We start from the raw sequence: 57,671 nt of genomic DNA on the forward strand, positions 1-57,671 counted from the left end.
AATCTCCTTAACAATTGTAGAGAAGTCTGCTTGGGCAACATTTGCCGTAAATGATTCAACCACTGCAGTGCCTCCGGTTTCCTTGGTTTCATAGGCATTGGGGCTAAGGGAAATGACCTTGGTTGCTGCGGTCAATTCTACTGTGGCAAATGCTTTATTTGAAAATGCAGTCTTTTTAACAATTAATTTTTCGCCTTCGATAGTTGGTAAGGATAGTGCGCCATCTGCAAGAGCTGCATGGAGTTTCGCAGCAATCCGGGGAGCAAGACCTTTACCCGAGAATGAATTGGAAAGTACAAGCAGGTTAGCTCCTATGCTCTTGACAGCCTCAGCGATAATGCTTGCATAGGCCTGATTGACGAAAGAGGAGAGTTGTTCATTATTGACGGTGAGTACTTTGGAAGCACCATAGCTGCCCAGAGCAGCAAGTTCATCCTGTGCAACATTACCAATAGAAATGGCAACAAGATCAGTGTTTGTATTATCAGCGATGGCTTTCGCATAAGAAACTACTTCAAAAGCAGACTTTTTGAATTTTCCATCGGTATTTTCTACATATACTAGTATTGACATAGTTTTTTCGGAATTTAATGATTAAATAACTTTGGCCTCATCATGTAATAGAGAAACCAGTTTCTCAACTTCTGCAGCATCAACGAGTTTTACAGTACCGCGTGGAGCTGGAGTCTCATAATTAACAATGTGGGAAAGTGTATCAACTGCGGATGGTTCCAGCACATCCAATGGTTTGGTACGTGCACTCATAATACCACGCATATTGGGTATCTTAGGCTCGGCTACTCCTTCAGCTGTGCCAATAACAATGGGAAGTTTGGCGGTTACAACTTCTTTTCCGCCTTCTATTTCACGTTCAATACTGACGGTATCAGCAGCTATATCGACCTTTTTGGCAATTGACACGGATGGTATATTCAGCAATTCGGCAACAATTGCACCGACCTGAGCACCATTATAATCGATGGATTCTCGTCCAGTTAAAATCAGATCAAAAGCATTGTCCTTTGCGTAATTTGCGATTTGATTGGCCACAAACCAGGCATCTCTGGGAATAGCATTAATACGGACGGCATTGTCTGCGCCTATAGCCAATGCTTTGCGAATGGTTGCATCGGTGGATGCATCTCCAACATTGATGACAGTCACTGTTCCTTTTCCTCCTTCAGCCAATTCAACTGCCTTGGAAAGAGCAATCTCATCATAAGGGTTTATAATAAACTGCACCCCAGCTGTATTAAAGGCCGTGTTGTCATTTGTAAAAGTGATCTTCGATGTAGTGTCAGGGACATTACTTATACAAACTAATATTTTCATATACGATTGGTTTTACCCAAACTTACTATATTTTCTCTCAAATAAAAAGCCCCGAACCGCTTAAAATTTTGTCTCATGGCTCACTTGTGCCGTTGTGATATTTTTAATTTGTACTACTTGAATCTTGTTATTTTTGCTGTATTTATAATTTTTTGAGTTATTTTGTTTGTGTTTGTTAAATTTTGATTGATTAAATATTCTTTTTTTTAATGAGGATCATAAGTCAGTATAGTGTCATTTTATATGCTAGCATAGTATTTTTACTTCAACGAATTGCTCAGACTCTCCCATTTAATGTTCAATTGCTTGGAGCAAACTAGCAATATAACTTTGTTATTTGTTTGATGAGGTTAAAAAGTTAGTCGTTTTTATAATCACTTTCAGCACGGTACTATACGGTACTATTACTATCGTGTATGAAGCGACCATGATTTAGATTTCGTTGCTGAGATATAGAAGAAATTTAGAACATTAAATTGAGTACGCTTCACTTGATCAATCCAAGCGGAGTGTGTTGATTTATGGCATAGCAGCTACCTGGTAATTAAAAATAATTGTTTACAGATAAACGCAATTTTAGTTAAATTTGAAATAAAAAAGATATGTCAACACGATTGGATCAACTCAACGAATTTTTGAAAGAGAGCCCCGAAGATCCTTTTTTAAAATATGCTATTGCTGCCGAGTATCTGAAGCTGAATGACGAGCAGGAAGCTCTGTCCAGATTTGAAAAGCTGATAGAAAATCATCCGGATTATGTGGGAACATATTATCATCTGGGAAAATTATATGAAAAACTGGACAAACAGGAACCTGCAATTACAACATATAAAAATGGAATTGAAATAGCCCGCAAAAGCCGTAATTTCCATGCATTGGGAGAGTTACAGGGAGCTTTGTCATTTTTAGTAGAGGATGACGATGATGATTTTTAATCCATTCTAAATTTTTGGTATCTAATTTGTTATGAATTTTAAGGGTATAACTATTAGATGCTGATTTTTTAGAATTTGGAATGAGATGAAAAGGTTTATTTGGACAGTGGGATTGTTGGTAATGATTGTATTGGGGGGATGTGATAATCCCAAACAGAGTGTAGCTGCCTATAAAGATAATTTGCAAGAATTAAAGGGAAGGGACAGAGCAGAAGTTGTGATCGGAGAATATAAAGGGGTGATGCCCTGTGCCGACTGCGATGGCATAGAAACATTGATATCATTACACAAAGACAACTCCTATAAATATTCGTCCAAATATCTCAATAAAAGTGATGATGTTTTTGTGCGTGAAGGAAAATGGAAATTGGATGGAAACATTATTACACTGGACGGCGTTGATTACAAATTCAAATTAGGCAACCATTTCTTAAGCCAGTTGGATCTATCGGGTAATGATATTACAGGGGATATCTCCAAATACTATGTGCTGACGAAAAACTGAAATTTATTGAACGATATAATACCTATATAGAAAAAAACCGAAGAGAATTCTCTTCGGTTTTTTTTGTTTAGTAGACTTATTGCTATTTATTTTTTGTACAAAGTTCTTTTAAGGTTGACACAACAAAATCCACTTCTTCTTTTGTGTTGTTTTTGCAAAAGGAGAATCTGACCGATGGACGGTCTGAATTTGTTTTAATAGCCCCTAGTACATGTGATCCAATATCGGTTCCTGAACTACAGGCACTTCCTCCGGAACAGGATATGCCCGAAATGTCTAGATTGAATAGTAACATATCAGCAAGATCACTGCAAGGGAAGGATACGTTTAGTACCGTATATAGCGATTTACTGGGCTCGATAACACCATTGAAATCAATATCCGGAATCGCTTTTTGCAGCTCTTCAATCATATACGATTTAAGTGCTTGGATATAAGCTTGATGTTCTTCCATATGTTCATAGGCAAGTTCTAAAGCTTTGGCTAGTCCCGCTATACCATAAACATTCTCCGTTCCGCCACGCATATTCCGCTCCTGAGCTCCACCGTAAATCAACGGTTTGATTTTATTATTTGCATTGATATAGAGAAAACCTACACCTTTTGGTCCGTGAAACTTGTGCGCTGCACCTGTAATGAAATCGATTTTAAGATGACCTAGATCATGCGGGTAATGGCCCATGGTCTGTACGGTATCGGAATGAAATATCGCATTGTATTGTTGGCATAATTCCGATATACGTTGGATATCATTCAGGTTGCCAATTTCATTATTGGCGTGCATAATGGAAACAAAGGTACGGGGATTGCTACTTAAGAGCTCCTCCAGTTGATTCAGGTCCAGATTTCCCTTGTTGTCCACATGAAGCAGATCAAGATGAACTTTTCCCTGCTTCTCAAGCTCCTCCAATGTATGTAGAACAGCATGGTGCTCTATCGGTGAGGTAATTGCATGTGTGATACCGAAGTCCGTGATCGAACGTACGATCGCCATATTATCGGCTTCGGTTCCACCCGAAGTAAAGAAAATTTCTGCCGGAGATACATGGAGTAGGTTGGCGATTGTTTTCCGTGCTTTTTCTACGATTGTTTTTACTTGTCTTCCGTGACTATGGATAGAAGATGGATTTCCAAAATTGTTATCCATGACATCTACCATTACTTTTATAACTTCAGGATCTAAGGCTGTAGTCGCAGCATTGTCAAAATATACTTGCATGATGCAAAATTACAAATCTCAAAAGTAAATCAAATGCATTAAATGACTTATTTTCATCATAATTTAGTCGTTTTTTTCTATTGGAGGGCTGAATAAGGATGGAGAGCTTTTCGATTGAAATCAGAAGACCCAAAAAAAATAAAAGTGGATTCGTAGCGAATCGGATATTTGATATGGAATAGCAAGGGAATGTGGGGGGAGATAGGGACAAACTGCTTGTCCAGAGATTAAAGTGAACCCCAAAAGCTTTTATTTAACTTTTGGGGTTCACATCACCTATAACAAAACATCTATTTGAGTAGAGGAAATAGCTGTATTTTTATAGTAACCTTGGATGGCGTTTGCGTACGATTATGATAAGAAATCCAGCTAGCGCGATCGCTAGACCTAGATAGGCAGCGATATCGCCGACTTTGGTGTATGTTGTGATCTCTTCGTTCAGATTGATTTCCTGATTTAATGCTGCGGGTTCCCACCATTTTGTCTGCTGTATAATATCACCCCGTTGATTGATAAAACCGGAGATTCCAGTATTTGCAGACCGGGCGACCCAGCGCCGATTTTCTATGGCCCTTAATTTTGCATATTGCAAATGTTGGTCTTTTCCAGAAGTATTACCCCACCAGCCATCATTGGTGATGATCGCAATAAACTGCGCTCCTTTTTTTACATATTTCGCTACATAATCCCCCCATATGGATTCATAGCAGATGACAGGAGCCGCACCAATACCGCTTTGTGCATAGAAAACCGAAGGTTCCGCTTGCTTTCCATAGCCACCTGTTGTACCTCCAAATGCTTTAAAAAGCGGTTTCAAAAAATTCATCGCAGCACCAAAGGGCATCTGTTCTACACCAGGAACCAATTTAGATTTATGGTAAAATTGCAGCTTGGATGAGTAATCGATCAATGTTGCTGCGTTAAAGTTGTCCTGGTAAATATTTGGGGCAATTTCACGTGCAGTTGCTGTCTTTGCATAATTGTATAATTGATAACTTTCGATGCCCGATAAGATATTACCATTTTTGTATTGATCCAAAAATTTTAGAATCCGTTGATAAGAATACGTTTCACGCAGGTTTTCTTCATCAAAATCACCGTTTTGGGAAAGAGCCGTTTCAGGCCAGATAAAAAATTCCGTATTTGGTTTGGCTACTGAACTTGACAGTGAAAACAAGGTGTTTAATTGCTCCTCAGGGCTAAGCTGAAACTTGATGTAAGGGTTCACATTTGGTTGCACCACCACCACCTGGGCTGGGTTTTGGTGCTCCTCATAATTGAAGTAGCGAACCAGTGAATAGACCGTTGGAACGAATAAGACCAGCACTAGACAAAGGATGGGGACGATTCTATTTTTAAGTTGGTAGATACCTTTTCGATTGAGGTAGAGCATAAATGCTAAAATATTGACCAACCAGATCCATATTGATCCGCCGTATACACCGGTGATGTCGTACCATTGAATCAATTGATGAAAATTAGCAAAGCCATTGCCTAAAGTCATCCATGGAAATGCAAGATCCCAAGTAGCATGAAGAAATTCATAACTGATCCAAAATCCCATTAATCCAAAAAGGGATAACAGTAGTGAAGTTTTACGCCTTAATCGATAGTATAAGGTGAACGCTAAAGCCATTAATGCAGCGCCCAGACAGAAGGGGATCAAACTGATCAAAATCGCTGCAAAAGGAGGCATAACTGCCGAGATGGAATTGTATACCCAATAAATGGATGCGGTATTCCAGATGACTGCCGTCAGACCTGCTGTTAGAAAGATTTTTTTACCTTTCTTTTTAATTGTATCATTACGGATGATATTTTCCAGCGCAATCAATAAGGGTAAAAAACCGATAAAAAGCAATACGCTTGAATAGGGGATGGGAGGCCAACCCAACCACAATAAAAAGGCACTTAAAAGTGCCAATAAATAGTTGTTCTTCACAATACCCACTTATTTTATAAACTGGATAAAACTTCTCTTTTCTTTTGTTCGTATTCATCTTGTGTGATGAGTTGCTTGTCAAAGAGTGTCTTTAGTTTTTTTAGTTTTAAGGTAATTTCATCCTCCTCTTCTTCTACGGTTGGAGTCACAGGAGCGGAAATAGGTGCCGCAGGTGGAACCACTGGTGCCGAGAAAACAGGTTGTGCTACTGGCGCAGGAGGGGTAACGACCGGTGCTGCTGTTGAAACTGGTACTGGAGTCGGCTGATTGTCTTCAACCTTCTCAACGATAACCTCCCGAGGACTGCTGGGGGCGATTACGATCTTTTCCTTTTCAGCAGCTAGCTCTGCTTTTTTATAATTTTCAAGAGCAGCTTTAATATATTGGTAAAGTTTTCTGGCTTGAACTTTTGGAATGTAGTCAATACTTAAGTTTTCTCCAGTAAAAGGAATGACGGTGACCTTTGAGCCAAAGATCTCTTCTTTGAAGGCAATATCTTTAATATCCTGCCATCCGAAAATTTCAAAATCAGTCGCTAAGCCCAATTTGGTGAATTCACACATAAAAATGCGCTTATTACTAATGGTGATACTGTCCGGTAAAATTGTCACCGCAGGTTTTTTCTGTACCGCGATATAATCTATTTTTTCTCCTGGAGTAAGCATGTCCTGGACTTTAGTAATCAATTTTTCAATGATTTTTATATCCTGTCCATCTTGTGCAAATTGTTCCATGTTCATGTCAAATACGTTTTATTAATCAAAGATTGTCAAAATTTATTCCAATCCACCTACACAAAATACAAATTCTCCTTTAATTGGATTGTTTTCAAAGTGTAATTTTAAATCAGTTAATGTTCCGCGGACATTTTCCTCGTATAACTTGCTCAATTCTCTAGAAATCGAAGCTTGTCTCTCTGCACCGAAGACCGTAATAAACTCTTCGATTGTCTTGAGGATGCGGTGTGGTGATTCGTAGAAAATCATTGTTCTCTTTTCTTCAGCTAAAGCTTTGAGGCGAGTTTGGCGACCTTTTTTAACAGGAAGGAATCCTTCAAAACAGAAACGGTCATTTGGTAAACCTGAGTTAACAAGTGCCGGTACAAAAGCGGTGGCGCCGGGTAGACATTGCACTTCCAATCCTTCTTTAAGAGCAGCCCGCACCAATAGAAAACCGGGATCAGAGATCGCTGGTGTCCCCGCATCTGAAATGAGGGCGATTTTTTGGCCTTCTTTCAGAAACTTGATGATTTCGGAAACCGCTTTGTGCTCATTATGTTGATGATGTGCAAATACCTTTTTATCGATGCCAAAATGCTTTAAAAGGGGAGCACTTGTTCTTGTATCCTCTGCTAAGATGATGTCTACTTCTTTCAGAATATTGACTGCACGAAAGGTCATGTCCTCCAGATTGCCAATAGGTGTTGGAACTAAATATAACATGGTCAAAGTTAAGTTTTTTTTACTATATAATATGTGCTAAAACATTCTGTCTATTTTGGAGTTATTTTCTATATAAATGCAATAATAAATTATGCAAAACATTGAAAAAATACAGGCACATCTAGGTGCAGAATCAGATTATCTATTAGCGTTTGACAAACCAGCAGTTTCCAAAACGATGCTCCATCTTCCCGAAACTACTTTTATTGATCAGGTATATGGTGCCAGTGATCGCACGCCGCAGGTATTGCGTAGCCTGGGACAACTTTTCGGAACCGGGCGGCTTTCCGATACTGGGTATCTGTCCATATTGCCGGTAGATCAGGGGATCGAACACAGTGCAGGTGCTTCTTTTGCTCCCAATCCCCAATATTTTGATCCGGAGAATATCGTGAAATTAGCATTGGAAGGAAACTGTAATGCCGTAGCCTCGACTTTTGGCGTTTTAGGGGCAGTATCACGAAAATATGCGCACAAGATTCCTTTTCTGGTCAAAATCAATCACAACGAATTGTTGACCTATCCCAACCGTGCTGACCAAATTCTGTACGGAACGATACGCGAAGCCTGGAACATGGGAGCGGTAGCAGTTGGAGCGACCATTTATTTCGGTTCGGAAGAGTCCGATCGTCAGATTATCGAAGTAGCAAAGGCATTTGAAGAAGCACATTCACTTGGTATGGCTACTGTATTGTGGTGCTATTTGCGAAATTCAGCATTTAAAACAGGAGACAAAGATTATCATTTAGCTGCAGATCTAACAGGACAGGCCAACCATCTCGGCGTAACCATAAAAGCAGATATTATTAAACAAAAACTTCCGGAATTGAACGGTGGTTTTAAGGCGCTGAATATGGGTAAAAGTAGCTATGGTAAATTAGATGAACGGATGTATACGCAGTTATCATCGGATCATCCGATTGATCTTTGTCGCTATCAGGTACTCAATTGCTTCGCCGGTAGGGCGGGACTGATCAATTCGGGCGGAGCATCGGGACAAAATGATATACAGGAAGCTGTAAAAACCGCTGTGATCAATAAAAGAGCTGGCGGGACAGGCTTGATATCCGGTCGGAAAGCTTTTCAAAAACCGATGAACGAAGGGGTAGAATTGCTACATGCAATCCAGGATGTCTATTTATGTAAAGAAGTTACGATTGCTTAAATCCGCTTTAATATCAGGGCGTTGACAAAAGATCTTTATTGCCAATTCATTTAGAGGAAAAAATATCGCATGGAATGTTCTTTGGAAAACTGTTTTTCTGGAGGACGTTTTTTATATTAATCGGACCGGAATGAAAATAGGTGAAGAATACCTCTTTCATCCTTATTGAGTGTCTCACTACCTGATGATAAAAGTGTGTTAATTCTGATCGCTGATTAAATCATCCGGGGATGTCACGAGCTATCACAACAGCAGGGGTATCTTCTGAACAGGGCCGAGTTTTCCCATTGAATCGACATGTGTATCATGCATAAAGGTGGTAAGGAACCTCTCTAGCGAAAGGAGCATGAAAGCGCCACAAACAGGCATTACTGAATAAATTTGCTTGTATATGCAGGCAAATTTATCTAAGTTTGTTCACTATTTTTAAATAATACATTTATAATTATGTTGCAATTGAATTATATCCGTGAAAACAGGGATACGGTTATCGAAAGATTGGCTGTCAAGCATTTCAAGGAAATTGGATTGGTCGACGAAATCATCAGTTTAGATGAAGACCGCCGTAAGATCCAAGCGGAATCGGACGCACTTTCGGGCGAAGCTAATGCGGCAGCAAAACAGATTGGAGATCTGATGCGCCAAGGAAAAAAAGAAGAAGCTGAAGCCATTAAATCGCAATCCTCCGGATATAAAGAGCAGGTGAAGCAACTATTGGATAAATTGAGCGCTATCGAAATCGAGTTGAATGATAAGATCGTACAATTGCCTAATTTACCACATCAATCTGTTCCCGTTGGTGTAAGCGCTGATGATAATGAAGTCGTTTTAACGAATGGGGAGATTCCAGTTTTATCAGAAGACGCGTTGCCACACTGGGAATTATTAAACAAATATGATATTGTGGATCTGGAGCTCGGTGTAAAAGTTGCGGGAGCCGGATTTCCAATTTATAAAGGTAAGGGAGCAAAATTGCAACGTGCATTGATCAATTTCTTTTTGGATCAGGCAGCTGAGCAAGGATATGAAGAAGTACAGGTGCCGATCTTGGTGAATGAAGACTCTGCATTTGCTACAGGACAATTGCCGGATAAGGAGGGGCAGATGTATTATGTCAACAATGACAATCTATACTTGATCCCTACGGCAGAGGTTCCGGTAACCAATATTTACAGAGATGTAATCGTTAAGGAAGCGCAGTTCCCGATTAAGCATTGTGCCTATACACCATGTTTCCGTCGCGAAGCAGGTTCTTATGGCGCTCATGTACGCGGTTTGAACCGTCTGCACCAATTTGATAAAGTTGAGGCTGTACAGATTGTTCATCCGGAAAAATCGTATGATGTGTTGGAAGAAATGAGCCTGTATGTACAAGGTCTGCTTAAAAAATTGGAACTACCTTATCGCGTGTTGCGTTTATGTGGTGGTGATATGAGTTTTACTGCTGCATTGACTTATGATATGGAGGTGTATAGTTCAGCCCAAAAACGCTGGTTGGAGGTTTCTTCCGTATCTAATTTTGAAACATATCAAGCCAACCGCCTGAAAGTACGTTTCAAAAATTCCGAAGGAAAAATGCAATTAGCTCACACATTAAATGGGTCAGCTTTAGCCTTACCACGTATAGTTGCGGCTATTTTAGAGAATAATCAAACGGATAAAGGCATTCGGATACCAGCTGTTTTGGTACCTTATACCAAATTCGAATACATTGATTAATGTATGTAATTAAATAATAAATTCCTGTTTCAGGATTTATATTGAAAAGGGACTCTACCTGAACAGGTAAAGTCCCTTTTTTTTTGGAATAACTCGATTGGGATTGATTTTAGAATCGTTATAAATTACTTTTATTTTGAACACTAAAAATACAGAAACGTTTATGTTAATATTTTCTTACTACATTGTTAATGTTTTGTTAAATATAGTTGATTCCGTATAAAATTCTGTTTTGAATTTGTTTGTAGAGTTTTTATTCTAAAATGAATCTCTTGTTTGAATTTGTAATATACTACTGTCTTTGTTGCAGTATTTTTTGTTTTTGCGAGCGAATGTTAAAAAACTTGTAAAAGCAACTTTGGCTTTATATATTTGGAACCGCTAATAAAAATCGCACTAACTATTATATACTGTAAATGCTGAAAAGAGCAAATTTTACAGCTGGATATTTATCTAAGGACTGACTCTACATCTACCTAGAGCTTGCTTTCTCAATAATATTTTCAACTGTTATCCCATGAATGGCAATGTGCTATTTGCATATTTCTGTTTATTGTCTAAACAATGTCTGTTTAGACAGTTATGTTAACGGATATAGTTTATATCAATATATAGGATTAGAAAAATAATAAAATTAACTAACTAAAACATGAAACAAACATTACTAAGTTTTCTTGTTGGAGGAATGATCCTGACTTCGGTTGCATTCGCACAAGAAAAAAAGATTAGTGGTCGTGTTACATCTGCTGATGGTAAAGCAATACCTGGGGTGACAGTGGTTGTACAAGGAACTAATCAAGCGACACAAACAGATGCAAGTGGTAATTATTCATTGAATGTACCTGCGGGCAAAGTTGTTGTCTTCCGTTCAGTTGGTTTTGATGATAAAACCATTATTGTTAACAACAACAGTACCGTTTTCAATGTTTCCATGGAGAACCATGACAATGCATTGGAAGAGGTCGTTGTGACTGCAAATGCAATCAAAAGAGAAAAACGCTCTTTAGGATATTCAGCACCAACAATCAAGAGTGATGAATTGACGGAAGGACGTAATTCCAGTGCAATTAACTCGTTAGCAGGTAAGGTTGCGGGGGTGAACATTACATCCACATCAAATTCACCGGGTAGCTCTTCTCGCGTAGTATTGCGTGGAGGTTCATCTATTTCAGGTAACAACCAAGCTTTGATTGTTGTTGATGGTACACCTATCGATAATACAAGCAAAATGGGTGGAGCAAGCGATTTAGCGAGTGTTGATTTTGGTAACCGTGGTAATGATATTAATCCAGATGATATCGCTTCTGTAACTGTTCTTAAGGGACCTGCAGCAGCGGCCTTATATGGATCAAGAGCTTCCAATGGTGCGTTGATCATCACAACAAAAAGTGGTAAAAAGGGCTCGAAAAACGAAATCACTTTTAGCTCTACGAATACACTATCATCTATTTTGAAATTACCTGAATTTCAAAATCAATATGGACAAGGTTCATCAGGTTATAATAAAGCGGGGGATCTCATTTACTCAAATGATCCAAAAGAAAACTGGTCATGGGGTGCTCCATTTACTGGTGAAATTCAAGAATGGGGACAAGCTGTAAACGGTGTTCGTCAGAAAAAAGCGTATTCTGCTGTGAAGGACAACGTACGCGATTTCTTTGATCTTGGTATTGCTTCTGACAACAACTTAAGCTTTTCTGGTGGTTCGGATAAATCGACCTTTTATTTAGGATTAAACGCTTTGAATTCGAATGGCGTATATCCAGGTAAAAAAGATAACTACAATAAATATGGGGTTAGATTCAATGGGACAACAGAATTTTCCAATAAATTTAGCGCTGGTATCGCTGTAAATTATAGTCGAATCAATAGTAACAATGTTGGTGGTGGACAAGGTGGTGGTTCTGTTTATAATAACTTATTGCAAACACCGAGAGATATCGATGTTGTTGGCTTGAAAGATTTATCTAATCCTTATAACGGTTATGGTTATACGGATGAAAATGGTGTCGCTCATAATGATGTTTATGGGTATTATGGTGCTTATACTATGAATCCATACTGGGTGTTGGAAAACTATAATAATTTCAATGATGTGAACCGTATTATGGGGAACTTCAATGTGAATTATAAACCGACAGAATGGTTGACTTTTCAAGAGCGTATTGGTTTGGATAATTACAGTGATCGTAGACGTTCGGAATCCCCTAAATATAGCTTCTTACCAATAGACAATACTTCAGGTAATTATTCTGAAGGAAATATTCAAACAGATCCAGGACAATATCGTATTGACCAATTTAATGTAAATGAGATTGTTCATGATTTCATGGCGACGGCCAAACATACTTTCAATGAAGATTGGGAAGCGTCGTTCATGTTGGGTAATAATATTCGTCAGCGTAAAACAACTTCAAATAGCACTGCGACAAATTCAAGCGGTGGACTTGTTGTTCCGGGATGGTATAACCTTGCGAACTCCAATGGTCCATTAGATCTGATCGAAGATACTTGGACAAACCGTCGTTTAGTGGGAGTTTACGGTGATTTGAACGTTTCTTATAAAAACATAGCTTATTTACAAGCTACAGCACGTAACGATTGGTCTTCCACTTTGCCTAAGAAAAATAATTCATTCTTTTATCCAAGTGTAAGTGGGTCATTTGTTGCATCGGAATTGTTCTCGCCTGAGTTGAAGAGTAAGTTTAGTTACGCGAAAATTCGTGCTAACTGGGCACAAGTAGGTTCGGATACAGATCCATATCAATTGATTTCAACGTTCTCTAGAAGTGCAATTGCTGGCGGTTTTGGTTCAACATCTTTTCCATTCGGTAACGTATCTGCGCTAATGTCAGGTAATACCATTGGGAATTTAAACTTGAAACCTGAAATCACGACTTCGTTCGAAGTGGGTACAGAATTGGGCTTCTTTAACAACCGCTTATCTGCTGATTTTACTTATTACAAAAACAATTCGAAAAATCAAATTTTGAGTATTCCTATTCCGCTTTCAACAGGTTACGGACTTAGTTTGGTAAATGCTGGTAAAGTTCAAAATAGTGGCGTGGAATTGACTTTGAGAGGAACACCTGTGAAAACAGAAAACTTGACATGGGAATTGTTTGGAACATTCACAAAAAACAACAGTAAAGTTGTTGAATTGATGGACGGTGTACAACAGGTGTCAGTTGGTGGGTTCTCTGGAATGAGTATCGTTGCTGCAGTAGGTCGCCCATACGGTGAGTTTTATGGAGTTACAAATGCTACCGATGCACAAGGTCGTACGATTGTGGATCAGAAAACAGGATTGCCAATAGCTTCTTCTAAGCCAGAATATTTAGGTACCTATAATCCAGATTTCCAAGCTTCTTTGGGTACAAGTTTGAGTTATAAAAACTGGTCGATGAGTGCCTTGTTCGATACCAAACAAGGTGGTGTGTTCTATTCTAGAACAAAGGATATTATGGGATTTGTTGGTACCTCAGCTGAATCAGGAGGCGATCGTATCGGCCAGATTTTCCCGAATTCAGTTTATCTAGATGCGGCAGGAAATTCTGTTGTTAACACGACAGCAACATATGATAAAATAGATTACTATCCAAACATGGAAGCAGGGGTTAATGTTGTAGACGCGACTTATGTTAAATTGCGTAATCTTACATTTACTTATAAATTCTCTAAAGATATGTTGAAAAATACACCATTTGGAGCTGCTTCAATCGGTGTGTTTGGAAATAACCTATTTATTTGGACACCAAGCGAAAATAAATACGCTGATCCAGAGGTGAATTCATCAGGTGCTGGTAATGCACAAGGTTTTGACTTTACAGCTCAGCCTTCATTACGTAATTATGGTATCAATGTTAAAGTTTCATTTTAATAGCAAGTAAAGTATGAAAACTATAAATTTAAAAAATGCTAAGAAGCTTTTAGTTTTAGCTTTAGTTGGCACACTAGGGTTGACTAGTTGTAATAAATTTTTGGATGTGAATGAAAATCCGAACAATCCAGAAACAGCTACGCCTAGTTTATTATTACCTACAGTGGAAGCTGCTATCAGTCAAGTCGTAGGTAACAGTTTTCAGGTATATGGTAATATCTGGGGACAATATTGGACACAAAACCCTACTTCCTCTCAATACCGTTCTATCGACAGATATCAAGTATTGAATACAGCAATGGATAGATCATGGTTGATTTTGTATCGTAGCGCATTGAATAATGCTGAACTAATCATCAATTCAAATGAGGCTGCCAATGACAATTATAAAGGTATTGCCTACTTATTGAAGGCTTATACCTTTCAAGTAGCAACAGATGCTTTTGGAGATATTCCATTGTCAGAAGCATTGAAGGCAAATGGAAATCTTAATCCTAAATACGAAGCTCAAGCAGTTGTTTACGATTCTATTTTCAACTACATTGATAAAGGTTTGGCTTTGTTAGCAACACCACAGGCGGTACCTGTCTCAACTCAAGATATGATCTTCAACGGTGATTTGGATAAATGGAAAGCTTTTGCAAATACCTTGAAGTTGAGAGCATATTTACGTATTTCAAATGTTGATGCGAGCAAAGCTGCAGCTGGTATTAAGGCACTTTATGCAAAAAATGCAGCCTTCTTAGATCAGGATGCTTCAATAACTTACACAACAACTGGTGGTAACGAAAATCCGTTTTATAACGAGATGGTCGGATTGGGTAAAACTCAAAATGTTGTGGCAAGTGGAACGGTGATTCAGGCATTTGTGAAAAACAATGACCCGAGAAGATTCTCTTTTTATAATAAGTTAAGCGGACAGGATACGATCGCATTTATTCTTCAAGGTGATTTTAATGCAAATTCAGCAAAATTAGTTTCTTCTCCTTCACCTCTTGTTGGTGGCCGCGCAGTGGATCCTACATCAGCAACAGCGCCAGTAAAATTATTCTCGGCTGCTGAAAGTAAATTTTTGCAAGCTGAAGCTGTGGTAAAAGGTTGGGGTAAAGGTGATGCAAAAGCATTATTTGAATCTGGTATTACAACAAGCTTTACAGCTACGGCAAACGCTAGTGACGCTGCTAAATATATCGCAGAAGCTCCGGATGCGAAATTTACAGGTGATACCGAAGCAAAATTGAAAGCGATTATCACACAAAAATATTATGCAATGTGTGGTTTCCAAGGTTTTGAATCATGGACTGAGTGGAGAAGAACTGGTTATCCAACTTTCTTTACAACTTCTATCGCTTCTACTTTAGGAGAAGGCAGAATGCCATTACGGATGCCTTATGCAAACAGTGAGGCTACTTCAAATACAAATTACCCTGGTAATGTTGTAATCTATACGCCAGTATGGTGGGATGTGAAATAATCCATTATTAGGTTATATACTTTAAGAGCGGCAATTTCGAAAGAAATTGCCGCTCTTGTTTTGTATGCGTTTGTTTGAAAAAATGTATTTTTGCATCCATTAACGCTACTATATTTTATGAAAAGATCGACTTTATTATTGCTTGTGTATATTTTGACAGGATGGAATGTACAGGCTGCTTCTAGAGAGGAAAGGGGACTAGAATCTGTTACTGATACTATCATAAACTATTTCGATAACCTAGGGAATTCTGTTTCTACGAAAGCTGAATCACAATCTTATCAGTATATTGTTTCGATAGGAAATGACTCTGAAAAACTATTTAATATCGTCAGTTATTACGCGGATACAGATTCCATGAAATCTTTTGGGTACAGCCGTGACAGTACGGCGGGGGGGATAGGCTGGAAATATATAGGAGAATTCACTACCTACTATCCTAATGGACAGTTAAAAAGCTTGGAGACATTCGATATTCACGCCTTACCCATTGATTCATCTTATTATTATTACCCCACAGGAAAACTGAAGATGCTGGTTACACAGGTAGAATCAGGACAAAGTCCATTTGTTGGTATTCCAATGACCAAGCCATATTACCTGTTATATTTGGATTCTATAGGGAATTATCTTTTAAAGAGAGGAAATGGATTCCTTCGACTGGATTATGACGATGGTACCTATATCGAAGGTGAGTTAAAAGATAATGAAAGGGAAGGAAAATGGAATGGCTGGAATATGGGCAGCCAGTATGAAGAGCTATATTTGGGTGGTACCCTTCAAAGTGGTAAAAGATTTCGTGCTACTGGTGAAGTAATTTCTTACGATGCTGATACAAAGGAGTTAGCAGCTATGCCCCCTCTTAAAATGGATCAGTATATGAAGGCTATCTATAAAAATATAAAAATACCCAATGATTTAGTGAATCAATTGAAGTCGGATGCTACCTCTGTAAATTTTGTTGTCAACAAAGATGGTCATCTAAGTAAGTTTACATATGATAAGGATGTTCCTATGAAAATTAGAAGCGAGATAACAACTGCCATTCAACGTATTGGATCCTGGAAGCCAGGGCGATTGCAAGGGGAACCTGTTGCTGTAAGTTATACTATTCCGATTCGGTTATAATTATATCCTGTCTCATCCGATTACGTTATGGAATTGCAACAATAAAATGGACACCTAGTTAAGCTGCAATATTTTGTTTATTTATTTTTCTAGTAAACTCCTCTGGTGATAAGTATCCTAAGGCAGAATGTTGCCTTTTTCGGTTGTACCAAGTCTCAATATATTCAAAGACAATAAGCGCAGCTTGCTTCCTGTGAGCGAATTTATGCTGATATATACATTCCGCTTTCAGTGTCTTGAAAAAACTTTCAGCGACAGCATTATCCCAGCAATTTCCCTTTCTACTCATGCTTCTTATGATGAGTGGATTTTTTTCCACCATAGAGCTGAACTCATGACAGGCATACTGTACGCCACGATCGGAATGGAATATTAGTTTCTGGGTGATTGGCCTTGCTTTTTGTGCCATTTTAAAAGCAGAAATCACCGTATCTACCGCATTCATAGTCTCACTTAAAGCCCATCCAATTACTTTTCGATCTCCCAGATCGATTACAGTTGTCAGATACAACCATCCCTGCTGCGTTTTGATGTAAGTGATGTCTGATACCCATACTGCACCAAGTGTTCCCGGTTTAAAATCACGGTCCAATATATTCTCCGGTACCGAAAACTTATGGGTGGAGTCTGTGGTCACCTTAAATTTTTTCTTGACAATACTTCTTAACCCGGCCTTTCTCATCAGTTTGGCTACCCTCACTCTGGATATTTTAATATTCTTTTTGTGTAGTTCTCTGGTAATACGCGGACTGCCGTAAGTATTTTTACTTCTTATAAATGCATCCTGGATTTCCATAGTAATCTGTTGGTTTTCAATACTTCTATTTGAAGGGATACCCTTTAAAAAGTTGTAGTAGCCCGCTCTGCTCACCTTGAACACCTGACACATCTTCTCGACTGAAAATATTTCCCTATTGTCCCTTATGAACCTGAATATTTGGTGTCGCTCTTGGAGAAGATGCTTACAGCCTTCTTTAATATATCCCGTTCCATCTGTGTCTCCCGAAGTTCTTTTCTTAATCGTGCTAACTCCTGTTCACTCTCACTCAAGATAACTTTTCCATTCCCAGAGAAACTACTTCCTTGTTTTACAGAATGTTCCTTTCGCCACCTATACAATAATGCTGGGCTAATATCCAGTTCCCTGGCCAGCGCGCTAAGGTCGCTACGCGTGTTGCTCAGTTCAACGCTCATCAGTTTGAACTCTTTGGTATAAACTTTTCTTTCTCTTGACATAAGTCTGTTAAGTTATTAAATTCTCTTAACTTAATGTCCAGTCAAATGTAGCAACTTCATTATGATTGCAATAGAGTGTATGTCTATTTATACGAATGTAAATGGTGACAAAATTTTAGTGATTTAATTCGAAGATTGAAGTAAACGCTCTGATCATTTTATAGTTCTGTATGTTAAAGTCACATAATGACTTCCATTAATCTTGAAGACTGTAGCGACCTTATTATTTATTTTTGAAAATCCTCTTTTAACAATCTTAGATTTAGCTATTATATTGTACTCAAGCTAGGCTTTGGAGCAAAAGCGATGCGTTTGTATGTATCCAAGGAGTTTAAATCCAGCAGGTCACAATTCCTAAAAACCTTTTAAAAATGACCAATTTTTAAAAGGTTGTGAGAGAACTGCCTAATGGAAAAGATTTCTCCCTGCTTATAACAAATTAAATAAAAAAATCAGGATTCAATCAGCTGAATTATCAGTCAATTTCAGCTATATTACCCGTATATTCCAAGTAATCGTTAAGTACTGCTTAAGCACAGATATAGTACTATTTACACAATTGTTGCGTAAGCAAATTGACAAAGGAAAAACTTACTATAAAGGTACTTGTCCAGTGCTACAAAAGTGCTGGAAGAGCAGCGATCAAAAATTACTAAGGCGGAGATTTCTTCGAGGGGCCTTCGGGTTTTGTTCGGTCAGCCTTCGGATCTGCTCCGTACCTGCTTCGCCACTTCTTCGGGAGTGCTTCGGCTGTTCTTCGGGACGTTACCGAAGAGCACTCGAATGGGAGCCGAGAGACCACCTTCTTCTGACAATTTTCGAGTCAACTTCGCCCTTTTATATAGATGACTTCTTATATGGATGGCTTCGAGTTTTCATCGACGTGGCCCGATGAAATCCAGATGCGGACTCGATGAAAATCTGAGCAAGGGGCGAAGTTGGTCAGGACTTAAGTGGTCTATTCCTCGGTACGAATGGTACCGTTAACTCACTGTTAAGCTACCGGGAGTGTACTGAAAGGCTACCAAAAAGGTACTGGGAATGTACTAAAGAGCTACCAGAGATATACCAAAGAGGTGCCAGACAGTTACAAGCTGTCAGTAACTATCCGGTGGGTCTGGGGTGTAAGCTCTGTAATGTGTTAGAAAAATATACAAAAACCAATTCGACAATTGGAACAAGTGAATACTCTTTGAAATTAAAAGGTTTTAAGGCTGTGTGCACATTTAGTAGGTGCGATGTTGGGTTGTTTTTCGTTGAAAAGAAGTTAGGTGCTCAAAAGGCTTTAAAATACTTTATTTCTCTATACTGTTATATAAAACACCTGTCGCTTGTTTTTGACATGCGTGTTTTGGCTGTCGACTCCACATGGATAAGGAGCGGGATACTTTTGGTAAAATAGAACAGCTTGGGGAGTTGGCTGTTATCCGTATCAGGGAGAGACTACTGCGCATCCAGAGAGCACTGCTGAACAACAGTAATACGTCCGGTCTAAAAAGTTTGAAAATCTATACTGCTATATGGCAGCAATGTGTCGTTGAGCTAGAGCATGATACGAAAATACGTTTGAATGCATAGTCTCGATTAAGCTATCCGATCCAAAAAGGGAACTTAACAGTAGTGTACATAAAAGGAGAGGCTTATGTTGATGTCAATAACTGTTCTAGTAGTGCTCCGTTGATAATTGGTACTGAAAAAGGCAAAGTCACAGTCAATCGGGCCGACTAATTCGATCGGATACTAGCAATATGAAGGCCATATTAAATGATGGAACCTTAGCAATTTATTCTCATAGCCTGAAAAAAGCTAAGTCCGTAGTCTGCCCGGGGGACTTTGTGTATGTTGGAGCTAAATATGCAGATAAAAATCAGCATCCCCGTGATACAATGAGCTATGTGGCAAACCAGGATTTCAAAGAAGCCAAGATGTGGACTCGAAAAATCCGCATCTATAAAGGCATGCCGCTGCGTGCTTTTGTTGATGAAATGAGCCGCTGGGAGGGGTTTACGATCAAAATATGGGACTGCATCCCCAATAATAAGCACATCTCGGTATCGATCTGCTATCAGAGCGGAAGGGAAGAAGTGTACAGTGCCATCCGCCAGGCAGGTGTGTTGCTTCATGAAGAGAAAGGGATGATCAGCTTCTGTCCTGAGGATAAACGTGATAGAGTAGCCATGCGGCTATTAGATGGAAATGACGGGAGAGTAAAATAAGATAGGAAAATTGTTTTCTTGGGTAGGCTTAAAGGCGGTCTTCGGTTTTCATAGTACTTTGATGAGAATTACGTTACAAGTTACTACCAGCTTTAGTATGTCATGGATGGGCTTCACTAGGAAATTAGATTACTTTCTATACACACTATCGTTTTAGAAATATAGTTCGGCAATTAACAATGTTACTTTGTGATGAATTTATTGTGAAAAATAAGAGCTTATTATTCAGTTACTTGCGTTTGTTTGTAAAGTAATTGTTCTCACAAAATTATGCTAGCATTGCAAAAGTTGAAAAAAGTTATAAATTTGTATTTAACATTTTTTAACAAACGGAAACAATCTGGTGAAAAGCATGTTACTAACTATAAACACTTATATAAATTATTGGAAAGCATATTACTAACCATAATCTTTGCCAAAGAACAATAGACATCTTTTAATAAACATAAACATATGAAACACAAATTACTCAGTTTATTCGTGGGTAGTATGATCTTAACTTCTGTGGCATTCGCCCAAGAGAGGAAGGTGAGTGGTCACGTTACAGGGGCTGATGGAAAACCGCTAGCTGGAGTGACAATCGCAGTTCAAGGATCAAATGTTGCTACTCAAACGGATGCAAATGGAAATTATTCCATATCCGTACCTAATGGAAAAGTTTTGGTCTTTCGCTCAATCGGATACAGCGATAAAACATTAATCGTTAAAGAAGGACAATCAGCTTTTAATATTTCACTTAGTAATGATGATCATGCTCTTGATGAGGTAGTTGTAACTGCTGTAGGTATTTCAAGAAAGAGTAAATCTTTAGGTTATGCTACCACAAATATCAATAATGAAGAGATAACCAGAACTTCTCCTGTGAGTATGTTTGATGGGCTTCAAGGCAAGATTGCTGGAGCAACAATTACTTCTCAATCCGGAGCTCCTGGGGCTTCAACTAAGGTGATATTACGTGGATATTCTTCTATTGGAGGAAATAATCAACCGTTGTATGTTATTGATGGTGTTCCAGTCAATAATACTTCTTTAGGCTCTGCAGGATCTACAAGGTCAGCTGATTTCGGAAACCAAGCTAATGACATCAACCCTGATGATATTGAATCCATTAATATTCTTAAAGGAGCTGGCGCAACAAGTTTATACGGTTCTCGTGCTGCAAATGGTGTAATTGTAATAACCACAAAAAAAGGAAAAGCGGGCAAGATAAAAGTCGATTTAGGTACTTCAGCAACGTATTCAAGTATTCTAATGCTGCCGAAATTACAAAACACTTTTGGCCAAGGCTGGTCCGGTGTGTTTTCATATATAGAGAATGGTTCGTGGGGACCAAAATTTGATGGCATTGATCGGCTTTGGGGAAATGTTGTTAATAATCAACAACAAGTCAAACCTTATGTTGGTTTAAAAAATAATATTCGTGATTTCTATACAACAGGAAGTGAATATAATACTAACGTAGCCGTAAGTGGAGGAACTGAGGCTTCGACTTTCTATTTATCATATGGTAATATTTCTAGTAATGGTATTGTTCCAACTGATGCTGATTCTTATGGAAGGAATTCGGTAAGTCTGCGTGGAAGTACAGTTTATAATAAGTTTAAAGCGTCCGCTTCATTGAACTATGTAAATCGTCACCAGAAATTTGTTGCTACTGGTCAAGGGTCGAATACAGGCGCAACAATGTTTCAGGAATTGATTCAAATTCCGAGAGATATGAGTATTATAGATTTTAAAGATTATAAGTATATTTTTAATAATTTAGATAATTATTTTACTCCTTATGCTCAAAACCCTTATTTCGTATTAAATGAAAATGGGAACAACTATAACAGTGATCGTTTTTACGGAAACACTGAATTAAATTATGAGTTTACGGATTGGTTATCGGCGACAGCTCGTGTTGGAGCGGATTTGACCAATGTAAGAATTAAGGATTGGCAGGCAATTAGTAGACCGGATCCCACTAGTCCTAATTCATCTAGGCAAGCTGATGTTGGTGGTGTTACAGAGGATAGTAATTACCTAGGGGAAATAAATGGAGATTTCTTATTGAATTTCAAGAAAAATATCTTAGAAGATCTTACTTTTGATGGATTATTGGGCTATAATTTTAATCAGCGAGAGACTCGACTTCATAATTCATCGGTTGCTGGTCTAACAATACCTAATTTTTATTACCTGTCAAATTCTTCAAATGCACCTGTTACAACGGTAAATATCACCAAAAGGCGATTAATGGGGGCTTATGCACAAGCGAACTTTGGTTATAGAAATTATTTGTTTTTAACCTTGAATGCAAGGAAAGATTGGTCTTCAACACTTCCTATCGGAAAGAATACTTTTTTCTATCCTGCAGCTAATCTGAGTTTTGTTTTATCCGATTTAACGGATCTTAAGCCCTACGGTGTGAGTTTTGCAAAATTTAGAACAAGTATTGGTAGGACAGGTAACGATGCGAATGTTTATCTTTTGCAATCTGTGTTGACGCCTGGTAACGTGGCAATGGGCTTTGGAAATGTTATATTTCCTGTCGGAGGTGTAACAGCTTTTGAATTAGGAAATACAATTGGAAATAATAATCTAGAGCCTGAATTGACGACAGAGTATGAATTTGGAACGGAATTAAAATTTCTTAATAATCGTTTAGGAGTTGATTTTACGTTTTATAATAAAGAAACCGACGGTCAAATTTTGAGTATTCCAATCGCAGCGACTTCTGGATATACATTTCAGGTTGCAAACTTTGGGTTGGTCCGTAATAGAGGTTATGAGTTAACCTTATCAGGTACTCCAGTGAAAACTGATAAGTTTAGTTGGGATATGACTTATACTTTCGCTCAAAACAGGAATAAAGTGCTTGAATTACCCGATGGTTTAGAACAAGTATCTATTTTTTCTGGATATGACGTTGATTTCGTAGCCATCAAAGGCAGACCGCTTGGAGTTTTTAAAGGTCCAACTGAAAAAACTGATCCGAACGGTAACATCATCGTAAATCCTGATAATGGTCTTCCTTTGCAAGCCGACGAAAAAGTGGAATATGGAACGAGTCAACGAGATTATACAATGGGCTTGGTAAATACATTTAAGTATAAAGATTGGGCATTGGGGTTCTCTTTCGACTTTAGAAAAGGTGGACAGTTCTGGTCTTATACTTCTCAATTGAACTATTTTGTTGGAAACGCACAACGTACAACATATAATGATCGTAATACCTACATTATTCCTGGTTCTGTAAACGAGATTAAAGATGGAGATAAGGTTGTAGGATATCAAGAAAATACTACACCAATTGCGTATGGAGATATAGCTAATTATTGGAGTAATGGACAAAATACACAGTCGGTTTCAAGAAATTCGGTATTAGATAAAACTTCTCTTCGGTTGAGAGATGTTACTCTATCGTATAACTTGCCAAAATCTATTGCAGCGAAGATTAAAGCTGATCGTGTATCATTAGGTGTATATGGTAGAAACCTATTCTTATGGCTACCAAAATCTAATACAGTTATTGATCCTGATGCAAGTACATACAATAATGACTTAAGAGGCGAATTGGGGGAATTTGGTGCAGGACCTACGACACGTTCCTACGGCGCGTCTTTAAAAGTGTCATTCTAAAATTTAGACGTTATGAAATTAAATATATTAAATAAAACTAAGATATATCTTTTAGTAGCCCTTTTAGGGGGGGGAATTGTCAGTTGTGACAAAGCTTTGGATATTAATACGGATCCAAACAATGGATCGTTAGAGCAAGGAACACCTGAATTGGTGTTTCCGGCAGCAGTGGCATCTACGGCAGGGTCGATTGGTACAGAATATGCGATATTGGGAGGTATTTGGTCGCAGTATTGGACGCAAAGTCCAGTTGCTGCACAATATAGAACTATTGACGCTTATGAAATCAACTCTTCTGATTTTAATAATTCCTTTGCTGAAGCGTTTGCTGGAGGATTGAACGATTATAATTTCGTTATTAATAAAGCAAAGGAATTGAACAAGCCGAAATTTGTCTTGATGGGAACTGTAATGAAAGCCTATACTTATCAGATGCTATTAGATATTTACGATCAATTGCCGTACTCTGAAGCCTTTCAAGGAGCAAATAATTTGCAGCCTAAGTATGAAGATGGTTACACTGTTTATAAAGGCTTGCTTGCCGAAATTGATGCTGCTCTATCAGGCGATATCACGCAAGGGGGAGTTGCTGTTGGCGATCTAGTCTTTGGGGATAGAACAAGGGGCTGGGAAAGTAATATGGATTCATGGGTAGCTTTTGCCAATACGCTTAAGCTAAAGTTTTACTTAAGAATGGCTTATGCGCAACCCGCGGAGGCCGAAGCAGGTATTAAAGCGCTTTATTCTTCGGGGGCAAAGTTCTTAACTATCGATGCTTCAATGAAAGGCTTCGAAAATGCTGAAAATAAAAGCAATCCGTTGTATGAGTTTAACTTCAGAAAATTAAATATTAATACCAATTTGCGGGCAAGTAAAACCTTTATTAGCTGGTTGCAGGCAAATGGAGATCCACGGATTGACTTTTATTTTTCTAAAATTGGATCTAATCCATTTTTAGGCAATAACCAAGGTGATTACGCTAATCCAGATCCTTCTTTAGCAAATGTTTCCGTAGCAAAGATTGCAGCAAATGCAGATGCTAAGTTTATCTCTTCAGCAGAATCATATTTCTTACAAGCAGAAGCACGAGAAAGATATTTCGGAGGTAATGGTGGAAAGGACGCATATGAGTCAGGTGTTACTGCAGCTTTTAGAGATGCGGGTTTTGAATCTGCTGCTTCTACTTTGTTAGCCGGAAACTATAAGTATAAAATGGGTGGGACTTTCGAAGAGAAACTCGAACAGATTATTGTTCAAAAATGGGCTTCTCTTCCTGGGAATCAGGCTCTCGAAGGTTTTATCGAAAAAAATAGGACTGGTTACCCTAAGACTAGTATAGTATATTCTACTGATTTGAATTATATACCAGGACAATTCGTAGTTTCTAAAACAAGTAAAATTGGTAATGCGCTACCTAAACGTATTGTTCTTCCAGATAGTGAGAGAAAAACGAATACCAATACTCCTCCAATTGTTCCAATTACAAACAAAATTTGGTGGGATAAAAAATAATTACATTCTAAAGTAATTCTATATGAAAAGATATCTAATAATTATAACCGTGTTTGCAGTACTTTTTACCTCATGTAAGAAAGATACTGAAAATGTATCGTTTGTGACAACTTTTGCTGACTTTGATATGAAGGGTAACCAATATCAATCTTTGGTCGTTGGGCAGAAATATGTCGAACAAGGTGTATCAGCAAAAGAAGGCGAGAAGAGCCTTGAAATTATTACTAGGGGAGTTGTTGACGAGTCTAAGACTGGTGTTTATGAAATAACATACTCGGCAATAAATAGTGATAATTTTCCTGGAAGTGTAAAGAGGTATGTTGCGGTGTTGCCATCTACACCAACTGTAGATATATCAGGAGGCTTTTTCTATAAGGCTAATCCGACCTTTACAACAACAATGACTAAATTGGCTCCTGGATTTTATACGTTTGGTAATGTCTGGGGGGCAAGTGTTATTCCAGCATACATATTGTCTACTAATGGCGTTGATTTAACATTACCACTGTCTCAGCTAAGCGGCTTTGGAAGAGTTCAGGGTACAGGAAAAATAGATGGGAATGAAATGACTTTGATAGTTGATTTGTTGGATCAGGGAATATCTAATAGAGCTAGAATTTGGGTGAAAAATTAAATTGCAATATTATGAAAATCAAAAATATAACATTTTTTTTCCTCCTTATCTTGGGAGGGGTAATAGCTTCTTGTCAGAAAGAAGAAGAGATTGGGGGCACAGCTACGCAAAAAGCTTCGGGTGATTGGTTTGTCAGATACTCCGATGATGGAGGAAAGACGTTCCATGCAGATTACCTTCATTTTGCGACTTATAATTCTGCAGCAAACAAGTCAGATGAGCTTTGGTTAGATGATTTGAAGACCTTTTGGGAAATGAAAGGTCTTGTAACATTGGATTTAAATAGTCTCACTTTTAAGGGAACAAAAGTGAAAGAAGTTTATAATAATATTACCTTCGATGTTGATGGTAAAATTCTCGAAGGAGCAGCTAAAGGGCCAGGCTCAAAAACCCCTACTGATTCCATTTATATGAAAATTGAATTTTCAGATGATCCTGGAACCGAGTACATTCTTTCAGGTTATAAAAGGACAGGATTTTTGGAAGATGAGCATTAAAAAGATTTGATCTTTTAGGCTTTATACTTTTTACCTTTTCAAGCACAGTAATGATGATATTGTTTCGTTACTGTGCTTTTTTTTGAAATATAGTATATTTAAATCTGTATTTTTTTATCAGGTTATATCTTTTCCTGCTATTAATTACTTTGTGTACTTGAGCTGCTAATCGATCATGAAAAAATAATTTTGTACTGCTGTTACAATTAAAAATTATTTTTTTTATGGTGTAATTATTTGTTTATGTGTTGATTATGTTTTATTTCGTGAAATTTTATTCTAAAAATATTATGTACGCATTGCAAAAGTGAAAATATATTTTAATATTTGTTTGACATATTTTTAACATTAGGGCCGCCCAATGATTAACAATATGGACTAACTAGAAATCACACTTAAATTATTGGAAAGTAAAAAACTAGCCAAAGTGTTTTCTTCATAGCTAAGTAAATATATTAATTTAAATAAACGTAAACATATGAAACACAAATTACTCAGTTTTTTCGTGGGTAGTATGATCCTGACTTCAGTAGCGTTCGCGCAAGAGAAGAAAGTAAGTGGTCGTGTAACTGGTGCTGATGGCAAGCCATTGGCGGGTGTTACAATCGCAGTACAAGGATCGAGCACAGCTACTCAAACAGATTCGAATGGTAATTATTCATTATCTGTGCCAACAGGCAAAGTAATTGTATTCCGTTCGGTAGGATTTGCAGATAAAACAATAATCGTTAAGGAAGGACAGTCTGCCTTTAATGTGACTTTGGATGATTCTAATAGAGAATTGGAAGAGGTTGTCGTGACTGGTTATGGTCAAAGACAAATCAAAGATTTGACTGGTTCGCAGGGTTCTATTAAAGGAGACAAAATTGCTGCTGAACCAACTTTAAGCTTTGAACAAGCTATGTCTGGTAAAATGGCAGGTGTACAAATTGGTTCGACAGGGGGTACTTTAGGTGATGGTATGTCTGTTAGGATTCGAGGAGTCAATTCAATCTCTTCAAGCTCCCTCCCTTTGTATGTAATTGATGGCGTTCCAATGAATGCTGTTGAAAATGTTAACACATTTAATAGTGGTGATGGAACTCGGTTTAATCCAATGGCCTTAATCAATAGCAATGATATCGAATCTATTGAAGTTTTAAAAGACGCTGCTGCTGCGGTATTATATGGTTCCAGAGCTGCAAATGGGGTAATTCTTATAAATACAAAAAGAGGGAAAAGTGGGGTGTCCAGTATTAGCTTTGAATCTAAAGTGACGTCTAGTAAAGCTTCAAAATTATTGGATTTATTAAATGGCGATCAATTTATTGAAATTAATAATGAGAAAGCTAGAAATGCTGCATCCAAATTTGGTGGGGTGAAGATTATCGCAAAAGAAAGCGATATTGATGGAGATGGAGTAAATGATCGAACTAATTGGCTAGACGAAGTTTATCGCACTGGAATAGGTTATGATAATTCTGTGTCATTAAGTTCAGGAAATGAAAAAGGAAACTTTTATGCTTCAGCGAGATATTTAGATCAAAAAGGTATTATTTTAAAAAATCAACTTAAGTCCGGACAAGTAAGGATAAATGGCGATATTAAACCAGCTAAGTGGTTGAAAGCAGGTGTCTCTTTATCGTATTCAAAGACAGTCAATGACGGTATTTTAACCGATCGATATATAGCTGGAGCGACCGTTGCAGCACTCAATGCATCCCCAATAGTTGCTGTCCGTAATCCCAATAATATAATAGGATATAATTTAGGTGGAAATGGATACCTTGGCAATGGAAATAATACTTCCAGTTTAGTTGCAAATAATACCCCCGTAGGATTGATTGGAAATGTGGCAAACCCTGTTGCTACTTTGATGTCCCAATTAAATCAAAATACACCTGAGCAAATCCTAGCAAATGGTTACATCGAAGTTCAACCAATAACTGGATTAAAATTTACAAGTAAATTTGGTATTGATTACTTAAATAATTACGAACATCAATATAGTCATCCAAATATAGGTGGATTGGGAACTGCATATAATACATTAATCCAAGACAATTTTAGAAATCGAAACCAATGGGTGTGGCAAAACTATGTGAATTATGACAAAACTTTTGCAGAAGATCATCGCCTATCAGTTACTTTAGGATCTGAATACCAATTTACAAAGGAAAAGAATGTATATGCAGGGGCAAGCAATGTTGGTGATATCTACTTTACTGATATTCTTGATAATACTTATACTGGTACAGAACCTGGTACCTCTGATATTATGTTACTGTCTGGTGGTGGTTTATTCTCTAATGGGTTGGAATCTTATTTCTCAAGAGTTGGCTATGGATTTAAAAATAAATATTTAGTTGATTTAGCAATACGTGCCGATGCATTTTCAGCTTTTGGTAGAAACTCGAAATGGGGTTACTTTCCATCTGCTTCACTTGGTTGGGTTGCATCTGAAGAGGATTTTGCTAAACAATATGATTGGCTTTCTTATTTGAAACTTAGAGCAAGTTATGGCCGGGTTGGTAATTCAAGGGGGATCGATTCATATGCATCTAGGGACTTATACCAAGGGGGAGCTTATGCATCTTTAAATGGATTTTCAGCTTATCAGATTGGAAATCCGAACTTAAAATGGGAGACTTCTGACAAATATGATGTAGGTTTGGATTTTAATATCGCTAACAATAGATTCAATTTTGTAATCGACTATTTCTACAATAATATTTCAGGTCTTGTATTGAAGGCTGAACCTCTTTATACGACAGGTGTTCCGTCAACAGTCTTAGGGGCACCAGGTGCTGTTTTTACCAATATTGGTGCGATGACAAATAAAGGTATAGAATTTACGTTCAATATGAAAACAATGGAACGTGGAGACTTTACTTGGAATACCTCATTCAATTTTACAGCAATTAGTAATAAAATTAAATCATTAGTAACAGAAAATACTGATATTATTGATGGTAACTCTGTTGCAAGCGTTGGTCGATCATTGGGAACCTATAAATTAGTTCGATGGGCTGGAGTTGATGAGCAAACGGGTAATCCAATGTGGTATGGCAAAGATGGAAATATAAAAATGTTTAATCCAGATACGCAAACTTGGACTCAAGATGGTAAAAAGATTGCGGGATTAGTTGGAGATGACGCTGTTTACCTTGATAAGAGCGGGTTGCCTAAATATTATGGTGGATTAGACAACAATATTACCTATAAAAAATTTGATTTTGGGGTTTCATTAGTTTATACTGGCGGTTTCTATATCTATAATACAACCAGAAGTTCTTTGTTGACAAACCAATTCCTAAATAATACAACAGAGATCCTTGATCGCTGGACCACTCCTGGACAAAAAACAGATATCCCTCGTTTATTCTTAACCGATAATACACACTCTAGAGCTTCAGATAGATTTTTGGAGAAGGGCGATTTCCTTCGTGTTAGAACAATAAGTCTTGGGTATAATTTTGCAAATGAAACTTTGAATAGAGCAGGTATAAAAAATCTGAGATTATTTGCTCAAGTTTACAATCCATTTATTATTACGGGGTATAAGGGGCAAGATCCCGAAGTTAATTCGAATCGAAATAACTCTAATATTGCTATTGGTGTGGATAATAGAGCTGTTCCTCAACCTAGAACTTATACATTTGGATTAAATGTTTCACTTTAATAATTTTTGACATGTTAAAATTAAAATATATATTAATAGGTTCTCTTGCTTTGACATCGCTATTCTCTTCTTGTCAAAAGCAGACATTTGAGAAACCTTATGCTTATCTAGAACCCGAAGAAGCTTTTTTAAATGCCGATCGTATTTCTAAAACTGCTATAGGGATGTATGATGCACTTCAGAACAGAGATTTTCTAGGAGGGCGTGAATTAATTTACGCAGATATTCGTGGAATAGATTGTAGTGCAGGACCATATTTTGGCTCTGTGCCCAATTATGAGAATTTAACGTCGGATAATGCTATGGTTCAAGCGGCTTTCGTCGCTGCGTATAGAACAGTTTATGAAGCAAACTATTTTTTGAAAAATATCGAGCTGTATAAAGGAAGGGCTAAACCAGAAGACGAGGCTAGATATATTGCGGAGGCTAAGTTTATTCGCGCTTTAACTTATTTTTATATTGTAAATACGTGGGCACAGCCTTACAAATTTACAAATGATGGCTCACATCCTGGTGTGGCACTTGTTTTGACGGCGACTGATCCTAACAATATTTTCGATACTGCGCATCAAGTACCAAGAAATTCCGTGAAGGAAGTTTACGATCAAATTATTAAGGATTTGAATGAGGCTTTGCCTATGTTACCTAAGGTTTCAGGAGCACGTAGTATTTCAAATGTGGGGCGCGCGACTCAAGGTGCTGTGAATGGTTTATTAGCGAGAATTTATCTATATAAACAGGATTATACCAAAGCGTTAGAATATGCTAACAAAGTGACGTCATCAAATGAATATAGCATGGCAACTAATATTCAGCTAGTATTTACAGAGTATACAACATCGGAAAGTATATTTTCAGTAGCTCACAGTGGAGGTGATAACCCAAATACTAACCATTCATTGTCACAGCATTATTCACCGGGAGGAAGGGCTGACATACAGGTGAGTACAGCATTTCAGAATTTAATGTCACAAAATGACGCGAGAAGAACAAAGCTTCTTATTGCTGATGAAGACGGGCTTTGGAATGGTAAATATTCAAGTATTGGTGACTGGGCTCCAGTTTTGAGATATAGTGAAATATTATTAACTAAAGCTGAGGCTTTGGCAAATTTGGAAGTAGGTACCGCCGTTAATGTAGAGGCTTTAGCGCTAGTAAATCAAGTTAGACATCGTTCAGACGCGTCTACATCAGTTACTGCATCAAATAAAAGTGAACTGATTGCCGCCATTTTGAAAGAAAGAAGACTTGAATTGGCGTTTGAAGGTCAAGGAATCTACGAGTACTTAAGAACAGGAAGAAATATTCCGGCTCATGGAATTTTTAACGAACAAGTGTGGGGATCAAACAAAGTGATTTTTCCATTCCCTTATGCTGAAACGCAGAGAAATCCTAATTTGGTACAAAATCCAGGTTACTAGTGAAATAATTTTTTGAGATTATTCATGTAAAGGAGTAGAAATGTTAATATTTTCTACTCCTTTTTTCGTTTCCATTCTCACTCGAGAATTGGTGCCGTCTTCATTTTTTTTCTTGAGGACTAAATATTATGGGGCTCAATCAGCTAAAATTTGCTCATCTAATTATTAATCATTTGTGAATTTTATTCATTTAGATAAATATAAATATATTTTTGGGGTCAGCTGACTAAAGCTTTGCTGGAAATTATTTACCATATTTTATCGGATGGAATTGTAATGAATGGATGTATTTTGTTTATAAATAGCGTTTTATGTTTTAATTAAGTTGATAGTAGTAAACTAGGCAACACTTATTTAGTTGTCATTTTTTTTTAAAGCCAAAATATTAAAGAATACATTGTGTTTGTTTATTTATTTAATTAAGTAAATGTTAATATTGTAAAAATTGATTTGTTTTTTTATTTTTTTTACAAAAACAATAAAAAAAACAATCGAATATTGCGAATATGAAATTTTCATTTATCTTTGTTTTTAACAAAACCTTAACACTTCAGTGAAGGTTTCGTTAAATGCTAACTGTATTAGTCTAATAGACTCATCGCTTTTTTACGTAAATGAAATCCATAGGAATTCTATGTGATATTTATGAAGAAATAAACATACTTAATTAAATAAACATATGAAACACAAATTACTCAGTTTTGTGCTCATGTCTACTGCGATGTCTACTTCGACCTTGTATGCTCAGGAAATCAGAGTGTCAGGTAAGGTAACATCTGAGGATGGAGCAGCACTTTCTAACGTTACTGTTTTAATTCAAAATGGTAGCAAAGCAACTCAAACAGATTCGTCTGGTAACTATTCCATGATGGCGAAATCAAATGATGTATTGATATTTCGATCTATCGGCTATGCTGATAAGTCTGTAAAGGTAAATGGTACTAAATCTTTAAATGTTCAATTACAGACCAGCTCAACTGGATTGGAAGAAGTCATTGTAACAGCCTATGGTAAACAGAACAAAGAAGCTATTGTAGGAGCGGTATCTAGTATTTCAGCCAAAGACATTGAAAAGAGACCGGTTAGTTCGGTGACTGCTGTATTAGAAGGAGCAGCTCCTGGCATTATGGTTAATAATTCAAATGGAGAACCGGGAAGTAATCCCGAAGTTCGTATTCGTGGATTTGGTACCGTAAATGGAGACGCTTCTCCAACATATGTTGTGGATGGTGTCGTTTTCGGAGGAAATATATCTGATATAAATCCTGCAGATATCGCATCAGTATCCGTACTAAAAGATGCAACATCTGCTGCACTTTATGGGAGCCGTGCTGCAAATGGTGTCATCGTGATCACGACGAAAAATGGTACTTCTGGTGCTCCTGAATTAAATTTTAGCGTAAACCAAGGTTTGTTTACACGTGGAATACCTGAATATGACAAAATGGATGAAAGACAATTCATGGAAGCAGCCTGGCAAGGACTTAGAAATCAATATTTATGGGATAACAAAACATGGACAATTGATAAAGCGAATGAGGAAGCTAATAAAAACTTGGTTCCGACAATTTTAAGCTTGAATATATTTGATAAAGCAGATGATAAACTATTCGACTCAAATGGGAAGCTAGACGCAACAGCGAAAATTAAAGGAAGTTATGCCTCAGATTTAGATTGGTTTAAACCTCTATCGAGAAAGGGATATAGACAAGATTATAGTTTAAACGGTCGTGGTGGTAATGAGAAGGGCAATTATATGTTTAATGTAGGTTACTTAAATGAGGAAGGCTACATCAAAACTTCAGACTTTGAACGCCTGTCTGGTAGATTAAGTGCAAATATTACTCCAAGATCTTGGGTAAGTGCAGGCTTTTCTGCTAATGCCAGTCATCAAAATAGTAACAATACAACAGGCGAAGGATCTGGATTTACAAACCCATGGAACTTTGCTCGAAATATTGCGCCAATTTATCCAGTTCATCTACACGATGCAGTCACAGGAGATTTTGTATTAGATGCAGATAAAAACAAGATATATGATAACGGTGAAACTTCGAGAAATCAATATGGTGGACGACATGTTATTTGGGAGAATGAACTGAATTTAAATAGAGGATTAAGAAACACCTTTAATAGCCAAGCATATATAAATTTTAAATTCTTGAAAGACTTTGAATTTAAAATTGTAGGTGATATCAATTTGCGAAACACAATGTCCAAATCATATAACAACGCTATAATTGGTGATGGCACTGGAAATGGAGGTCGTGCTTCAAGAACTGTATATAATTATAAGAACTACACAGTACAGCAACAGTTGACATACAACAAAACTATAAATGGTGTACATAATTTGGACGTCTTCTTGGGACACGAAAACTATGGTTATGCTTATAACTATCTTTACGGATATAAAACTAAGCAGACTTTTGCTGGTAAACCCGAACTAATCAATTTTAATGAGATTACTTCACTAACAGACTATTCTTATGATAAGACACTAGACGCATATTTGTCCAGAGTCCGTTATAATTATGACGGTAAATATTTTATTGAAGGTGCGTTTAGAAGAGATGGTACATCCCAGGTAGCACCTGATTATAGATATTCTAATTTTTGGTCTGTGGGAGGTAGCTGGATGGTATCGAAAGAAAAGTTTCTTGAGAATGAGAAATGGATAAATTCTCTGAAGTTAAGAGCTGCGACCGGTTATGTTGGAAATTTGGCTAGTTTAGGCTATTACGATTATATGGATCTATATACAATTGGACAGAATAATAATAATCCAGCATTATATAAAGGGAATATTGGAAATCAGCAATTAACATGGGAAGCGAATCAATCGACGTCCTTTGCATTGGAAGGACGATTGTTTAATCGCATGAATTTCGTTGTAGAATATTTTAATAAAACATCGAAAGATCTCATATTCAATGTGAATTTGGCTTCATCAATTGGTTCAGCTAATAATGATGGAACGACAACCGTAACTCGTAATATCGGTGCTCTAACTAATAAAGGAATTGAACTTACTTTTGATGTTGATATCATTAAAAATCAAGATTTTAGATGGAATTTTGGAACTAATGCTACTTTCTTCAAAAACAAGATCACTAAAATGCCTGAAGAAAATAAAGCAAATGGATTGTTGAATTCTCCATTTAAATATATGGAAGGACATTCTGTTTACGACTTTTTCTTATATCAATTTGCTGGTGTAGATATGATTACAGGACAATCTTTATATTTTGCGGATAGTGATCAATTTGATCCAACGAATAAAACTGGCGCTTGGTATGAATTTCAAGAGGAAATAAACGGTGTTATGTACACTAGGAATGCGGCCTATTCTAAAAGAGATTGGAGTGGTTCTGCAATTCCGGATCTGATGGGAAGTTTTAATACTTCTTTCAGTTACAAAAATTTTAACTTGACAGGATTATTTACCTATTCGATAGGAGGTAAGGGGCTTGACTATTCCTATATCGACTTAATGAGTTTAGGTAGTACCCCATCTGCTCTACATCAAGATCTGTCTAAGGCATGGACACAAGCACCTGAAGGAATGACATTAACCTCTGCTAATCGCATAAATCCAGATGCCATCCCGCAGGTAAATTTTAAAAATAGTGCATTTAATAATAGCAGTATTTCGAATAGATTCTTAATGAATAGTTCTTATTTGTCCATCAAAAATATTTCCCTTGGTTATCAATTGCCTCAAACTTTGTTACAAAAGATGGATGTGCGTCGTCTGAATTTGTTTTTTACAGTTGAAAATCTGGCGACATTTACAAAATTAAAAGGCTTTAGTCCTCAACAAGGCTTTGACGGAATAAGTGACAACGAGTTTGTACCCTATCGTACATTCTCTTTAGGTGTTAATATTGGGTTATAATTAAAAGGAGATAGAAATGAAATATATATATAGAATTGGTCTCGTATTAGCTTGTGCAAGTCTAATATTGAGTTGTAAGAAAGATTATTTGGACCGTTTACCTACAGATACGGTTGCCCCAGAAACCGTTTTCGAATCAGTTGAAAACGCTAAAATGGCTGTCAACGGGTTGTCTAGATTAATGAAACGACAGTACATTAGTCAGGGGTTTAATGGCGAAGGGACAATCAAAATGTATTATGGAATTTATGGCGGAGTAAACGCTTCTATTCCAATGACAGGTTGGAGTTCTGTTATCAATCTAGAGTATTTTGCTAATCCCAATAGTACTTATACATACTATCCTTGGTATTATTATTACATTATCATTGGTAATGCAAATGCAATAATTGATAAAATTGATGCGACCCCTGGTGATGCTAAAGAAAAAGAATTTGTTAAAGCGCAAGCGTTAACTTTTAGAGCTTACAGCTATATGATGTTGGCCCAGCTCTATGGCGACCGTTGGTCGTCTTCAAATAATGGTGCCACAAACGCGGTGGTGCTGCGAATTCATGAAGGTTTAGAAAATATGAACCTTTCTACATTAAAGGAGACTTATGATTTAATTTATAGTGACCTAAATACTGCTATCGGATTGTATGAATCTTCTGGTAAAACTAGGATAAGTACTAATAATTATGAGGTTAATAAAGATGTTGCTTATGCTGTGTTTGCAAGAGCTGCTTTAAATAAAGAAGATTTTCCGAATGCTGAGAAATATGCAGCGTTGGCGAGAACATCATATCCCTTAATGTCTAACACTGAATATAGAGCAGGTTTTTCTACAGTAAATAAGGAATGGATTTGGTCTGTTTTTGATAGCGATCAGGAAACAATTTTCTTCTATTCGTATTTTTCTTATATAGCGTATAACTCGACATCATCATTAGTTCGTACTTATCCTCGATCAATAAGTAAAGATTTGTTTAATAAAATCCCTGTCTCAGATATCCGGAAGGATATGTTTCTTGATCCAGTTAAAACCGGATTAACATTTACAGCAACGACAGGCCAGGGAGATAAAGCTGCGTTGGCATATATCAGAAATATTTATAAAGATATTCCATCTAATTCAACAGCTTATGCCTATATGCAATTTAAATTTAACGCAACAGGGATGCCTGGAGTAGGACAGCTAAATAATTTCAGATCTTCAGAAATGTTATTAATTGAAGCGGAAGCAAAATATAAACAAGGCAAAGATGCTTCAACTATTCAGTCCTTGTTGAATGAGTTAACCAAATCTACGGGAAGAGATCCAAATTACGTTTGTAATAAAACAGGACAGGACCTTTTTCAGGAGATAAAGCTTTATCGCGCTATTGAATTGTGGGGTGAAGGTTTCGACTTCTTCGATCTAAAGCGATGGGGCGATCCAATAGTTAGAAAATCCTTTACAAATGGTGGTAATTTTCAAGGCGCATTGGCGACAACTATTCAGCCAACGGACCGTAATAATTGGAAAATTGTAACTCCAGCGAAAGAGACGGATTTTAATTCGGAAATTAAGCAATAAGATTTCTGTCCGAATAAAAAAGGGTTAGCAATTTGCTAACCCTTTTGTCTTTTATTACCTTTTTGAAATATGTGTTTTACATTGATGACTATTATTATCAAATCATTAATTTTATGTATATAAATTAATAGACTAACAATTTATTAATATTAACTTAACATTTGGAATCTATTTTTACGGCGTGAAATATGAGGGCTTATAATATTTAACGAGAAACCATAACCCTCTTAAAATTCATTCATTATATTAGAGATTATTATAATACCAATGAACCATCAGGACAGAAGATCTGTTTATACAGTTTACAAGTCCCGGTGATATCATTGCCACAAAAAAGTTATTCAATGAAAAAAGCACTTTTACTCGCAACTCTGATTGGTCCAGCGGTAGCCATGGCACAAAATAATAATGCACCTTCAAGTTATGATCCACATGATATTAAAATCACAGGATACCTTCAGACGCAGTTTCAAAAGGCTCAATCACCAGGAATAACCTCGTTCTCCGGCGGTGATTTCTCCAAGAATTCCGACAACCGTTTTATGATCCGACGTGGACGCCTCAAGATCGATCGCGTGGATACTTATTCAAGTATTGTATTCCAGATCGATGCGACACAGGATGGTGTACAGCTAATGGATGCTTTTATTCAATTGCGCCACCCCGATCAGAAAGGTCTGAGTCTGACAGCAGGCCTCTTCAATAGACCATTCGGATATTCTATTGTTTATTCTTCTGGCTACCGTGATTTCCCCGAACGAGCACGTGTTTTCCAGACCTTAATGCCACGAGAGCGTGACCTTGGGGGGATGGTCAGCTACCACCCTGGAGGCAAAATGAAATTCCTCAACCTAGACTTGGCTCTGGTAAACGGAAGCGGCCACTCAGCCAAAGACTACGATTCCAAAAAAGATCTGATCGGTAACTTGGGATTTAAATTCGATAGCCTAGCAGATAAAAGATTGCACCTCGGATTTGGCGGTTCCTTCTATAAAGGTTCTGTCCGCAACGACACCAAAACATACTACACAGCTATCGCTAGTGGTTATACTGCGCATACCAGTGATGACAATGAAGGAAAAGCCATTGGTAGAAACTACTACGGCGCAAACTTACAAATTGAATTGGACAATAGCTTTGGGAAATCCAGCTTCAAGACGGAATATGTGGCTGGAGATCAACCTGGTGTCGCAGGAGGTGCGGATATCAAAGGTCCTTATGCGAGCAGAAGTTTTACGACACAACCTGCGACGGATTTATATCAACGGAAATTTAACGGTTATTATCTTTGGTTTACCCAGGAAATTGCTAAAACAGGGGTTACAGCTTTATTGGCCTATGATGTATACGACCCCAATACTAAGGCAAGTGGTATGACCATAGGAATGCCTGATAATTTTACGGCGGACGGCGATGTTAAATTTAGTACATTGGGTTATGGCGTCGCTTATCAGATTAGTAATAGATTAAAACTTACTGTCTATAACGAGCATGTGACCAATGAAAAGACGAGTTTGAAGAATTTTTCTGATGATCTGAAAGACAATGTTTTTACGACCCGATTGTTATACCGCTGGTAAAATGTACCAGTTAATTTTATTGAATGTTTAAAAATTAAAGCAAACTCTTCGACTTAGGCAGGATATTTGATCATGTGGTGAAATAAATGACTTAGGTTTTGAAAAGAGAAATTGCATGAGAATAACATTCCTATTTTTATTGTTCTTGTTTTTTGCTTCTTGTACAGGGAAAAAAGACATTGGACAATTCGATAGCCGGACAGAGATGCTGGCTCATATCCGTAAGCTTTCCCCTCAGGATCGGGCGAACTTTTTTAAACAGCAGGTCCAATTGATTGATACCGCCCTAGCGAAAGTCAAAGAGCAAACCATTTATTTTAGCTTTTCCATGGGATTATCTTCAGGTGATCCTAAGGATGTTAATTGGGATACGGTAAACTGGAATCAGATGGATATCCAAAATAAGGCCTTTGTTATTCCTAATCCCGATACACTAAAAGCTGCATTTGAAAGCTATTCCAACACGCTTAAAGCTGTACAACGTTTTGGCGTTCCACATTCATCATTTGAGCTAGATGCTGCTGATGACAATATATCGGAAACAGGACAGCTCTCAACCTCATTTAAACAATTGTTCCAAGGAAATAAATCCCTTGATTCATCCAAAGTTGGCCTTTTGCCCGTTAGTCAGGCTCTTGTGGAAATAAAATATCAACTTCCACATGAATTGGATTCTTTAGCAATCGTTCCGGATGCTAAAACGGTGAAATATATGGGCTACGATTTAACGATCGATACGATTAGTCCACAGGGAATAGAACTCGATCTGCCGCTGGATTTATATTACAACTATCTTGGTCATCGGGGGAAAATTCCAAATGATAAACTGGTGGAATCGAATTCTTATTCAGCGATGCCTCTTTATGGATTACATCCAGAAATTCAGAAACAGGCGAAGTCGGCTGGGCAGTTGTTTCAAAAATTCCAAACCGCAGCGGTAGAGGATGCCATGCTTGACCGCTTTGAACCGCAGTTTACTGAGGGAATGTTTCAAGGTTTGAAAAAGCTGAATTACTACCAGTCAGCTATTGAGAAAGAACTTAAAGTATTATTGGGTGATAACAAAAATGCAGACGTATTTGACGTTATCAAAAAACTTAGAGAATATATCGAATCCAATGAGGAATACCTAGGACCTGTTGAACAGCGACTCTCTATCTCATTCCCTTATCCTGTAAAGCAATTCTTGTTGTATTTTGGAAAATCGAACGAAACAATTAAAGCAGAACGTCGGATTCCTGTTTCACGTGCTGCTTCGTATGGATATATGACCTATTTAGACCAAAAAGAGAAGAAATATGGTATTGTTGATTCCATAGGTAATGTCATTATTGAACCTCGTTTTAAAGAACTGACACGTAGTAGTCAAGATTATTTCTTTGACTCAAGTGATAGTATTGATTATTTCCTAAATGTGAAAGATAAAAAGCTGGAGCCCGTCAAAACTGGTTACCGATTCGAACGGAAGCTTGAGGCGAACTTATCCATATTTAAAACAAAAAGGAATATTTGGGTGTCCTTCGTAATGGACAAGAGGAAATAGTGCCTTTTAAATATACGTCTATAGAAAGACAGGGCAAGCTATTCGTTGCAAAATACACAGTAAGGGGACGCGAGACGTTTGATCTCTATACATTACAAGGAGATCTTATTGAAACTCCATTGTTAAGTGCCGTTGAAATACTTGCAGATAGTAGTTTTATGGTACGCAGTAAGTTGCATAAATTCGGTGTCTTAAATACCAGCGGAAAATTAGTCATTCCGATGGAATATGATAAAATTGAAGGATTGAAAACTGCGAATTGGGTATATGCCACGAAAGGTCGGGAGACTTTTTTGCTAGATTACATGAATAAACGGGTTGATATTCCTGCAAACCTTAGATATGTAGATATCAGTCGGAGTGCCGAAGGGATGATTCCTTTCTCTGACTATGATGGCTATGGTTTTGTTGATCTGAACGGAAAGATTGTTATTCAGCCCCAATATAGTAATATTACTGAATTCTACAGAGGGCATGCATTGGTTCGCACTGCAAAGGAGGAGTTGTTTATGATCGATAAAAACAATGGTATCTTCAAAAAAATTGTGTTGCCACCTTCTCCAGATGGTTCTCAACGATTGGATGTTGCCTTTTCAAAGGATGGTACAGGATATTTCACCATGGGGGAGATTGTGCTTGACAAGGACGGAAATGTTGTAAATGTTTCTATTGATGATCTCAACTAATGTGGTGAGTGAAAACATAAAAATCAAAACGAATGAAAAATACTAAGATAGGGGCTATAGGCATTGCAATCTTATCGCTTAGCATATTTGCATGTAAACAGTCTGTCAAGCCATACGCAGAAGCCCCACTGCAGTTGAAAGCGGTTGATATGAATGTGGATCTCAAGAAGTTTTTGGGCAATGAGGATCTTTTCCGAGGTAAAGTCGATATGGTGAATCTCGACGCGGAAGAAAATGAAATCGTACTTGAGCGAAAAGATCTTCCTGACAGCACAGTCTATTATGTACAATACAATGTCAACTCTAACAAGGATGATATCAATCTGGCTGATTATGGTAGTTTTAAATTTAAAACACTTGAACTTCTAACAGATCTAGCAGAAAAAGAAGTTTTTGCCTGGATGGCCGAGCAGGAGGATGTATCCGCAGACGATGTGAATAAACTAGTGGACCAGATTGCATCAGATAATCCTGAGGCAATAATGAATTCGCGGGAATTGGAAGGCGTTTCTTCTGGATTGCACTTGATCTGGCATACCAAGGATAAAGTATTTCAACTTGTGGTGCCCGAAATAGAACCCCTGCGATTTGACCGGAGCAATGAGGAGTATACCCCTTCCTATGATGACGATGGTAATCCTATCGAACCGAAAGAGACTTTTAGTAAAGAGCAGATTATTACATTGTTTAAGGACAAATTAAAAGATTCAGCAAAAAATAAAATTACATTCTTTATCGCCAAACCTCAATTTGATGAGTGGTTCCGTGACAACTCACCAAGTTCGCGCGGAACAATGACCCGATATGACTAAAATCTTATGCGATATTTTTGCGGATACGACTTAAGGAAGAAGCTGTAATCCCCAAATAGGAGGCCAGCATCGTTAAGGGAACACGATTTGCCAGTCCGGGATAGAGCTTTAGAAATAGCAGATAGCGTTCCTTGGCATCAAGATTCATCATGGTATTCGCTGTTTTTAATTTGCTTTCAATGACAAACCCATACAGCTTGGCCATCAATAAGGGCCAGATTTTGATTTCTTTTTCTAACAACAGAAAATTATGGATATCGAGACTCCATAGCTGTGCATCTGTTACAGATTCGATATAGTCATTGGACGGGGTACGATCCAGAAAACTTTGGAAATCTCCGATAAAGCGGCCTTCGTAAATAAAGTATCGTGTAAAATCATCACCTTTATGATTATAATAAAGGGAGCGAAATACACCCCTTTCTACGAAGGCAATACTATTGTTGACCTTTCCACAGGTGACAAAATAGTTGGCTTTTGGAATGCTCTTCTTTTCGAATGCCTGCCTGATTAGACCTTCCTCCCGCTGATCAAGCTGCCCAAATTTTCGGATAAACGCTAGAAGCTGTTCCATATTGCTTATATTAATTACCTAAGATAATCAATTCTTCGCGTTGTGGTCCTGTAGACAGGTATTTGATAGGTATATTTAACTCTTCTTCCAAAAAGGATACAAATAGCTTCAGTTCTTTCGGAATTTGTGCCTGTTGATCGATTTTAAGCAAAGTGCTATTCCATCCGTCTAAAAATTTCCAGATTGGCTTTGGGGCATTGTCTGCAAATGTCGGAGCAATTAAGATCCTTGTTTCACCATCTATCTCATATGCTGTGCAAATTGGCACTTCGGGCATTCCATTTAGGATATCTGCCTTTGTCAGTACAAGATCTGTCACACCGTTTAACATGACAGCATATTTTAATGCAGGTAGGTCAAGCCAGCCCACTCTTCGCGGTCGTTTGGTATTGGATCCGAATTCGCTACCTTTTTCACGCAGCTCATCGGCAAGGGAGCCCGTTATTTCCGTTGGAAATATGCCGTTTCCAACGCGTGTACAATAGGCTTTGGTAACACCATAAATCTTATCGATAAGCTTAGGCGATACGCCCAAACCCACACATGCTGCGGATGCGATGGTGTTTGAAGAGGTTACATAGGGGTAGGTACCATGATCAATGTCCAATAATGTAGCCTGAGCGCCTTCTGCTAGTACTTTTTTATTGTTCTTAATTGCTTCATTGATGATTATTTCTGTATCCATAATTTGTAATTTTTTTAAAAAACTGCATGCCTCTAGAAAATTATCATATAATTCTTGTACTGCCGGCATATCCTGCCCCAAAGCCTGTAATTCGGTATACTGTTTATTTAAAATTTGGAAAACATAGGTTTCGAAATCTTTGGAAAAGATATCCCCTACGCGTACATTCTGCCGAAGTATTTTATTGGAATAGGTGGGTGCAATGCCATTTTTTGTTGTTCCGATAGAGCGGTATTGTTGTGATTCTTCCAGATAAATATCCCAGTACTTGTAAGTGGGCAATACAAGATGAGCTTTCTCTGAGATTAGGATTCGATTGATTATTTCTGTGTCAGAAATAATGGTTTGAAGTTGTTCCACCTCCGCTTGGAGTGCGAGAGGATCGATCACCACAGCAGTACCGATAATATTTTTGATATGAGGATAAAAGATTCCTGAGGGCAGTAATTTAAGGGTAATCCGTTTGCCATTATGATAAATGCTATGCCCGGCATTTGCCCCGCCATTGAACCGGGCAATAATGTCATAATCACGGCCGATCAGATCAATGATTTTTCCTTTTCCTTCATCTCCCCACTGGAGTCCAATTAAAATATCCATGTTGCTATTGTTTTGAATTTACGGATCAAAGCTAGGGGATAACAGGGAGGGTACAATTGCCATTTGACAAAAAAACAGGCGATGATGTTTATTCCTTGGAAAATTGATCAAAGAGAAACCAGATCAGTTTTTAACCTTGTTTTTGTCCGAGTTGTTTGATTTTAAATAACCATTTATTCCGCTTTGTTAGATCCGAAGTCTTTATAATTCCGATGTAAGTGACTTTTACTGGTGATATACCGCAAAATAGTAAGGTGGATCTTTTGAGCTGATTTACACTCGGTTTACCATAGACCAGGGCATAATACCAACCGGGCTGGTCGAGGGTTGTTATAATCCGAGCGGATTTCCCTTTGAGTAATTTGTCCCAAAAAAGAGAGTTTTCACGGTATTGGAAAGCAAAACCGGGTAGAAAGAGTCTATCGATAAAACCTTTCATAATAGCCGGAAGACCACCCCACCATACAGGATGCACCCAAACTAAATGTTCGGCCCATAGGATATCTTCCCAAGCTTGCAGGAGATCTGGTTCGAGTTCTGTTCGCTTCTGGTATCCAAACTGCAGATTGGGATTAAAATTCAGCTCTGCGATGTTAATCGAACGGACTTCCGCTCCAGATTCTTTTGCACCTTCTTTATAAGCTGCGACAATACCAAAATTGAAAGATTCCCTATTGGGGTGACCGTTGATAATAAGTGTTTTCTTCTTCATGTTATTCTTCTGATAACACAAAAGTAGAGGTGTTGGTACTTGAATTATAGGACAAATGTCTAAAAAGTAATCTCATTGCGGATCCGACTTAAATGCCGTTGTGTGATGCCCAGGTAGGACGCTAAATACTGCAATGGTATTTGTCGGACAAATTCGGGCTGATCCCGGAGCAAGACCGTATAGCGTTGCAAAGCTGTTTCTTTCTGCAATTGAAAGATACGTTTTTCAAGTTCCAGATATTGCTGTTCAGCAATCATCCTGAGGTATTTTGTCCATACTAGACTTTCAGCCGCAAGTTTGTCAATGGTACTTTTTTTGATGACCCAGAGTTCGGCGGGGGTGAGGGCCTGCATGGTTTCAATACTTGGTCCGCCGGTGATAAAAGAGGAGTAGGCAGCGATTAGGCTATTTGGAAATCGAAAACAATACGTGACGTCTTCTGCACTTGAGGTTGTATAATACGAACGAAAGATTCCGGATGTGATAAAGGCAACCTCGTTACAGCGCTGATTTTCTTTAACAAAAAAATCATTCTTGTTTAGCCTTCTATATTCAAAAAGCTGAACTATCTGGGTAATTTCTTCCTCATCGAAGAGACCCAAAGACTGAAAGTAAGCTGCTAGCATAGAAATCAAACTTAGATAAATTGCTTTAGTAATACAAAATAAATCTGCTAGGGTACATATTATGGGATAGTCCTTCAGTAAGATCAATACGCCGACAAGTTACTGAAAGGCTGTTTTTCTTTTTCATTGTGTGATTATTTTCTTGATCAATACGATTTGTCCCAAATGATAGTAACTATGTTCAACTACCCCTTCAATGTTTCGTAGATAGGAGCCATATTTCTCATCAAAAAAAGGTTTATCAAAAATTTCGGCATTAAGCTGCTCGACTTTATCGGCAAAAAGTGCTGCATTTATAAAAAAGTCAGACCGAAGTTTGTCCCAATCATTCTTATTGACTATTTCAGGTAAATCAAAACTGTATTTATCATTAATTTCCAGCTTTCCCGTTTCAAATGCGGCCAGCAATCCCTTTAAGTAATAATTGATGTGATAGGTGAGTGCAGCAATGGTATTTAAATTGTTGATCTTCAGGATAGCCTGTTCCCAACTAATATCTGCTAGTTGTTCTTGATAGTTGGTATTTGCAATCCAATAACCATTTAATAAAACTTCTCTAAGTCTGCTTGCGATAAATAGCTGCTTTTCCATTTCCTGTTAAAATTTTCTATTGATCAGTATTCCTTTGTTTTTGATATAAAATTAGATTTTTTAAAGTAATGCCAGTATCGTTAGGTTTATATCGTTTTTATAATTCTAATTTACATACAATTTTCTTATTCTTCATATTGGGTTAATCTCTTGTTAATAAGACTTTTGTTTTTTTGTGCAAAGTCATTGTTATCAATATATCATGCTTGCACTAACCGGAAAAGATTTAAGAAATGTTTGGGATCAATTTGTAGAAGATGAATGTGAGGAATCCTTTTATACCTTATACAAACATTATTACCATTATCTTTCCTACTTGGGACTGAAAAAGAAAATGTCCATGCAACGTATTCAGGATAGTGTCAATGATGTGTTTTTACATCTTTGGGAGAAAAAGAATGGCAATCGACAAATACGCAATCATCATAATTATATTACTACAGTATTCTTCCGAAAGCTCTTTCGTAAAGAAACGCTTCAACTGACAGATTTGGATTTTTCGGAAGAAGTACACGATCCAGCTATCCATCAATCTGTCGAAGAACAGTATATTCGTACGACAACAACAAATACTGTCGCACAATTGGTTCAGGAACATCTAGAGCAATTGGGAACGAAGCAACGTTTGGTAATTTATCAACGTTTTTTTCTTGACCTCTCTTATCAGGAAATTGCGGACGCCAATCAAGTTTCTATTCATACCATTTATAATACGATCTATAAATCGCTGGAAAAGATCAAAAATAATCTGTCTAGTGAACAAGAAATATTCCTTAAAGTAGCCGTAGGCCTACTTTCTTCATTTTTATTGATTTTTTCTTAAAAACAAGTAGTGAAAAAATGATGTCCCTCGCTCTATTGGATAAATTACAATCAGAGCGGAATGGACGAACTTAATTTACAGGCCTTATTGCAAGATGAATCTTTTGTCAACTATTGCAGGAGAACAGAGAAAGAGGATATCGAGAAATGGGAAAAATGGCTGCAAAAATATCCAGAACATCAACAATCCATTGCGGAGCTAAAGGAGACTATTTTGGCGATGGGATATTATGCCGGAGAGGTATCCGTTCAGGCAAATTACTTCCGTTTACAACAGCAGATAAAAAAGCATTCTAACCAGAACCGTTTTAAGGAAATTGGTAAAACCGTCTGGTTTAAAATTGCCGCTGCGGTAATTGTTGTAGGTACTGTTTCACTGTTTTTATTTCGACAACAAGCTTCTAAAGAAACAATAGAAATTGTCCAACATATTGGTTCTCCAGGACAAGATGCTGCACTGTTGACCCTAAAAGATGGTTCGGTAATTTCCTTAACTGATATTCGTAATGGGAGTGTCGTTGCACTTCAAGGAGGAGTGGAAATTCAGAAGAGCAAAAACGGTGAGTTGGTTTATAAAGCAGTAGAACAGGGCGGTGCTGCAACAGCGGCGGTCAATAAAATAACAACTAATCGGGGCAATCAATATCAAGTGATTTTGCCTGATGGATCCAAGGCTTTTCTGAATGCAAATTCTACGTTGACTTATCCATTGAAGTTTGCAAATGATGCGCGAAGTGTGCGTATGACTGGCGAAGTTTATTTTGAAGTCGCAAAGATGGATAGGGGAACGGACGGAAAACGAATCCCATTCTATGTGGAAACGGCAGAACAAAAAATCGAAGTACTCGGAACACATTTTAATGTCAATGCCTATCAGGATGAACCCTATACCACAACAACACTGTTGGAGGGAAGCGTACGTGTGACTTCTTTAAAAATGAATGAATCTGTTCTACTGAAGCCGGGGCAAAAGGCATTATTAAGTGAGCGGTTGCGTATCGATGATGCTGATATTTCTCAGGACGTAGCATGGATAGCGGGGGACTTTGTATTCAAGGGTGAAGAATTGGGTAGTTTACTACGTAAGATTTCAAGGTGGTACAATGTAGATGTGGAGTGTCCACAACGACTCAATAAGCTCAAATTTGACGGTATGGTGTCGCGTTCCCAACCGCTCTCTACCATCATGGACATGTTACAGACAACCGGTAAGGTAAAATTAACACTAAATGGAAGGAGGCTTATTGTGATAGATTGACCTATCTAATCATGCGATGAGCTAAATAAAAACAACCAAAGGTGCTGGTAACACCCTTGGTCAATGTGTTAAGCTTATCGATAACGTTGCGATTCAATAATCATCAAATAATATTAACTACAACAAATATATGAGTTTTTATCAATGCATGCGTGTTATGAAAATCACCATGGTATTTTTAACTTGTTTGTTGGTGAAAGTCAGTGCGTTTACTTATGGTCAACGGATTACACTCAACAGGCAAAATAGCAATATCCCAACTATTTTAAAAGAAATAAGGCAGCAGAGTGGCTATGATTTTTTTTATGATAACGGCTTATTTAATCGTGCAAAACCCGTTAATATCAGTCTCAAAAATGCAACTGTTGAGGATGCGTTAGATATCTGTTTTGCCGGACAACCATTTGGTTATGTCGTGAAAAATAAATTGGTTGTCGTGACGGCGTCGTCTTTAGGTCAGGAAAAACCAGCTTATGTATCACAACAGCAACTGCTTTCCGGACGGATAATAGACCAGGAGACCAAGCGGGTTTTGGCAAGTGTTTCCATCCGTGTTAAGGGAACTTCGGGCGGAACAAATTCTGATGCCAATGGTAACTTCTCTTTGACGGTCTCTAAAAGTCCTGCAACATTGGTAGTTTCATATTTAGGCTATCAAACAAGAGAACTGGAAGTCAAAGAAGGACAGGCAAATCTTGTTATCGGTTTAGCACCACTTGCGACAGCTCTGGAAGAGGTCACCGTTCAGGCAAGGCGCAAGGCTAATACCGAAACTGCGGTACTAGAGGAACGGAAGCGTTCATCTATTGTGCAGGACGCGATTTCTGCCGAATTGATCGAACGTACAGCAAGTATCACGACTACGCAAGCTTTACAGCGTGTCACTGGAGTGACCGTAACAGACGATAAGTATATTGCAGTAAGGGGATTAGGAGATAGATCCGTGATCGGGCAATTGAATGGCGTACGATTGGCATCTTCCGATCCTGATCGTAGTGCTATCCCGCTGGATCTCGTTCCTGCTTCTCTTCTGGACAATATTACTGTATATAAAACAGTTACTCCAGATAAACCCGCGGATGCTGCTTCGGGTATTGTTGAACTGAAAACGAAATCTGTACCGGATAAAATGACATTCGAACTTATCGCCCAGACTGGTCTCAATTCGAATATTGGTCTAGGTGGTAATTACAATAGTTTCTGGAACAGTGAAATGGGAATATTGGGCACCCGAATTAACAAAAAGGATCTATCTCCTGATTTCCTGGATCTAGCGAAGCAATATCCCAATGGACTGAGCTCCATTCAAGACAGGATTGCCAACAGTAACTATAGTCCTTCGGGATATCAGGAAGTGAACCGCATCAATGGTATTATGAAAAGCTTTGATCCGGTAATGACTACACGATATCGCCGGGCACCTATGAATCAGCTATATTCAGCCACATTTGGAAATAGCTACGACGTCTTTGGCAAACACAAATTAGGACTTGTTGTCGGCGGAAATTATTACCGAAGGATTTCTGATACTTATCAAGGCGAGTTAACACAATATAGCATCTACCAAGGTGTCGTGACAGGCAGTCCAGATATATTTAGTTTTCGAAATATTCCCAATTATATCACACCTAATAGTTTGTTTATGGGGAAATATCAGACCTATAAAGAGAATACGGGAACGGAAACGCTCAATTATGGTACACTTGTAGGTGTTACTTATCGTTTCAGTACACAGCATGAAATCAGCATGCAATATCTGGGTAGCTGGGGCGGTGAGTCCATAGCCACCAATTTGAATGGACGTTATGAATATTCCGGATTACCGGGAGAAGTGAAAAGTACAATCCATTCCTTAAAACAGACTTTTCGGAATTTGAATACCTTTAATTTGCAGGGAGAGCATAAATTTTTGAAAGATGAATTCTCTCCACGATTGAGCTATAACGTGGCAACTTCAAAATCCACGCAAAATGATCCAGATTTTAGATTTGTGAGCCTTGTTGATTATGCACCTAGAGGTGGAGGATGGTATAGACGGCCGATTATCGGGGAACAAGCCGGAGCTGATGATTATGTTTATTCTGAACACCTTTATGCACTTACATCGGGTTATGTCAACGGATTTGGAAATTATGGCATTATTCAAGCTGAACCTAATGGTCGGAGATGGCGAAATTTAAATGAAGACAATTTTAATGCTAAGGCAGATTTAAATTTTCCTTTTAAGTTATTTGGAGAGAAACAATTGCTAAAGACGGGCTTCAATTATTTGTTCCGAGACCGCAAATTTATGGAAAACCAATTGTTTCTGCCGGGATCAAATTTTACAGGCAATAAATCCATTCCATTGTATGATGTTCAGGGAAATCTGGATCGTTTGGTCAGCAACGAAATCGTTGGTGTTGTGCTACCAAAGGCGGGACAGGGGGAAGGAATGATGCCAATTGGAGGTTTCTTATATAACAGCCAAAAATCACCGAACAACTACAAAGGTTATTTTGAGACTAATGCGTTGTATGGTATGTTGGATCTTAAAATTGCGGAGCGGTTTCGTCTGGCGGGCGGTGTGCGGTTTGAGATGACCAATATCGGATCTGCTGTAGATACAGCCAATGTATTTTTAGACCCAGCACTTACCGCAACATCTCCAGATGGAACACGCATTCCCTTGGATCCAATTAATCCAAATTCTGTATACAAAACAGGTTACAAACCTTTTTATTCAGTCAATGCTACTTATACACTTAACGATAATATGAATTTTCGTGGAGCTTTCAATACAACCTTGGCAAGACCTGAGTTGAGAGAGATTACGAATGTCTTTGAATTTGATGCCTTTCAAATGGGATTGGTCGTGGGTAATCCTAATCTGAAGAATCAATATACGCAAAATGCGGATTTTCGTTGGGAATGGTTTCCCGAAAAGGGCGAGGTTATCGCTATTTCTGCTTTTGGAAAACGTATCGAGAATCAATTGGTCAAAGTCTTTAATTTAAAAACGGAGGGTCTAGCTGCGACTTATCCTGAATTTCCAACAATTCAGTTCCAAAATGATGGTAATATCGGAAAAGTGTGGGGACTGGAGTTCGAAGTTGTGAAGAATCTCGGAACTTTATATGATCCTTTGAAAAATCTGTTTCTCGGTACCAATCTCTTGTTGGCACAAAGTGAGATAAAAAAATCTGCTGAACGCTATGAAGCGAATCGCTCCCTTGATCGATATACGCCTAAAAATAGTCCGTTGTTTGAGCAAGCTCCTTATTCCATCAATGCTTGGCTAAATTATGATAATGACAAATCTGGAACAGATTTGACCTTGACCTTCAACATGGTCGGAGAACGTCTGGTACAGATCAACTTGACAGGAGAACCGGATCTATATACGCAACCCGTACCTTATCTTGATTTTGTATTCTCACAAAAGCTTAATAGACGAATCTTGTTTAAAGGTTATGCCAAAAATATCATTAATCCTGCAATAAAAACAGTTTATGCAAATCCTCAAACAGGTGGGAAATGGTACGGAAATGAATACATCAACCGAAGCTACAAACGTGGTGCGGAAATTATGATCGGTTTTACCTATAACTTATTTTAATCTAATGGAATTAAATGTGTTTAAAAATAGATGCTGGTGGTTTTTAGGAATAACAGTATTATGTTCGTTTTATTTTGTCGCTTGTAAAAAAGATAAGTTGGACGTTATCATCGACAACCGCCCTGTAACTGAAAATAGACCAAATTCGAATTCGAGAATTGTTAACTTATTCGACTACAATCAGCTTATCGCTAATGGTGATAGCCTGACTAATTTTGTGGTATTACATCCGTTGCTTCCGGGGAATCATAAATACCCAGGGACATCGTATTTCCCAACGGATGGACGCTTAGGAAAAATATGGCCTATTCCACAAGATCTTTTCAACAAGAAAGAAGAAGCAGAATTGAGTTTTTCTGCTCGTTATTATGCAGGTTTTGGTTTAAATCATGACCTCAAAGTCAACGTAAATAATAGTTATGAGATACCCAAAGACTATTTTTTGCTGCCAACGATGTTTATGAATGGTCAACCTGATGTTGTCACCTTAGAGCGGACTGCTACTAGCCCAAGTAAACCCGATCATTTCAAGATTAGGATTGTAAATCTAGCTGGAGCAATTAAAAATCCCCCCAGCGGATTGACAGGGCCCCAGGAGAGTTTGGTTGGAGCGATATCATTGGCTTATGCTGACGGTGCTTTGGTCAGCCCAAAGACGAACACGATATCTGTTGCCCAGAAGGCCTCAGAATATATCGAATTACCTTATGGGACTTATCAATTCAAGGTATTGCTTCAGGATGGGAGACCACTTCCAGCATTGGGGACGGAACGACATGAGTATGGTCTTATTGATTTACCGACTTCTACTATTCCTGAAAATCATGCCAAGTCAACTAACCTGGTCTATGCTCCAATTCAGAATTTTCAACCCGGTGGAGTGTATACGATTGTAGTTGCTCCACAGAAATTTAATTACATCTCCAATGAATTGGACGAAACCGTGAATGTCTATCAAAATTCGTTTCAAATTATTACAGATATCGCGGCACCAGTAAACCAAAGTTATCTTCGGATACAGGGAGTCAATGCCTACAAAGATCAGTCCATCGCATTTAGGATAGATGGCAAAACACTTGCATCGGGGCTTGATTTTGGGAAAGGGAGTACTTATGGTGTTTTTACCCAAAAACAGTATACGATTGAGGCAATTGACAATTCAGGGAGTGTGCTTGCTTCCTTAAATCAGGAGTTACGGAGCAACCAAAACTATACCGTTTGGCTCCATCCTGATCAAAATGGAAAAGCTCAGCTCTTGCTGATTGCCAATGATCTTAGTGGTACACTTCCATTACCGGCAGAAGATGATGGTACTTATAGCAGACTCGCTTTTAAGTTTTTCTTTTTCAATCGTTTCTTAAATCTATCTATTGGGAACCCCTACATCACGTTTACGCTTCCAAATGGACAGTCTATTGGAAATAGCTCGAATGTGAATCTTCAACCGGGCATTCCTTCGCTGAATATGCCCTATACGAATATGAATACCATGATGCATACATACGAGATTATGGCCTACCGATCTAAGCCCGATGTGGTACCCGGTGTGTGGGCTAAAGATATCGATGTACTGAAATCAACAGACTTTATCGCAGATAAATCGCTTTACACAAAAATCAAAAGAGCATTACCTGCGCACGAACCGGGAATTTATACTATTGCATTAATTGGAAAAAGCGGAGCTGGAGCATCCGCTAAAGAGAAAGCTAAAATGATCATTATCAAACATAATAAATAATGAAAAGACAGAGAATACTACATTGTGTAAGTGTGTTGGGTATTTTTCTCATCCTGTTCACGGCCTGTACCAAAATTGATTATACACAGATCGCTGAGCCCGCTTACCTCCGGGTTTTTAATAACATCAACTATGTACAGACTATGGGAAGCAAAGATGACAAGGTTCCTTATTTCTGTATGCTTATCAATCCGAAGACTGGAGCTGATGGAAAGTTTACTGGAGCAGAAATTGTCGGTGACTTTTTGGACAAACGGGATCCTTATGCGCCACCCTATCCTTCACATATTGGTAACAGCAATAGTTTAAGTAATCCGGAATATCCGGGAAAAGAAAATGTATTGGTTGGTCCGATATTAAACGGATTTGATCTGAGTAGCTGGGCACAGATTCCATCTGGAGAGGTTCGTGTTGTATTCGCTTATCGCCCCAAAAATACAGTCCCATTCTTTGAATTGGAAGAGCGCTTAAAAAATGACATACTGATAGATACGGTAATCAATCTACAAAGCAAAGAAGTCTACACGTTGCATCTCCTGCAAAAAGATTTTGTCAAAAAAGATCATGGAATTTTATTGCGTCAGGAGAACTTCTATAAACTTCCCTTATCCGATTCATTGGTTTATGTCAACTTCTATAATATGAGCGCCAAAGGCTTTTGGGAGGCTGATGCCAATTTAAAAGATGATGATTACAAACTAGCAAGTTTTAGGCATGGTATCAAGGATGAAATGAATGTGTTTATGTCGCTTTATGAAAGCCAGGAAGTGCTGAGCCATTACGCCACCACAGTAAAAGGTTACCGTGGTAAATTTATGACGACGGTCAAACTCAATACAAGCACGAATGCTGTAAGCCCTTATGTGAGTTTTCCGCTATGGGCAAGTAATAAAGCGAACGGTATTCGAACTGATATATGGCAGCGATTTGATTTTTTTGCATCCGGAATGAATCCTGTGACGAACCCCTTTTACGATAGCGATCGCAATACAGGAAGCAATTGGGCGGTACTCAACTGCCTTTTAAATGGAAAGGTTGGATTAACAAGTAATGAGAATGGAACCTTGCTTCCAAACCTGCTGGTCAATGTGCATTCAGGAAAAGACAACCCGCACACTTTTGCGACGGTCAATACGATTGAAGTTGTCAATGGACGAGTATACTTAACAACGATACAACGAAAATATGCACCGCCTATCTATTAAACATAAGCTGAAATGAATCGAACAAATAATTGCGAAATAAAATATAAGATGTCCCGGATGAAGTGCTTAGGTTACTTTTTTGTAGCCCTGCTTATTTCTAACCTACAAAGTTGTAAACATGACAATCTTACTATGCCTGTCCCGAATGAAAATATACGGCCAGCAGCGGATTTTATTCATAATAATTATGAAATGCGTCTCTTTGATGCTGCACTCCAAAAGACAGGATTGACTGCAGAACTCAATGGAGAAGGACCATTTACTGTCCTCGTACCCAATGATCTTGCCTTTAATGAAATAGGAATATTTCGTCCGACGGATTTTGACAAGATGAATAAAGACAGTTTGCGGCGGATCATTGCCTACCATATTCTTCCTCGACGTCTTTACTTAAGCGATATTCCGAGTAACTCCGTGGATTTTCGGTATGCAACACGTGAAGGATCGGAATTATATGCATCCTTAGGCTCGCTCGCACCAGGAGCAACTGCACCGACCAACATGTTGTTTTTCAGTGGTGCAAAGGCAATCCGTAAGGATGTGGTTTTATCTAACGGTGTGTTGCATGTGCTCGATAAGTTAATGAAGCCACAGTTTGAAAAAAATATTCAGGAATGGCTGAGTGATAAGAAGGAATATACCGTCTTTGTCGCCGGCCTGAAGAAGTTTGGCCTGTGGGATCAACTGGCTCAAAAAGGTCCATTTACGGTATTTGCGCCAACAAATGAAGCTTTGGAAAAACGAGGGGTAACAGCGAGTTTTTTGGATGGAGCTAATCCTGAACAATATATAGGCGAGGTACTCTTTGGTGCCTATATCATGTATGATAAACATTTTTTTATATCGGATTCACAGGTATTCACCATTATTAATTCGAACGGTTATTACAAATACTACTTAAAAGATAAAGTTCATTACATGGAATACTTTGCGAATGAAGCTTATCCAACATGGAAATTGAGTTACAATATGAGGCTCAGAAGCAACGATATGTTTAATTCGATTATTCTTGCTGATATAATTTATTCGGTGGGAGCTAAGATGGATTATCTATGTAGTAACGGTGTGGTACACGATTTAGATAAGGGGCTAGTAAGCCCTGATCAGGCTATTAAAAAGGAAGAAAATGAAAAATAAATCAATCCGGGTCACCCGATATCTTTTACTGATTTGGGCGACAAGTTTACTCGTCATGTCCTCTTGTAGTAAGACTGAATTTATGCCTGATCTTGTCGGAGAACAGGTGCCTTATCAAAATGAGGCAACACAGGACCTTAGTCAATTGTTGGCAAAGCGTAGTGATGCAAAAGTGTTTTTAGCAGCATGGCAAAAAAGCAGCATACTAGCACTCATTAAAGCTGAGGGCATTCATACGAAAGTTACCATTTTGGTTCCAACTGATAATGCACTGAAGCAAGCTGGGATAACTGCGGAGACGATTCAAAAAATGACAAAGGAAGAGCTTACTGACTTTATTCAGTTTTACTGCTTTTGGGGTGAGTTTGATCAGACTAAACTTGGTCAATATAGCCTGATGGTTCGCTCAATGTTAAAAAATTCAAAATACCGGGTTCCATTTTATGATAACGAGGAACCTGTGGGACGACGTTATGACCTATATTATTATAGACATTATTTGGCAGTAAAAGAGGGAAATCTGCTTATCAATGGTAAATCTGTTGGCAAATTAAGCTATGAGCCGGCAACAAATGGTGGCATCTATTTCATGGAGAAATTTGTTCAAAAACCTACAATGACAACACTGGAAGCTTTAACTGCCGATGGAAGATTTACTTTTTTTATTGAAGCACAACGTTTGGCTGATGATGCTTTTTTTGAGAAGATGTTAAATGATATTGAGCCTCTTTGGGGTTATCGAATGACAAAAGAAGAATTTTTGAGTTATTACCCTGATATCAGATATTCCTATAAAAAGGACTGGGAAGCAGACATGGAGCCAAGTCATGAAGAAATGGCCAATATGAACTTGACAACATTATTTGCACCTACGGATGATGCATTTAAACGTGCGGGTTTTAACAGTGTGGCGGAAATCCTAGCATTCAATGCCAAGAGAGGTGATGTCAGGTTTGATGATTTATATTTTGAACCTAGAGGAGCATATCCAACAGATACCCTGTTTAACTATCATCGCAATTGGGGACGGTTGTTTGGTACAAAAGACCCTGCCTACGGTCTCGCAGGAGCTAACAATACCGTATTCTATAGTAATGATCTGGATCCGGTGTTGCTAAATGACTATTATATCAATATCGGCGGTTCGGGACAAGTTCAATATGCTTATAAGATGCCATTTGCTTTCTCTCGAAATTCGAACCAGATGCAAATGAAGATCAAAAATGCCGAACAGCTACCAGTCAATATTGTGGAATCGGATATCAATACCCTTAATGGACCTATTCACGTACTTGATAATTTGTTAGTCCCGAAGGGATTCAAACTTAAATAAAAAGATGAGACAATATAAATTTCGCTATTACAGGAATTGTATACTTGTGCTGCTAGGCAGCTTTGCACTAGCCTGTAAAAAGGACGATAATGCGGTTCGCTTTGACAATAACAGTGTCAATTTTGTTGTTGCTGATAATTTTAATCTATCTGCATTTAATGCCGCGTTGCGTGTAAGCAACATGGATAAGGAGCTGAAGACAGGAAAGGGACCTTATACATTGCTTGCACCATCGGATGATGCTTTCTCCAAAGCAGGCTATCCTAGTGTGGTCAAAATATTATCTGAGCGTGCGGCAATAATTTCCAATATCGCCTATTATCACATATTGGACGGAAAATATGAATTGGATAAACTTCCATTTCTATTTAATCAAGAATTAAAGACACGTAAAGGTAAGGTCTATGCCACACATTGGGTCAAGGGTGCTGATACAGTACTTACATTAAATGGTGCCCGTGTTTTGACTCAAAATTTACCGGCTTCAAATGGATTGATACAGGTACTTGATCGCGTGATGACGCCATATGTTCATGATAAGATTGTGGATGCTATCAATGCGGATGCGAGTATCAGCATATTTGCTAGGGCTATTAAAAGGTCTGGTGTGCTATCGGAAAAAGTCAATCAAGGGCCTTATACCATTTTTGCACCGACGAATGCCGCTATGGCACAGATGGGATTTACTTCAATACAGGAAATCGAAAAGATCGGGGTAGCTGAATTGAAGCAAGTGGTCAATTACCATATCGTTCGTGACCGCCGCTTTGTGTACGATTATATCTTAAGTACGGGTAACACAAATGTATCTAAACAAACGATGCTGGATGGGAATAACGTACAGATTAGATTGATCCCCAATGCAAATTCTCCGGGAGCATTTAGTGGTATAGCACTCCGTGGTCTAGGCAACACCAGTGATGTCTTGTTACAAAAGCAGGATATATTAACTGGTGATGGGGTACTGCATATTGTCGATCAATGTTTGCGGATTACACAATAATAAAAAAAGTTTTATCTCACGATTTAAGGAAAAACAGAAATGAATAGATATCAATATGGCAGTATCTGTATAGGACGATCAACCAAGATAAACTTTACAGTAATGTCAACACTCAAATTAATTTTCCTCTTTTTATTTCTTTTGCAAGGATTCGTATCCTCGGCGCAAGA

At 38.0% G+C, this 57,671-nt stretch carries 42 protein-coding genes (2 of these 42 cut by a window edge); 30 read left to right on the top strand and 12 right to left on the bottom strand.

Annotated elements, in window-relative coordinates:
• Together OGI71_RS25255 and OGI71_RS25260 are read right to left on the bottom strand one after the other, a co-directional pair.
• A protein-coding gene (locus tag OGI71_RS25255) for an electron transfer flavoprotein subunit alpha/FixB family protein (RefSeq protein WP_282252890.1) crosses the window boundary here: on the bottom strand, nt 1-573 show its 5' portion. Its footprint begins 402 nt before the window's first position; the window shows 573 of its 975 coding nt (coding positions 1-573); it begins with the start codon at nt 571-573; the stop codon falls past the left edge of the window.
• Nucleotides 574-594: 21 nt separating this feature from the next.
• Entirely contained in the window at nt 595-1,332 is a 738-nt protein-coding gene (locus OGI71_RS25260) for an electron transfer flavoprotein subunit beta/FixA family protein (protein ID WP_282252891.1), read from the bottom strand.
• 602 nt (nt 1,333-1,934) lie between these two features.
• Here OGI71_RS25260 and OGI71_RS25265 point away from each other — a divergent pair.
• Complete coding sequence (locus tag OGI71_RS25265; RefSeq protein WP_282252893.1) at nt 1,935-2,267, top strand: tetratricopeptide repeat protein; 333 nt, start codon at nt 1,935-1,937, stop codon at nt 2,265-2,267.
• An 85-nt stretch (nt 2,268-2,352) separates the two neighbouring features.
• Entirely contained in the window at nt 2,353-2,772 is a 420-nt protein-coding gene (locus OGI71_RS25270; protein ID WP_282252895.1) for a copper resistance protein NlpE, read from the top strand.
• 82 nt (nt 2,773-2,854) lie between these two features.
• On the opposite strand, the gene OGI71_RS25275 is transcribed toward OGI71_RS25270, so the two are convergent.
• From OGI71_RS25275 to rsmI, 4 genes are all read right to left on the bottom strand, one after another.
• The gene (locus tag OGI71_RS25275; RefSeq protein WP_259187049.1) at nt 2,855-3,991 is read right to left on the bottom strand and encodes a cysteine desulfurase family protein; all 1,137 of its coding nucleotides are present in this window, start codon (nt 3,989-3,991) and stop codon (nt 2,855-2,857) included.
• A gap of 319 nt (nt 3,992-4,310) precedes the next feature.
• Nucleotides 4,311-5,933 (bottom strand): apolipoprotein N-acyltransferase, encoded by a 1,623-nt coding sequence (gene lnt / locus OGI71_RS25280; protein WP_282252897.1) that lies wholly within the window; start codon nt 5,931-5,933, stop codon nt 4,311-4,313.
• Nucleotides 5,934-5,947: 14 nt separating this feature from the next.
• Nucleotides 5,948-6,673, bottom strand: a complete 726-nt coding sequence (locus OGI71_RS25285; RefSeq protein WP_282252898.1) for a PH domain-containing protein — start codon at nt 6,671-6,673, stop codon at nt 5,948-5,950.
• A 36-nt stretch (nt 6,674-6,709) separates the two neighbouring features.
• Nucleotides 6,710-7,375 (bottom strand): 16S rRNA (cytidine(1402)-2'-O)-methyltransferase, encoded by a 666-nt coding sequence (gene rsmI, locus OGI71_RS25290; protein ID WP_223580529.1) that lies wholly within the window; start codon nt 7,373-7,375, stop codon nt 6,710-6,712.
• A gap of 91 nt (nt 7,376-7,466) precedes the next feature.
• Between rsmI and OGI71_RS25295 the strand changes: the two genes are divergently transcribed.
• The 5 genes from OGI71_RS25295 (at nt 7,467) to OGI71_RS25315 (ending at nt 16,741) form a co-directional block, all read left to right on the top strand.
• Complete coding sequence (locus OGI71_RS25295; protein ID WP_282252899.1) at nt 7,467-8,540, top strand: class I fructose-bisphosphate aldolase; 1,074 nt, start codon at nt 7,467-7,469, stop codon at nt 8,538-8,540.
• A 447-nt stretch (nt 8,541-8,987) separates the two neighbouring features.
• The gene (gene serS / locus OGI71_RS25300; protein ID WP_282252900.1) at nt 8,988-10,259 is read left to right on the top strand and encodes a serine--tRNA ligase; all 1,272 of its coding nucleotides are present in this window, start codon (nt 8,988-8,990) and stop codon (nt 10,257-10,259) included.
• A gap of 649 nt (nt 10,260-10,908) precedes the next feature.
• Nucleotides 10,909-14,139 carry a SusC/RagA family TonB-linked outer membrane protein gene (locus OGI71_RS25305; protein ID WP_282252902.1) on the top strand — a complete coding sequence of 1,077 codons (3,231 nt, stop codon included), beginning with the start codon at nt 10,909-10,911 and terminating at the stop codon, nt 14,137-14,139.
• Nucleotides 14,140-14,152: 13 nt separating this feature from the next.
• Nucleotides 14,153-15,613, top strand: a complete 1,461-nt coding sequence (locus OGI71_RS25310) for a SusD/RagB family nutrient-binding outer membrane lipoprotein (RefSeq protein WP_282252904.1) — start codon at nt 14,153-14,155, stop codon at nt 15,611-15,613.
• A gap of 117 nt (nt 15,614-15,730) precedes the next feature.
• The gene (locus OGI71_RS25315) at nt 15,731-16,741 is read left to right on the top strand and encodes a hypothetical protein (RefSeq protein ID WP_282252906.1); all 1,011 of its coding nucleotides are present in this window, start codon (nt 15,731-15,733) and stop codon (nt 16,739-16,741) included.
• Between the two features lie 58 nt (nt 16,742-16,799).
• Here the strand turns inward: OGI71_RS25315 and OGI71_RS25320 are convergent.
• Nucleotides 16,800-17,977, bottom strand: a protein-coding gene (locus OGI71_RS25320; RefSeq protein ID WP_282251020.1) for an IS3 family transposase whose coding sequence is annotated in 2 segments (ribosomal slippage) — nt 16,800-17,707 and nt 17,707-17,977 — 1,179 coding nt in all. Because the reading frame shifts where the segments join, the coding sequence is not laid out codon by codon here.
• Nucleotides 17,978-19,345: 1,368 nt separating this feature from the next.
• On the opposite strand from OGI71_RS25320, the gene OGI71_RS25325 reads away from it, so the two are divergent.
• The 14 genes from OGI71_RS25325 (at nt 19,346) to OGI71_RS25390 (ending at nt 41,619) form a co-directional block, all read left to right on the top strand.
• Nucleotides 19,346-19,555 carry a hypothetical protein gene (locus tag OGI71_RS25325; RefSeq protein ID WP_282252908.1) on the top strand — a complete coding sequence of 70 codons (210 nt, stop codon included), beginning with the start codon at nt 19,346-19,348 and terminating at the stop codon, nt 19,553-19,555.
• Between the two features lie 170 nt (nt 19,556-19,725).
• Nucleotides 19,726-20,193 (top strand): hypothetical protein, encoded by a 468-nt coding sequence (locus OGI71_RS25330; protein WP_282252909.1) that lies wholly within the window; start codon nt 19,726-19,728, stop codon nt 20,191-20,193.
• A 453-nt stretch (nt 20,194-20,646) separates the two neighbouring features.
• Nucleotides 20,647-23,817, top strand: coding sequence for a SusC/RagA family TonB-linked outer membrane protein (locus tag OGI71_RS25335; RefSeq protein WP_282252911.1), 3,171 nt, complete (start codon nt 20,647-20,649; stop codon nt 23,815-23,817).
• A gap of 12 nt (nt 23,818-23,829) precedes the next feature.
• Nucleotides 23,830-25,329 carry a SusD/RagB family nutrient-binding outer membrane lipoprotein gene (locus tag OGI71_RS25340; RefSeq protein ID WP_282252913.1) on the top strand — a complete coding sequence of 500 codons (1,500 nt, stop codon included), beginning with the start codon at nt 23,830-23,832 and terminating at the stop codon, nt 25,327-25,329.
• 22 nt (nt 25,330-25,351) lie between these two features.
• The gene (locus OGI71_RS25345; RefSeq protein WP_282252915.1) at nt 25,352-25,963 is read left to right on the top strand and encodes an immunoglobulin-like domain-containing protein; all 612 of its coding nucleotides are present in this window, start codon (nt 25,352-25,354) and stop codon (nt 25,961-25,963) included.
• Nucleotides 25,964-25,974: 11 nt separating this feature from the next.
• On the top strand, nt 25,975-26,460 hold the full coding sequence (locus OGI71_RS25350; RefSeq protein ID WP_282252916.1) for a lipid-binding protein: 486 nt from the start codon (nt 25,975-25,977) through the stop codon (nt 26,458-26,460).
• Nucleotides 26,461-26,938: 478 nt separating this feature from the next.
• Nucleotides 26,939-30,121: a TonB-dependent receptor gene (locus tag OGI71_RS25355; RefSeq protein ID WP_282252917.1), complete on the top strand. Its 3,183-nt coding sequence runs from the start codon at nt 26,939-26,941 to the stop codon at nt 30,119-30,121.
• Nucleotides 30,122-30,132: 11 nt separating this feature from the next.
• The gene (locus tag OGI71_RS25360) at nt 30,133-31,542 is read left to right on the top strand and encodes a RagB/SusD family nutrient uptake outer membrane protein (protein ID WP_282252918.1); all 1,410 of its coding nucleotides are present in this window, start codon (nt 30,133-30,135) and stop codon (nt 31,540-31,542) included.
• Between the two features lie 679 nt (nt 31,543-32,221).
• Nucleotides 32,222-35,440, top strand: coding sequence for a SusC/RagA family TonB-linked outer membrane protein (locus tag OGI71_RS25365; protein WP_282252919.1), 3,219 nt, complete (start codon nt 32,222-32,224; stop codon nt 35,438-35,440).
• Between the two features lie 16 nt (nt 35,441-35,456).
• Nucleotides 35,457-36,998 carry a RagB/SusD family nutrient uptake outer membrane protein gene (locus OGI71_RS25370; RefSeq protein WP_282252920.1) on the top strand — a complete coding sequence of 514 codons (1,542 nt, stop codon included), beginning with the start codon at nt 35,457-35,459 and terminating at the stop codon, nt 36,996-36,998.
• 344 nt (nt 36,999-37,342) lie between these two features.
• Nucleotides 37,343-38,578: a porin gene (locus OGI71_RS25375; RefSeq protein WP_282252921.1), complete on the top strand. Its 1,236-nt coding sequence runs from the start codon at nt 37,343-37,345 to the stop codon at nt 38,576-38,578.
• 115 nt (nt 38,579-38,693) lie between these two features.
• The gene (locus OGI71_RS25380) at nt 38,694-40,121 is read left to right on the top strand and encodes a hypothetical protein (protein ID WP_282252922.1); all 1,428 of its coding nucleotides are present in this window, start codon (nt 38,694-38,696) and stop codon (nt 40,119-40,121) included.
• On the top strand, nt 40,088-40,807 hold the full coding sequence (locus OGI71_RS25385; protein ID WP_282252923.1) for a WG repeat-containing protein: 720 nt from the start codon (nt 40,088-40,090) through the stop codon (nt 40,805-40,807). Before OGI71_RS25380 ends, OGI71_RS25385 begins: the two co-directional genes overlap by 34 nt.
• 32 nt (nt 40,808-40,839) lie before the next feature.
• Nucleotides 40,840-41,619, top strand: a complete 780-nt coding sequence (locus OGI71_RS25390; protein ID WP_282252924.1) for a hypothetical protein — start codon at nt 40,840-40,842, stop codon at nt 41,617-41,619.
• A 4-nt stretch (nt 41,620-41,623) separates the two neighbouring features.
• Here the strand turns inward: OGI71_RS25390 and OGI71_RS25395 are convergent, their stop codons facing one another.
• The 5 genes from OGI71_RS25395 to OGI71_RS25415 form a co-directional block, all read right to left on the bottom strand.
• Nucleotides 41,624-42,193, bottom strand: coding sequence for a Crp/Fnr family transcriptional regulator (locus OGI71_RS25395; protein ID WP_282252925.1), 570 nt, complete (start codon nt 42,191-42,193; stop codon nt 41,624-41,626).
• Nucleotides 42,194-42,203: 10 nt separating this feature from the next.
• Nucleotides 42,204-43,478: an adenylosuccinate synthase gene (locus OGI71_RS25400; RefSeq protein WP_282252926.1), complete on the bottom strand. Its 1,275-nt coding sequence runs from the start codon at nt 43,476-43,478 to the stop codon at nt 42,204-42,206.
• Between the two features lie 130 nt (nt 43,479-43,608).
• Nucleotides 43,609-44,190 carry an NAD(P)H-dependent oxidoreductase gene (locus OGI71_RS25405; RefSeq protein WP_282252927.1) on the bottom strand — a complete coding sequence of 194 codons (582 nt, stop codon included), beginning with the start codon at nt 44,188-44,190 and terminating at the stop codon, nt 43,609-43,611.
• A gap of 59 nt (nt 44,191-44,249) precedes the next feature.
• Nucleotides 44,250-44,816, bottom strand: a complete 567-nt coding sequence (locus OGI71_RS25410; RefSeq protein WP_282252928.1) for a Crp/Fnr family transcriptional regulator — start codon at nt 44,814-44,816, stop codon at nt 44,250-44,252.
• Nucleotides 44,817-44,939: 123 nt separating this feature from the next.
• Nucleotides 44,940-45,407: a DUF1572 domain-containing protein gene (locus tag OGI71_RS25415; protein WP_282252930.1), complete on the bottom strand. Its 468-nt coding sequence runs from the start codon at nt 45,405-45,407 to the stop codon at nt 44,940-44,942.
• A 202-nt stretch (nt 45,408-45,609) separates the two neighbouring features.
• Here OGI71_RS25415 and OGI71_RS25420 point away from each other — a divergent pair, with 202 nt between their 5' ends.
• The 9 genes from OGI71_RS25420 to OGI71_RS25460 all read left to right on the top strand — a co-directional run.
• The gene (locus OGI71_RS25420) at nt 45,610-46,230 is read left to right on the top strand and encodes a sigma-70 family RNA polymerase sigma factor (protein ID WP_282252932.1); all 621 of its coding nucleotides are present in this window, start codon (nt 45,610-45,612) and stop codon (nt 46,228-46,230) included.
• Between the two features lie 60 nt (nt 46,231-46,290).
• Nucleotides 46,291-47,487, top strand: a complete 1,197-nt coding sequence (locus tag OGI71_RS25425; RefSeq protein ID WP_282252934.1) for a FecR domain-containing protein — start codon at nt 46,291-46,293, stop codon at nt 47,485-47,487.
• Between the two features lie 130 nt (nt 47,488-47,617).
• Nucleotides 47,618-51,085, top strand: coding sequence for a TonB-dependent receptor (locus tag OGI71_RS25430; protein ID WP_282252935.1), 3,468 nt, complete (start codon nt 47,618-47,620; stop codon nt 51,083-51,085).
• 4 nt (nt 51,086-51,089) lie between these two features.
• Nucleotides 51,090-52,823 carry a DUF4397 domain-containing protein gene (locus tag OGI71_RS25435; RefSeq protein ID WP_282252936.1) on the top strand — a complete coding sequence of 578 codons (1,734 nt, stop codon included), beginning with the start codon at nt 51,090-51,092 and terminating at the stop codon, nt 52,821-52,823.
• A complete protein-coding gene (locus tag OGI71_RS25440; RefSeq protein WP_282252938.1) occupies nt 52,823-54,028 on the top strand; it encodes a hypothetical protein in 1,206 nt (401 codons plus the stop codon). The genes OGI71_RS25435 and OGI71_RS25440 overlap by 1 nt, the downstream gene beginning before the upstream one ends.
• 132 nt (nt 54,029-54,160) lie before the next feature.
• Complete coding sequence (locus OGI71_RS25445) at nt 54,161-55,165, top strand: fasciclin domain-containing protein (RefSeq protein ID WP_282252939.1); 1,005 nt, start codon at nt 54,161-54,163, stop codon at nt 55,163-55,165.
• Nucleotides 55,155-56,498, top strand: a complete 1,344-nt coding sequence (locus OGI71_RS25450; protein ID WP_282252940.1) for a fasciclin domain-containing protein — start codon at nt 55,155-55,157, stop codon at nt 56,496-56,498. Before OGI71_RS25445 ends, OGI71_RS25450 begins: the two co-directional genes overlap by 11 nt.
• A gap of 4 nt (nt 56,499-56,502) precedes the next feature.
• The gene (locus OGI71_RS25455) at nt 56,503-57,501 is read left to right on the top strand and encodes a fasciclin domain-containing protein (protein ID WP_282252941.1); all 999 of its coding nucleotides are present in this window, start codon (nt 56,503-56,505) and stop codon (nt 57,499-57,501) included.
• 102 nt (nt 57,502-57,603) lie between these two features.
• A protein-coding gene (locus tag OGI71_RS25460; RefSeq protein WP_282252942.1) for a carboxypeptidase regulatory-like domain-containing protein crosses the window boundary here: on the top strand, nt 57,604-57,671 show its 5' portion. 3,184 nt of this gene lie beyond the right edge of the window; only the first 68 of its 3,252 coding nucleotides appear in the window; its start codon is at nt 57,604-57,606; its stop codon lies beyond the right edge, outside the window.

Source organism: Sphingobacterium sp. ML3W, assembly GCF_029542085.1.
Classification (GTDB): Bacteria; Bacteroidota; Bacteroidia; order Sphingobacteriales; family Sphingobacteriaceae; genus Sphingobacterium.

What these genes read in the sequence shown, in the direction of transcription:
- OGI71_RS25265 (WP_282252893.1), top strand. Translation starts at nt 1,935, where the DNA reads ATGTCAACACGATTGGATCAACTCAACGAATTTTTGAAAGAGAGCCCC.
- OGI71_RS25380 (WP_282252922.1), top strand. Translation starts at nt 38,694, where the DNA reads ATGAGAATAACATTCCTATTTTTATTGTTCTTGTTTTTTGCTTCTTGT.
- OGI71_RS25435 (WP_282252936.1), top strand. Translation starts at nt 51,090, where the DNA reads ATGGAATTAAATGTGTTTAAAAATAGATGCTGGTGGTTTTTAGGAATA.
- serS (WP_282252900.1), top strand. Translation starts at nt 8,988, where the DNA reads ATGTTGCAATTGAATTATATCCGTGAAAACAGGGATACGGTTATCGAA.
- OGI71_RS25275 (WP_259187049.1), bottom strand. Translation starts at nt 3,991, where the DNA reads ATGCAAGTATATTTTGACAATGCTGCGACTACAGCCTTAGATCCTGAA.
- OGI71_RS25390 (WP_282252924.1), top strand. Translation starts at nt 40,840, where the DNA reads ATGAAAAATACTAAGATAGGGGCTATAGGCATTGCAATCTTATCGCTT.
- OGI71_RS25370 (WP_282252920.1), top strand. Translation starts at nt 35,457, where the DNA reads ATGAAATATATATATAGAATTGGTCTCGTATTAGCTTGTGCAAGTCTA.
- OGI71_RS25375 (WP_282252921.1), top strand. Translation starts at nt 37,343, where the DNA reads ATGAAAAAAGCACTTTTACTCGCAACTCTGATTGGTCCAGCGGTAGCC.
- OGI71_RS25315 (WP_282252906.1), top strand. Translation starts at nt 15,731, where the DNA reads ATGAAAAGATCGACTTTATTATTGCTTGTGTATATTTTGACAGGATGG.
- OGI71_RS25425 (WP_282252934.1), top strand. Translation starts at nt 46,291, where the DNA reads ATGGACGAACTTAATTTACAGGCCTTATTGCAAGATGAATCTTTTGTC.
- OGI71_RS25400 (WP_282252926.1), bottom strand. Translation starts at nt 43,478, where the DNA reads ATGGATATTTTAATTGGACTCCAGTGGGGAGATGAAGGAAAAGGAAAA.
- OGI71_RS25295 (WP_282252899.1), top strand. Translation starts at nt 7,467, where the DNA reads ATGCAAAACATTGAAAAAATACAGGCACATCTAGGTGCAGAATCAGAT.
- OGI71_RS25330 (WP_282252909.1), top strand. Translation starts at nt 19,726, where the DNA reads ATGAAGGCCATATTAAATGATGGAACCTTAGCAATTTATTCTCATAGC.
- OGI71_RS25325 (WP_282252908.1), top strand. Translation starts at nt 19,346, where the DNA reads ATGGATAAGGAGCGGGATACTTTTGGTAAAATAGAACAGCTTGGGGAG.
- OGI71_RS25455 (WP_282252941.1), top strand. Translation starts at nt 56,503, where the DNA reads ATGAGACAATATAAATTTCGCTATTACAGGAATTGTATACTTGTGCTG.
- OGI71_RS25410 (WP_282252928.1), bottom strand. Translation starts at nt 44,816, where the DNA reads ATGCTAGCAGCTTACTTTCAGTCTTTGGGTCTCTTCGATGAGGAAGAA.
- OGI71_RS25395 (WP_282252925.1), bottom strand. Translation starts at nt 42,193, where the DNA reads ATGGAACAGCTTCTAGCGTTTATCCGAAAATTTGGGCAGCTTGATCAG.
- OGI71_RS25335 (WP_282252911.1), top strand. Translation starts at nt 20,647, where the DNA reads ATGAAACACAAATTACTCAGTTTATTCGTGGGTAGTATGATCTTAACT.
- OGI71_RS25340 (WP_282252913.1), top strand. Translation starts at nt 23,830, where the DNA reads ATGAAATTAAATATATTAAATAAAACTAAGATATATCTTTTAGTAGCC.
- rsmI (WP_223580529.1), bottom strand. Translation starts at nt 7,375, where the DNA reads ATGTTATATTTAGTTCCAACACCTATTGGCAATCTGGAGGACATGACC.
- OGI71_RS25270 (WP_282252895.1), top strand. Translation starts at nt 2,353, where the DNA reads ATGAAAAGGTTTATTTGGACAGTGGGATTGTTGGTAATGATTGTATTG.
- OGI71_RS25405 (WP_282252927.1), bottom strand. Translation starts at nt 44,190, where the DNA reads ATGAAGAAGAAAACACTTATTATCAACGGTCACCCCAATAGGGAATCT.
- OGI71_RS25345 (WP_282252915.1), top strand. Translation starts at nt 25,352, where the DNA reads ATGAAAAGATATCTAATAATTATAACCGTGTTTGCAGTACTTTTTACC.
- OGI71_RS25305 (WP_282252902.1), top strand. Translation starts at nt 10,909, where the DNA reads ATGAAACAAACATTACTAAGTTTTCTTGTTGGAGGAATGATCCTGACT.
- OGI71_RS25415 (WP_282252930.1), bottom strand. Translation starts at nt 45,407, where the DNA reads ATGGAAAAGCAGCTATTTATCGCAAGCAGACTTAGAGAAGTTTTATTA.
- OGI71_RS25420 (WP_282252932.1), top strand. Translation starts at nt 45,610, where the DNA reads ATGCTTGCACTAACCGGAAAAGATTTAAGAAATGTTTGGGATCAATTT.
- OGI71_RS25445 (WP_282252939.1), top strand. Translation starts at nt 54,161, where the DNA reads ATGCCTGTCCCGAATGAAAATATACGGCCAGCAGCGGATTTTATTCAT.
- OGI71_RS25285 (WP_282252898.1), bottom strand. Translation starts at nt 6,673, where the DNA reads ATGAACATGGAACAATTTGCACAAGATGGACAGGATATAAAAATCATT.
- OGI71_RS25430 (WP_282252935.1), top strand. Translation starts at nt 47,618, where the DNA reads ATGAGTTTTTATCAATGCATGCGTGTTATGAAAATCACCATGGTATTT.
- OGI71_RS25360 (WP_282252918.1), top strand. Translation starts at nt 30,133, where the DNA reads ATGTTAAAATTAAAATATATATTAATAGGTTCTCTTGCTTTGACATCG.
- OGI71_RS25260 (WP_282252891.1), bottom strand. Translation starts at nt 1,332, where the DNA reads ATGAAAATATTAGTTTGTATAAGTAATGTCCCTGACACTACATCGAAG.
- OGI71_RS25355 (WP_282252917.1), top strand. Translation starts at nt 26,939, where the DNA reads ATGAAACACAAATTACTCAGTTTTTTCGTGGGTAGTATGATCCTGACT.
- OGI71_RS25440 (WP_282252938.1), top strand. Translation starts at nt 52,823, where the DNA reads ATGAAAAGACAGAGAATACTACATTGTGTAAGTGTGTTGGGTATTTTT.
- OGI71_RS25365 (WP_282252919.1), top strand. Translation starts at nt 32,222, where the DNA reads ATGAAACACAAATTACTCAGTTTTGTGCTCATGTCTACTGCGATGTCT.
- OGI71_RS25450 (WP_282252940.1), top strand. Translation starts at nt 55,155, where the DNA reads ATGAAAAATAAATCAATCCGGGTCACCCGATATCTTTTACTGATTTGG.
- OGI71_RS25310 (WP_282252904.1), top strand. Translation starts at nt 14,153, where the DNA reads ATGAAAACTATAAATTTAAAAAATGCTAAGAAGCTTTTAGTTTTAGCT.
- OGI71_RS25350 (WP_282252916.1), top strand. Translation starts at nt 25,975, where the DNA reads ATGAAAATCAAAAATATAACATTTTTTTTCCTCCTTATCTTGGGAGGG.